At 65.8% G+C, this 57,671-nt stretch carries 51 protein-coding genes and 1 pseudogene (1 of these 52 running past the window's edge); 36 read left to right on the top strand and 16 right to left on the bottom strand.

Going from position 1 to position 57,671, the window contains the following annotated elements:
* From ACXAJT_RS17635 to ACXAJT_RS17615, 5 genes are all read right to left on the bottom strand, one after another.
* Positions 1-892 carry the 5' portion of an Hsp70 family protein gene (locus tag ACXAJT_RS17635; RefSeq protein WP_475237330.1) on the bottom strand. The gene continues 410 nt to the left of window position 1, outside the view, so 892 of the gene's 1,302 nt are visible here — the first part of the coding sequence; it begins with the start codon at positions 890-892; its stop codon lies beyond the left edge, outside the window.
* 179 nt (positions 893-1,071) lie between these two features.
* Positions 1,072-1,350, bottom strand: coding sequence for a cell division topological specificity factor MinE (gene minE / locus ACXAJT_RS17630; RefSeq protein ID WP_475237329.1), 279 nt, complete (start codon positions 1,348-1,350; stop codon positions 1,072-1,074).
* The gene (gene minD, locus ACXAJT_RS17625) at positions 1,347-2,165 is read right to left on the bottom strand and encodes a septum site-determining protein MinD (RefSeq protein WP_475237328.1); all 819 of its coding nucleotides are present in this window, start codon (positions 2,163-2,165) and stop codon (positions 1,347-1,349) included. The genes minE and minD overlap by 4 nt, the downstream gene beginning before the upstream one ends.
* Positions 2,166-2,191: 26 nt before the next feature.
* Complete coding sequence (gene minC, locus ACXAJT_RS17620) at positions 2,192-3,013, bottom strand: septum site-determining protein MinC (protein WP_475237327.1); 822 nt, start codon at positions 3,011-3,013, stop codon at positions 2,192-2,194.
* 153 nt (positions 3,014-3,166) lie between these two features.
* Positions 3,167-4,987, bottom strand: a complete 1,821-nt coding sequence (locus ACXAJT_RS17615; RefSeq protein ID WP_475237326.1) for an ABC transporter ATP-binding protein — start codon at positions 4,985-4,987, stop codon at positions 3,167-3,169.
* A gap of 252 nt (positions 4,988-5,239) precedes the next feature.
* Between ACXAJT_RS17615 and ACXAJT_RS17610 the strand changes: the two genes are divergently transcribed.
* The 3 genes from ACXAJT_RS17610 to ACXAJT_RS17600 all read left to right on the top strand — a co-directional run bounded on the left by ACXAJT_RS17610 (position 5,240) and on the right by ACXAJT_RS17600 (position 9,237).
* The gene (locus ACXAJT_RS17610) at positions 5,240-6,946 is read left to right on the top strand and encodes a peptide ABC transporter substrate-binding protein (protein WP_475237324.1); all 1,707 of its coding nucleotides are present in this window, start codon (positions 5,240-5,242) and stop codon (positions 6,944-6,946) included.
* Positions 6,947-7,226: 280 nt separating this feature from the next.
* Positions 7,227-8,264: an ABC transporter permease gene (locus tag ACXAJT_RS17605; RefSeq protein ID WP_475237322.1), complete on the top strand. Its 1,038-nt coding sequence runs from the start codon at positions 7,227-7,229 to the stop codon at positions 8,262-8,264.
* The gene (locus ACXAJT_RS17600) at positions 8,257-9,237 is read left to right on the top strand and encodes an ABC transporter permease (protein ID WP_475237321.1); all 981 of its coding nucleotides are present in this window, start codon (positions 8,257-8,259) and stop codon (positions 9,235-9,237) included. Before ACXAJT_RS17605 ends, ACXAJT_RS17600 begins: the two co-directional genes overlap by 8 nt.
* Positions 9,238-9,540: 303 nt before the next feature.
* Here ACXAJT_RS17600 and ACXAJT_RS17595 read toward each other — a convergent pair whose 3' ends face one another.
* The 3 genes from ACXAJT_RS17595 to ACXAJT_RS17585 form a co-directional block, all read right to left on the bottom strand.
* The gene (locus ACXAJT_RS17595; RefSeq protein ID WP_475237320.1) at positions 9,541-12,078 is read right to left on the bottom strand and encodes a penicillin-binding protein 1A; all 2,538 of its coding nucleotides are present in this window, start codon (positions 12,076-12,078) and stop codon (positions 9,541-9,543) included.
* Positions 12,079-12,248: 170 nt separating this feature from the next.
* Positions 12,249-13,487: an N-acetylmuramoyl-L-alanine amidase gene (locus ACXAJT_RS17590; protein WP_475237319.1), complete on the bottom strand. Its 1,239-nt coding sequence runs from the start codon at positions 13,485-13,487 to the stop codon at positions 12,249-12,251.
* Positions 13,488-13,600: 113 nt separating this feature from the next.
* A complete protein-coding gene (locus ACXAJT_RS17585; protein WP_475237318.1) occupies positions 13,601-14,746 on the bottom strand; it encodes a pyridoxal phosphate-dependent aminotransferase in 1,146 nt (381 codons plus the stop codon).
* 67 nt (positions 14,747-14,813) lie between these two features.
* Here ACXAJT_RS17585 and ACXAJT_RS17580 point away from each other — a divergent pair, with 67 nt between their 5' ends.
* On the top strand, positions 14,814-16,148 hold the full coding sequence (locus ACXAJT_RS17580; RefSeq protein WP_475237316.1) for a M48 family metalloprotease: 1,335 nt from the start codon (positions 14,814-14,816) through the stop codon (positions 16,146-16,148).
* 39 nt (positions 16,149-16,187) lie between these two features.
* Positions 16,188-16,976, top strand: a complete 789-nt coding sequence (locus tag ACXAJT_RS17575) for a DsbA family protein (RefSeq protein WP_475237315.1) — start codon at positions 16,188-16,190, stop codon at positions 16,974-16,976.
* Positions 16,977-16,979: 3 nt separating this feature from the next.
* Here the strand turns inward: ACXAJT_RS17575 and ACXAJT_RS17570 are convergent, their stop codons facing one another.
* The 4 genes from ACXAJT_RS17570 to hemA all read right to left on the bottom strand — a co-directional run bounded on the left by ACXAJT_RS17570 (position 16,980) and on the right by hemA (position 22,795).
* Entirely contained in the window at positions 16,980-18,356 is a 1,377-nt protein-coding gene (locus ACXAJT_RS17570) for a sensor histidine kinase (protein ID WP_475237313.1), read from the bottom strand.
* A gap of 4 nt (positions 18,357-18,360) precedes the next feature.
* Entirely contained in the window at positions 18,361-19,494 is a 1,134-nt protein-coding gene (gene ispG, locus ACXAJT_RS17565) for a flavodoxin-dependent (E)-4-hydroxy-3-methylbut-2-enyl-diphosphate synthase (protein WP_475237311.1), read from the bottom strand.
* Between the two features lie 133 nt (positions 19,495-19,627).
* The gene (locus ACXAJT_RS17560; RefSeq protein ID WP_475237309.1) at positions 19,628-21,310 is read right to left on the bottom strand and encodes a helix-turn-helix domain-containing protein; all 1,683 of its coding nucleotides are present in this window, start codon (positions 21,308-21,310) and stop codon (positions 19,628-19,630) included.
* A gap of 261 nt (positions 21,311-21,571) precedes the next feature.
* On the bottom strand, positions 21,572-22,795 hold the full coding sequence (gene hemA / locus ACXAJT_RS17555; protein WP_475237308.1) for a 5-aminolevulinate synthase: 1,224 nt from the start codon (positions 22,793-22,795) through the stop codon (positions 21,572-21,574).
* Positions 22,796-23,209: 414 nt separating this feature from the next.
* Between hemA and ACXAJT_RS17550 the strand changes: the two genes are divergently transcribed.
* Both ACXAJT_RS17550 and ACXAJT_RS17545 read left to right on the top strand, forming a co-directional pair.
* On the top strand, positions 23,210-24,589 hold the full coding sequence (locus ACXAJT_RS17550) for a M20/M25/M40 family metallo-hydrolase (protein WP_475237471.1): 1,380 nt from the start codon (positions 23,210-23,212) through the stop codon (positions 24,587-24,589).
* A 332-nt stretch (positions 24,590-24,921) separates the two neighbouring features.
* Entirely contained in the window at positions 24,922-25,464 is a 543-nt protein-coding gene (locus ACXAJT_RS17545; protein WP_475237307.1) for a hypothetical protein, read from the top strand.
* Positions 25,465-25,541: 77 nt separating this feature from the next.
* Here the strand turns inward: ACXAJT_RS17545 and ACXAJT_RS17540 are convergent, their stop codons facing one another.
* Complete coding sequence (locus ACXAJT_RS17540; RefSeq protein ID WP_475237306.1) at positions 25,542-26,414, bottom strand: glycosyltransferase family 2 protein; 873 nt, start codon at positions 26,412-26,414, stop codon at positions 25,542-25,544.
* A 128-nt stretch (positions 26,415-26,542) separates the two neighbouring features.
* Between ACXAJT_RS17540 and ACXAJT_RS17535 the strand changes: the two genes are divergently transcribed.
* The 19 genes from ACXAJT_RS17535 to ACXAJT_RS17445 all read left to right on the top strand — a co-directional run bounded on the left by ACXAJT_RS17535 (position 26,543) and on the right by ACXAJT_RS17445 (position 45,219).
* Positions 26,543-27,301 (top strand): hypothetical protein, encoded by a 759-nt coding sequence (locus ACXAJT_RS17535; RefSeq protein ID WP_475237305.1) that lies wholly within the window; start codon positions 26,543-26,545, stop codon positions 27,299-27,301.
* A 119-nt stretch (positions 27,302-27,420) separates the two neighbouring features.
* Positions 27,421-28,611: a cytochrome b/b6 domain-containing protein gene (locus tag ACXAJT_RS17530; protein ID WP_475237303.1), complete on the top strand. Its 1,191-nt coding sequence runs from the start codon at positions 27,421-27,423 to the stop codon at positions 28,609-28,611.
* Between the two features lie 265 nt (positions 28,612-28,876).
* Positions 28,877-29,914: a dihydroorotase gene (gene pyrC, locus ACXAJT_RS17525; protein WP_475237302.1), complete on the top strand. Its 1,038-nt coding sequence runs from the start codon at positions 28,877-28,879 to the stop codon at positions 29,912-29,914.
* A 138-nt stretch (positions 29,915-30,052) separates the two neighbouring features.
* Complete coding sequence (locus ACXAJT_RS17520) at positions 30,053-30,730, top strand: orotate phosphoribosyltransferase (protein ID WP_475237301.1); 678 nt, start codon at positions 30,053-30,055, stop codon at positions 30,728-30,730.
* A 275-nt stretch (positions 30,731-31,005) separates the two neighbouring features.
* The gene (locus ACXAJT_RS17515) at positions 31,006-32,493 is read left to right on the top strand and encodes a replicative DNA helicase (protein WP_475237300.1); all 1,488 of its coding nucleotides are present in this window, start codon (positions 31,006-31,008) and stop codon (positions 32,491-32,493) included.
* 183 nt (positions 32,494-32,676) lie between these two features.
* Positions 32,677-33,714 carry an alanine racemase gene (gene alr, locus ACXAJT_RS17510; RefSeq protein ID WP_475237298.1) on the top strand — a complete coding sequence of 346 codons (1,038 nt, stop codon included), beginning with the start codon at positions 32,677-32,679 and terminating at the stop codon, positions 33,712-33,714.
* Positions 33,711-34,517, top strand: coding sequence for an MlaE family ABC transporter permease (locus ACXAJT_RS17505; RefSeq protein ID WP_475237297.1), 807 nt, complete (start codon positions 33,711-33,713; stop codon positions 34,515-34,517). Before alr ends, ACXAJT_RS17505 begins: the two co-directional genes overlap by 4 nt.
* Positions 34,514-35,260 (top strand): ABC transporter ATP-binding protein, encoded by a 747-nt coding sequence (locus ACXAJT_RS17500; RefSeq protein ID WP_475237296.1) that lies wholly within the window; start codon positions 34,514-34,516, stop codon positions 35,258-35,260. The genes ACXAJT_RS17505 and ACXAJT_RS17500 overlap by 4 nt, the downstream gene beginning before the upstream one ends.
* Before the next feature lie 38 nt (positions 35,261-35,298).
* Positions 35,299-35,688 (top strand): hypothetical protein, encoded by a 390-nt coding sequence (locus ACXAJT_RS17495; protein ID WP_475237295.1) that lies wholly within the window; start codon positions 35,299-35,301, stop codon positions 35,686-35,688.
* Between the two features lie 112 nt (positions 35,689-35,800).
* Positions 35,801-36,259, top strand: a complete 459-nt coding sequence (locus tag ACXAJT_RS17490; protein WP_475237293.1) for a paraquat-inducible protein A — start codon at positions 35,801-35,803, stop codon at positions 36,257-36,259.
* 257 nt (positions 36,260-36,516) lie between these two features.
* Entirely contained in the window at positions 36,517-37,314 is a 798-nt protein-coding gene (locus ACXAJT_RS17485) for a DNA repair protein (protein WP_475237292.1), read from the top strand.
* Between the two features lie 134 nt (positions 37,315-37,448).
* Entirely contained in the window at positions 37,449-38,816 is a 1,368-nt protein-coding gene (gene radA / locus ACXAJT_RS17480) for a DNA repair protein RadA (protein WP_066107038.1), read from the top strand.
* A gap of 59 nt (positions 38,817-38,875) precedes the next feature.
* Positions 38,876-39,448, top strand: a complete 573-nt coding sequence (locus ACXAJT_RS17475) for a CvpA family protein (RefSeq protein ID WP_475237290.1) — start codon at positions 38,876-38,878, stop codon at positions 39,446-39,448.
* A 305-nt stretch (positions 39,449-39,753) separates the two neighbouring features.
* Complete coding sequence (gene purF, locus ACXAJT_RS17470; protein ID WP_475237470.1) at positions 39,754-41,229, top strand: amidophosphoribosyltransferase; 1,476 nt, start codon at positions 39,754-39,756, stop codon at positions 41,227-41,229.
* Positions 41,230-41,392: 163 nt separating this feature from the next.
* On the top strand, positions 41,393-41,641 hold the full coding sequence (locus ACXAJT_RS17465) for an amidophosphoribosyltransferase (RefSeq protein ID WP_475237289.1): 249 nt from the start codon (positions 41,393-41,395) through the stop codon (positions 41,639-41,641).
* Between the two features lie 80 nt (positions 41,642-41,721).
* Entirely contained in the window at positions 41,722-42,369 is a 648-nt protein-coding gene (locus tag ACXAJT_RS17460; protein WP_475237288.1) for an SDR family NAD(P)-dependent oxidoreductase, read from the top strand.
* 166 nt (positions 42,370-42,535) lie between these two features.
* Positions 42,536-43,321, top strand: coding sequence for a 5'/3'-nucleotidase SurE (surE, locus tag ACXAJT_RS17455; protein ID WP_475237286.1), 786 nt, complete (start codon positions 42,536-42,538; stop codon positions 43,319-43,321).
* Positions 43,318-43,962 (top strand): protein-L-isoaspartate(D-aspartate) O-methyltransferase, encoded by a 645-nt coding sequence (locus ACXAJT_RS17450; protein ID WP_475237285.1) that lies wholly within the window; start codon positions 43,318-43,320, stop codon positions 43,960-43,962. The genes surE and ACXAJT_RS17450 overlap by 4 nt, the downstream gene beginning before the upstream one ends.
* A 63-nt stretch (positions 43,963-44,025) precedes the next feature.
* Positions 44,026-45,219: a peptidoglycan DD-metalloendopeptidase family protein gene (locus ACXAJT_RS17445; protein WP_475237284.1), complete on the top strand. Its 1,194-nt coding sequence runs from the start codon at positions 44,026-44,028 to the stop codon at positions 45,217-45,219.
* 76 nt (positions 45,220-45,295) lie between these two features.
* Here ACXAJT_RS17445 and ACXAJT_RS17440 read toward each other — a convergent pair whose 3' ends face one another.
* On the bottom strand, positions 45,296-46,039 hold the full coding sequence (locus ACXAJT_RS17440; RefSeq protein ID WP_475237283.1) for a hydratase: 744 nt from the start codon (positions 46,037-46,039) through the stop codon (positions 45,296-45,298).
* Positions 46,040-46,617: 578 nt separating this feature from the next.
* Here ACXAJT_RS17440 and cyoA point away from each other — a divergent pair.
* Genes cyoA through ACXAJT_RS17415 form a run of 5 tightly spaced genes read left to right on the top strand, consistent with a single transcriptional unit; the run spans position 46,618 to position 51,460 of the window.
* Entirely contained in the window at positions 46,618-47,700 is a 1,083-nt protein-coding gene (gene cyoA / locus ACXAJT_RS17435) for a ubiquinol oxidase subunit II (protein ID WP_475237282.1), read from the top strand.
* Complete coding sequence (cyoB, locus tag ACXAJT_RS17430; RefSeq protein WP_475237281.1) at positions 47,690-49,687, top strand: cytochrome o ubiquinol oxidase subunit I; 1,998 nt, start codon at positions 47,690-47,692, stop codon at positions 49,685-49,687. Before cyoA ends, cyoB begins: the two co-directional genes overlap by 11 nt.
* Positions 49,684-50,313, top strand: coding sequence for a cytochrome o ubiquinol oxidase subunit III (gene cyoC, locus ACXAJT_RS17425; RefSeq protein ID WP_475237280.1), 630 nt, complete (start codon positions 49,684-49,686; stop codon positions 50,311-50,313). The genes cyoB and cyoC overlap by 4 nt, the downstream gene beginning before the upstream one ends.
* On the top strand, positions 50,313-50,714 hold the full coding sequence (cyoD, locus tag ACXAJT_RS17420) for a cytochrome o ubiquinol oxidase subunit IV (RefSeq protein ID WP_475237279.1): 402 nt from the start codon (positions 50,313-50,315) through the stop codon (positions 50,712-50,714). Before cyoC ends, cyoD begins: the two co-directional genes overlap by 1 nt.
* Entirely contained in the window at positions 50,714-51,460 is a 747-nt protein-coding gene (locus tag ACXAJT_RS17415) for an SURF1 family protein (protein ID WP_475237278.1), read from the top strand. Before cyoD ends, ACXAJT_RS17415 begins: the two co-directional genes overlap by 1 nt.
* A gap of 85 nt (positions 51,461-51,545) precedes the next feature.
* Here the strand turns inward: ACXAJT_RS17415 and ACXAJT_RS17410 are convergent, their stop codons facing one another.
* On the bottom strand, positions 51,546-52,235 hold the full coding sequence (locus tag ACXAJT_RS17410; protein ID WP_475237277.1) for a fumarylacetoacetate hydrolase family protein: 690 nt from the start codon (positions 52,233-52,235) through the stop codon (positions 51,546-51,548).
* Between the two features lie 188 nt (positions 52,236-52,423).
* Here ACXAJT_RS17410 and ACXAJT_RS17405 point away from each other — a divergent pair, with 188 nt between their 5' ends.
* The 5 genes from ACXAJT_RS17405 (at position 52,424) to ACXAJT_RS17385 (ending at position 57,105) form a co-directional block, all read left to right on the top strand.
* Positions 52,424-53,725 carry a replication-associated recombination protein A gene (locus ACXAJT_RS17405; RefSeq protein ID WP_475237276.1) on the top strand — a complete coding sequence of 434 codons (1,302 nt, stop codon included), beginning with the start codon at positions 52,424-52,426 and terminating at the stop codon, positions 53,723-53,725.
* Between the two features lie 108 nt (positions 53,726-53,833).
* On the top strand, positions 53,834-54,388 hold the full coding sequence (locus ACXAJT_RS17400) for an IS110 family RNA-guided transposase (RefSeq protein ID WP_475237469.1): 555 nt from the start codon (positions 53,834-53,836) through the stop codon (positions 54,386-54,388).
* 457 nt (positions 54,389-54,845) lie between these two features.
* Positions 54,846-55,043, top strand: a complete 198-nt coding sequence (locus ACXAJT_RS17395; RefSeq protein WP_475237275.1) for a hypothetical protein — start codon at positions 54,846-54,848, stop codon at positions 55,041-55,043.
* Complete coding sequence (locus tag ACXAJT_RS17390; protein WP_475237273.1) at positions 55,033-55,722, top strand: recombinase family protein; 690 nt, start codon at positions 55,033-55,035, stop codon at positions 55,720-55,722. The genes ACXAJT_RS17395 and ACXAJT_RS17390 overlap by 11 nt, the downstream gene beginning before the upstream one ends.
* Before the next feature lie 21 nt (positions 55,723-55,743).
* Positions 55,744-57,105 (top strand): recombinase family protein, encoded by a 1,362-nt coding sequence (locus ACXAJT_RS17385; RefSeq protein ID WP_475237468.1) that lies wholly within the window; start codon positions 55,744-55,746, stop codon positions 57,103-57,105.
* A 17-nt stretch (positions 57,106-57,122) separates the two neighbouring features.
* On the opposite strand, the pseudogene ACXAJT_RS17380 reads toward ACXAJT_RS17385, so the two are convergent.
* A pseudogene (locus ACXAJT_RS17380) lies at positions 57,123-57,588 on the bottom strand (transposase); the annotation flags it as partial.
* Positions 57,589-57,671: the final 83 nt, after the last annotated feature.

The raw sequence follows: 57,671 nt of genomic DNA, 5'->3' as shown, positions 1-57,671 counted from the left end.
GCTCGGGCGCCTCGGCATGGCGCAGCAGGTCCTCCACCGCCCGCTCGGTCTCGCGAGTGTAAAGGAAAGCGATCTTCGCCCACGTGGACAGATCCACGTAAAGCGCATTTGGCACCGGCAGCAGCCCGCCGCCGAAATCGCGCCGCAGCTGACCGCCCAGACCCAAGAGCGGCATGGCGTGACGCATGGAAACGGCATGATCGAAATCCGTACCGCCAAGCCGGATGCCGTGGCTGGCGGTGATCGCGATCCCCGTTCCCTCGCTGCGGAACACGGTGAAATCGGAAGTGCCGCCGCCGATGTCGACGATCAGGCCGGTGCCGCCTGCCCCCTCGGACACGGCGCTGGCCAGCGCCGCCGCCTCGGGTTCGAACATCATCTCCACATGCTTGAAGCCCGCCGCCTTGTAACAGCCGCGCAGGTCTTCCTCGGCGCGCGCGTCGCGCTCGGGATCGCCGGAATGGAAATGCACAGGCCGGCCCGAGAGCGCCCGGTCGAACCGCCGCCCCGCCTCTGCCTCGGCGCGCGCCTTCACCTCGCGCAGAAACGCGGTCACGATCTCGGCCAGCGTGCGCCGTTTGCGGCCAATCAGACGCTTTTCATGAAAGAGCGCGGTGCCCAGCACGCTTTTGAGCGCCCGCATATAGCGCCCCTCGTCGCCGGCGATCAGCGCCTCGGAAGCCGTCGCACCGATCAGCATGCCGCCGTCTTCGGGGAAGAACACCGCAGTGGGAAGCGTCTCGCTGCCCGCTTCGATCTGCAGCCGCCGCACCGCGCCCCCCTCGACGATCGCGGCCGCCGAGTTGGAGGTCCCGAAGTCGATCGCCAGAACGTCGCCCGACGCAAATTCTGCACTGCCCATGACGTCCATGACGCCCATGACTTCACCCATGACACCCTCCGCGCTGGAAAGGCGCCCCGCTACAAAAAACTGCCGCCAGGAACAAGAGCGAAACGCCGGTCTCTTCGTCTAGACGAAAATATCCCGGGGGAGTCCGCGTCAGCGGACGGGGGCAGCGCCCCCTCGGGCGCCGACCAAACGCGCGTGCATCTGAAAAGTGGCGTCGGGCCTCAGCCCTTTGCCGCCACCTTCTTCTTTTCGTCCGCGGGCAGCTCGATGTTGATCTCGAGGCTCGAGACGTCGCCGACGGAATCCATGCGGATGCCGACCGCGTCGTCGCTCACCTCGACATAGCGCTTGATCGCCTCGAGGATGTCACGCTGCAGCATCGGCAGGAACTCGGCTTTCGGCCCCGACCCGCGCTCGTGCGCCAGCAGGATCTGAAGCCGCTCCTTGGCCTGCGTCGACGACTTGGGCTTGCGGTTAAAGGTAAAGCCGAAAACCTTCATGCGCTCCTCCCGAAGAGCCGCGACATGAAGCCGGGAACCTTCTCCCCTTCGATCTTCATCTCGATCTCTTCACCGCAGAGGCGCGCGACGGCTTCCTCATAGGCGGTGGCCGCGCGGGACTTTTCGTTCAATGTCACCGGCACGCCGACGTTCGAGGCGCGCAGCACCGCGGGGCTTTCCGGGATCACGCCCAGCAGCGGGATCGCGAGAATTTCCAGCACGTCCTCCACCGACATCATCTCGCCCTCGCCCGAACGCTTGGGGTCGAAGCGGGTGAGCAATAGGTGGCTCTTGATCTGGTCTTCCTCGCCCTTCTCGGCGCGGGCGGTCTTGGAGCTGAGCAGCCCGAGCATGCGGTCACTGTCGCGTACCGAAGACACCTCGGGGTTGGTCACCACCACCGCCTCGTCGGCGTAGTACATGGCCAGTTGCGCGCCGCGCTCGATGCCCGCCGGGCTGTCGCAGATGATGTAGTCGAACTCCTCGCGCAGCTCGTTCAGCACCTTCTCGACGCCCTCTTGGGTCAGCGCGTCCTTGTCGCGGGTCTGCGAGGTCGGCAGCACATAAAGGTTGTCGAGCCGACGATCGCGGATCAGCGCTTGGTTCAGCTTGGCATCGCCCTGGATCACGTTGATAAAGTCGAACACCACGCGGCGCTCGCAGCCCATGATCATGTCGAGGTTGCGCAGGCCCACGTCGAAGTCGATCACCACGGTGCGGTGCCCGCGTGCCGCGAGACCGGCGCTGATGGCGGCCGAGGACGTGGTCTTGCCCACGCCACCCTTGCCCGAGGTCACAACAATTACTTTGCTCACTGGCGGCTCCTGTCTAAATGTCGAGGTCAGGCGAACGGCGAAACGACCAGCCGCTCGTCCTCGAGGTAAATCTGCACCATCTTGTGACGCACGTCGGCGCCAAGGCTGTCGGATGTCCGGTAAAGACCGGCGATCGCCAGCAGCTCGGCATCGAGAGACTGGCAGAAGATGCGGGCGTTCTCATCGCCGTCAATGCCCGCAAAGGCACGGCCGCGCATGCGGCCATAGACGTGAATGTTGCCGGCGGCGAAAAGCTCGGCGCCCGAGCTGACCGGGCCGACGATGGTCAGATCGCCCTTGTCGGCGATCACCGTCTGGCCCGAGCGCACCGGCATGGTGACGATCTTGTTTTCGGGCGCCATGCGCACCGGTTCGGGCGCCGGCTGCGGCTCGGGGGCCGGGGCTGGCGTCGGTTCGGGGCGCGCGCGCTCGGGGATGACCCGCTGCGGGCGTTTCTGTTCAGAACTGGGCAGCGCCCCGCGCAGCGGCGCATCGCGCCCGCCTGTCACGGTGATCAGCCCCAGCCCGGCCGCAGCCTCGCGGAGCGCCTCATCGCCGCCCTGAATGCCGAAAACCGCCAGATCGCGGCGGCGTAGATCGGCGACCAGCTCGCTCAGCGCCTCGGCGCTGACCTCAGCTTGCGATTGTTCAAGGTCGATGATCACCGGCGCGTCGGTGAAGAAGTTCGGCGTCTTCTCCAGCCGGTCCGCCAGCATCTCGTAGAACCGGGCGTCCGGCGCCGCGCTCAGGCGCAGGGCCAGTGCGGTCAGGAACCGCCCCCGGAACTGGAAGGGTTTCAGTGTCGTTCCGACACCTTCGGTGTTGCCGCTCGCGACGTCTGTCTGCACGCTTGGTCTCTGCCTTCTGCTCTCGGGCCCGGCACAGATTCGTGTCTGTGCTTCGTTCCGATCGTGCATAATCATCACACGCCGACAGATCCACCTCCAAGCCCTATTTTTCTCCTTTTAGGCAGAGAAGCGCCGTATGGGGCGCCACAACCCTTAGTAGCCACTGGCAGAGGTGAGCACGAAATGATCATGCCCGACCTGCTGGTACACGTTCTGCTCGGGCTCGTATCCGACCGGGTGGATCGGCGAGGGAATGGGCTTGAAATTGAGGTCTTTTTCCGACTTCCGGCGGCGCGGATCGGCGATCGGAACGGCGGACATCAGAGCCTTGGTATAGGCGTGCTGCGGGTTCTCGAAAACCGCCGCGCGCGGCCCGATTTCGACGATCCGGCCAAGGTACATCACCCCCACTTTGTGGCTGACCCGTTCGACCACCGCCATGTCGTGACTGATGAAAAGATAGGACAACCCAAGCTCGGCCTGCAGTTCCATCATCAGATTGACCACCTGCGCCTGCACCGACACATCGAGCGCCGAGACCGCCTCATCCGCGACGATCAGCTTGGGATTGAGCGCGAGCGCCCGCGCGATGGCGATGCGTTGCCGCTGGCCGCCCGACAGTTCGTGCGGGAAGCGGCGCATGAAGCTGCGCGGCAGTTCGACCCGGTCGAACAGCATGGCCACGCGGTCCATCATCTCCTTGCCCTTGTGAGAGCCGTAATTGCGCATTGGCTCAGCCACTTGGTCGGCAAGGTTCATCTGCGGATTGAGCGAGGCGAAGGGATCCTGAAAGATCATCTGCATCTCGCGCCGCGCATCGCGCAGCATGTTCGGCCCCAGCCCCATCACGTCGACGCCGTCGAGCACGATGCGGCCTTTTTCGGGCTCCACCAGCCGCAGGATAGAGCGCCCGCAGGTGGATTTGCCGCAGCCCGACTCCCCTACCAAGCTGAGCGTCTGCCCCTTGTTGACGGTGAAGCTGACATCTTCGACCGCATGCACGTTGGCCACGGTCTGGCGAAAGAACCCACCCTTGACCGGAAAGCGCGTGGTCAGCCCCTGAACCTCAAGCAGCGGCGTTTCGCTGCCGGGGATCGGCTTGATCTCGTCCTGCTCGCGGCCCAGCAGCTTCATCGGCTCGGGCAGCGCCTTGCCGCGCATCTCGCCCAGCTTCGGCACCGCCGCCAGCAGCGCCTGCGTATAAGGGTGCTGGGGGTTTTCGAAGATCTCCTCGACCGTGCCCTCTTCGACCTTGTTGCCGCGGAACATGACGACCACCCGGTCGGCCATCTGCGCCACCACCGCCATGTCATGGGTGATGAACATCACCGCCGTGCCGGTTTCACGCTTCAGCCGGTCCATCAGCGCGAGGATCTCGGCCTGAATGGTCACATCAAGCGCCGTGGTCGGCTCGTCGGCGATCAGCAGGCGCGGCTTGCAGGCCAGCGCCATGGCGATCACCACGCGCTGCCGCATGCCCCCCGACAGCTCGTGCGGGTATTGCTTCAGCCGCCGCTCGGGCTCGGGGATGCGCACCTGTTTCAGCAGTTCCAACGCCCGCGCCTCGGCCTCATCCTTGGTCATGCCGCGATGCACGCGCAGGCCTTCGGTCAGTTGGCGGCCCACGGTAAACACCGGGTTGAGCGCGGTCATCGGCTCTTGGAAGATCATGCCGATCTCGTTGCCGCGGATGTCGCGCATGACGTCCTGAGAGGCTTTCGCAAGGTCAGTCTCGCCGCCGTCCTTGCGATCAAAAATTAGGCGCCCGTTGGCGATTTCTCCGCCGCCGAACTCGATCAGCCGCATTAGCGAAAGCGAACTGACCGATTTGCCGGAGCCGGATTCCCCAACCACGCAGACGGTTTCGCCCGCGTTGATCTCAAAGCTTACATCCTCGACACCAGCCACCGGGCCGTCTTTTGTCTCGAATTCAACGCGCAGGCGGTCGATCCGCGCAATGGGGGTGTCCAGCATCAGGGCCTCTCCGTATCGGTTGGTGCAAACGCTAAAGGCACCTTCGTGAAACTGTCAAACCCATGCGGGGGCTGACCCCAAGGCAATGCTTGCATTTTGCGCGGGTTCTGTTTCGATGACCGGCAAGCGGGATGAGACCACCAGAAGCGCCGGAACCAAACGTCCGGCGTTTCACGGTTTTCCCGCTGCCACAAAGAAGAGACCAAAGGTCGAATGACCAAACGGTCTTAGGTCGATAACAGGGAGTGACCTATGAAACTCAAGACCCTTCTGCTCGGAGCTGCCGCCAGCTTTGCGCTGGCCCCCGCCGCAATGGCGGAGCGCGGCTCCGACGGGCATGTGAACATCATCTACTGGCAGGCGCCGTCGATCATGACGCCCTACCTGTCGAGCGGCACGAAGGACATCGAAGCCTCGTCGCTCGTGCTCGAACCGCTGGGCCGTTACACCGAGACCGGCGCGCTGGTGCCCTATCTGGCAGAGGAAATCCCCACGGTCGAAAACGGCGGTGTGTCCGAAGACCTCAAGTCGATCACCTGGAAGCTGAAGGAGGGCCTGCTGTGGTCCGACGGCACGCCGGTGACCTCGGCTGACGTCAAGTTCACCGCCGATTACTGCATGGACCCCGAAGGCGGCTGCGCACAGCTGGCCAAGTTCGACCACATCTCCTCGATCGAGACCCCGGACGATCTGACCGTCGTGGTGAACTTCGACGAGGCGATGCCGAACCCCTACGGCCCCTTCATGGGCGGCCAGTCCCCGATCCTGCAGAAAGCGCAGTTCGAGAACTGCACGGGCGCGGCGGCTTCGACCTGCACCGAGGCCAACTTCAACCCCATCGGCACCGGCCCCTTCGTGGTCGACGAGTTCAAGCCGAACGACGTGATCTCGCTCTCGGCCAACCCCAACTACCGTGACCCGGCCAAGCCCGCCTTCGCGACCGCCACGCTGAAAGGCGGCGGCGATGCGGAATCCGCGGCCCGCGCGGTGCTGCAGACCGGTGAATTCGACTACGCGTGGAACCTGCAGCTTGCCCCCGACGTCCTCGCCTCGATGGCTGAAGGCGGCGCAGGCACCCCGGTCTCGGCCTTCGGCACCCTGGTCGAACGGATCGAGATGAACATGACCGACCCCTCGCCGGAGCTGCCCGAGGGCGAGCGCGCCACCGTGGCGCACCCGCACCCGATCCTGTCCGACGAGCGCGTCCGCCGCGCACTGTCGATGGCCATCGACCGCGAGCTGCTGACCGAGATCGGCTACGGCCAGGCCGGCCGCGCCACCTGTAACCTCGTGCCCGCGCCCGAGCTTTACGCCTCGGACAACACCGAATGTCTGACGCAGGACCTCGAAGGCGCCAAGGCGCTGCTTGAAGAGGCTGGCTGGACCGACAGCGATGGCGATGGCGTGCGCGACAAGGACGGCGAGCCGCTGAGCCTGCTCTACCAGACCTCGACCAACGCCGTGCGTCAGGACTTCCAGGCTCTGATCAAGGATTGGTGGCGCCAGATCGGTGTCGAAACCGAACTGCGCAACGTCGACAGCTCGGTGTTCTTCGGCGGGGATCCGGGCTCGCCGGACACCTTCCAGAAGTTCTATGCCGACGTCGAGATGTACGCCAACAACTTCGACGGCACCGACCCGCAGTCCTACCTGCAGATGTACCGCTGCGGCAACGAGCCGAAGCCGTCGACCCAGTGGCAGGGCGAGAACATCAACCGCTTCTGCAACGAAGAGTATGACGCCCTGCTCGACGAGCTGGCGCAGACTGGCGAGCTGGAGAAGCGCGGCGAGATCGCCAAGAAGCTGAACGACATCATCACCAAGGAAACGATGACCATCGTGCCTCTGGTCGACCGTGGCCGCGTCTCGGCGCATTCCAACACGCTGGGCGGTGTCGTGCTGAACACCTGGGACAGCGAGCTGTGGAACGCCGCCGACTGGTACCGCATCGACGGCTGATCGCCTGACACGCACGTCCCCGCCCGGCGCGGGGGCGTGCCCCTTGCTCGGAAGGTCTGCCCGTGACCTCACCTCTCCGGAACCCGGACCTCGGCCTCCCGCCCCGGTCCACCGACGCGGCAACTGCCGCCGCACGGCGTCAGCCGGTTCCGCCGCACGGGCCCCACAACAAAGACACGGAATTCATGACGCACACAGCCCGCATCCATGACCGGTGCCGGACGCGGCGGCTGCATCCGCAGCCCAGACCCGCCCGCGCCCTCGCACGCGAGGTCCGCCCATGCTGACCTACGCAATCCGCCGCCTCGTCCTTTCGATCCCGACGCTGCTGTTCATCAGTTTCGTGATCTTCATGCTGCTGCAACTCGCGCCGGGCGATCCCATGGCGCAGGTGCCGCTGACGGTGCCGCCGGAGGTGAAGCAGAAGATGCGCGAGGCGCTCGGCGTCGGCGAACCGGCGCTGGTGCAATACTGGAAATGGCTGGTGCAGGTGTTCTGGACCGAGCCCAAGATCTTCATCGACTGGCTGACCCGCGACACATGGCTGCTCGGCTGGCTGCCCGACACGCATCTCTATCAGGGTGAGCTGCGGGTGATTTCCTGGCAGACCCGCTCGCCGGTGATGGACATCGTGCTGCAGCGCATTCCGCAGACGCTCTGGGTCGTCGGCCTGAGCTACGTGGTGGGCGTGCTGATCGCCCTGCCGATCGGCATCTACTCGGCCTACCGGCAGTATTCGGTCTTCGATCAGGCCGGGACGTTCATCACCATGGTGGGCTTTTCGATCCCGCCGTTCTTCACCGGGCCGCTGCTTATCGTGATCTTCTCGGTCTACCTCGGCTGGTTCCCGTCGATCTATGACACCACCCACGTGGTGAACGACTGGGAAAGCTTCAAATTCCAGCTGCTGCAGATGGTCATGCCGGTGATGGTGCTGGCGCTGCAGACCACCGCGCAGCTGTCGCGCTACATGCGCGCTTCGATGCTCGACAACCTCAATCAGGACTACGTGCGCACCGCCCGCGCCAAGGGCCTGTCGGAAGCCGTGGTGGTGATGATCCACGTGCTGCGCAACTCGATGATCCCGGTGATCACCGTGATCGCGCTCGGCGTGCCGGCGATCTTTGGCGGCGCGATCATCACCGAGAACGTGTTCAAGGTGAATGGCATCGGCCAACTGCTGATCACCGCGCTCTTTGCCAACGACCTGCCGATGGTGATGACGTTGACCTTCATCTTTGCCGTGCTGATCGTGGCCTTCAACCTGATCGCCGACATCCTCTATGGCCTTCTCGACCCGAGGATCCGCTATGACTGAGCCCGTTCCCGCCTCCCCCGCCCCGATCGAGGCCCTGCGCGACAAAGGCCCGGACAAGCCGCCGCGCTCCAAGTGGAAAGACGTCTGGAGCCAGTTCCGCAAGCACAAAGGCGCGATGATCGGGGGCTTCTTCCTGATCTTCATCACCCTCGGCGTGCTGGTCGGCCCGTGGCTCTGGACGCTGGATCCGCAGGCGCTCGACATCCGCGCCAAGGACATGCGCCCGATCTACACCGCGCTGTGGGACAGCACCGCCAAAACCGGCTGGGCACACCCGCTGGGCAGCGACCAGCTGGGCCGCGACAACCTCGCACAGCTGATCGCTGGCGGGCGCGCCTCGATGGCGGTGGGCTGGGCGGCGATGATCCTATCGCTGGTGATCGGCGCGGGCGTCGGCGTTCTGGCGGGCTATTTCAAAAAGCTCGACGGCCCGCTGATGCGCCTGACCGATCTGTTCCTGAGCCTGCCGATCCTGCCGCTGCTGCTGGTTGCAGTGACGCTGTTCCGTCAGCCGCTGCGCGCCAATTTCGGCCCCGAGGGCGGCATGTTCATCCTGATCGTGGCGGTGGTCGGCATCACCTCGTGGATGCCCACGGCCCGCATTGTGCGCGGCGACGTGCTGGCCCTGAAAGAGCGCGAGTTCGTGCTGGCAGCACGCTCGATCGGCACACGGCCGTTCCAGATCATCAAGCGCCACCTGCTGCCGAACGTCCTCTCCCCCATCATGGTTTCGGCAACCCTCGGCCTCGCCACGGCGATCATCACCGAAAGCGCCCTGTCGTTCCTCGGCGTGGGCTTCCCCTCGGATTTCCCCACATGGGGCAAGATGCTCGCCGACGCGGTGGCGCGGATGGAGGACTTCCCCGAGCGGGTGATCCTGCCCGGCATCGCCATCTCGCTCACCGTGCTGGGAGTGAACTACCTCGGCGACGGCCTGCGCGACGCGCTCGACCCGCGCATCCGCGGCCGGTGAGCCGCACACGATCAGGCTCCGTCAGGGGGCGGGAGGCAGCGGCCTTCCGCCCCTTTTCTTTGCCCCGCCTTCGCCTACCGCCGCACCGGCGGCGGCGCCGGATATGCATATTTGAAAAGAGAAGAAGACCATGCCGCCGTGCGCTTCTTCTCTTCTAAAATACGCCGGGGTGAATTGGCCGCAGGCCAAGAGGGGCAGCGCCCCTGCTCGCCGCTGCCAATTGCGGCACTTCGGCAAGCAAACAGGCGGAGGGAACACCCCCTCCGCCTGTTCAGATCGTCCGAAGTGCCGCAGCCGCAGCCCTCAGTAGAGGCCGCCCGAGCTGAGCGTGCCGAAGGACGCCTTCGGACCTACAGTCGCCTTGCGGCCCGTCGAAGTGGTCACCTCGCGCGGGCGGGTCGAGCCGTCGGGCTGGATCATGTCGAAGTTGCCCGACATCGCCCAGCCGCCGTCAAGCTGCACGCCGAAGAGCGGCTCTTCACCCGACCGGAAGCACTCGGCCACCACGTTGTCACCCGAGGCATTTGGCCCCAGCCGCGCGCCGGTGAAGCGGTCCATGTTGAGGAAGTTACACGCGGGCGGCACCTTGAACTGGCCGCCGCCGTATTTCTCGACCGCCTTGAGCATGAAGCGGTTGAACACCGGCCCGCACATGCCGCCGCCCGAGGCCCCCCGGCCCAGCGGGCGCGGCGTGTCATAGCCGATGTAGCAGCCCGCCACGATGTTCGAGGTGAAGCCGAGGAACCACACGTCCTTGGCGTCGTTGGTGGTGCCGGTCTTGCCGGCGGTGGGCACCGGCAGGTTCACCGTGCGCGAGGCGGTGCCGCGCTGCACCACGCCCTGCATCATTGAGGTCAGCTGATAGGCGGTGACCGCGTCCATGATCCGGTCGCGGTTGTTGCGGATGTCCGGGCCGCGGCCCGGCGGCAGGTTCGGGTCGGCGCAATCGAGGCAGGTGCGCTCGTTGCCCTTTTCGTATTCGTGGTTGTAGACGGTACGCCCGTAGCGGTCCTGCACCCGGTCAACCAGCGTCGGCGACACGCGCTCGCCGCCGTTGGCGAACATCGCGTAGGCCGAGATCATCTTGTAGAGCGTCGTCTCATCCGCCCCGAGCGCGTTGGCCAGCACCCGCCCCATATGATCGTAGACGCCGAATTTCTCGGCGTAGCGCCCCACCGTGTCCATGCCAATCTCCTGCGCGAGACGGATGGTCATCAGGTTGCGCGAGCGTTCGATCCCGGTGCGCAGCGGGGTTGGCCCGTAATAGGTGTTGGAGGCGTTCTTGGGACGCCAGACGCCCTGCGGCGTGTCGATCTCGATCGGCGCGTCGATGATGATCGTCGAGGGCGAGTACCCAGAATCCAGCGCCGAGGCGTAAACGAAGGGCTTGAAGCTCGAACCGGGCTGGCGCAGCGCCTGCGTGGCGCGGTTGAACACCGAGTTCTGGTAGCTGAAGCCGCCCTGCATGGCGATCACCCGCCCGGTGTTGACGTCCATCGCCATGAAGGCGCCCTGCACCCGCGGCACCTGCCGCAGCGTCCATCGGATGAACGATCCATCCTGATCGGTGATCATCGCGCGCACATGCACCACGTCGCCGCGTTTGAAGTTGTCCACGAAGCTGCCGCGAATCCACGATATGTCGTCGCGCGGCACCACCGACGGACGCTCGGCGGTGTCTTCGACACCTTCGATGCCGAGACGCATCTGGCTGTCGCCCACCTCCAGCACCACCGCCGGGAGCCACGTGCTTTCGAGGTCGACATCGCGCGCCACCGGCACCGAGGCCAGCGCCTCGCGCCACGCCTCTTCCGAACCGAGGCTTTCTTCGGGAATGGTCTTGCCGGTGCCGCGCCAGCGGCCAAGGCTGCGGTCGTAGTCCTCGAGCGCGATGCGCAGCGACTTGGCCGCCTCCACCTGCATCTCGGGGTCGAGGGTTGCGCGAACCGACAGGCCGCCGGAGAAGAACTCGCCCTCGCCGAACTGGTCGGTCAGCTGGCGGCGGATCTCGTCGGTGAAATAGTCGCGCGGCGGCAGCCCGTCCTGATACGGCGGGAAATCGCCGTTCTGCACCGTTTGCAGCGGCTGCGCGACGCCATGCTCATAGGTCGCCTCGTCGATGTAGCCGTTTTCCAGCATCTCGCGCAGCACGTAGTTGCGGCGCTGGGTGACGCGCTCCTTGGCGCGCACCGGGTGGTAGCGACCGGGCGCCTGCGGCATTGCCGCCAGCATCGCCGCCTCATGCGGTTCAAGTTCGGTCAGGGTCTTGTTGAAATAGGTCTGCGCCGCGGCGGTCACCCCGTAGGAGTTCTGGCCGAGGAAAATCTCATTGAGATAAAGCTCGAGGATCTTGTCCTTGCTCAGCGTTTCCTCGAGCCGCGAGGCGAGGATGATCTCTTTGATTTTGCGCTCGATCTTGCGGTCGCCCGACAGCAGGAAGTTCTTCATCACCTGCTGGGTGATCGTCGAGGCGCCGCGCACCTCGCGGCCGCGCGTGCGCACGGCCTCCACCACCGCCGCCGCGATGCCGCGCACGTCGTAGCCGTGGTGCTCGTAGAAGTTCTTGTCCTCGGCCGAGATGAACGCTTGCTTGACCATGTCGGGGATCTGGTCGGCGGGGGTGAACAGCCGCCGCTCCTGCGCGAACTCGTCGATGATCTGCCCTTCCTGCGAGTAGATGCGGGAGATCGTCGGCGGTGTGTACTGCGCAAGGCTTTCGTGGCTTGGCAGGTCTCGGCCATAAATCCAGAACACCGCGCCGATGGACAGCGCGACCGCCATCACCCCCAAGGTGATGACGCTGAAGATGGCTCCGAAGAACGAGAGAATGAACCTGGTCACAAGCAATGCCCCTTTGGATTGCAGTCCCATTATACAACGCAACGCGTCAGGTCAAAACACAAGCCTGCCAGCGCCCCCCGCCGGGCAGGCTCCTGCCGGGTGGGTCGCGCCCAAGATACCGGGGTCGCGCAAACCGCGCCGCGCGGCAGGCGGCACGGCACCTGAGAGGGCTATTGCCGCCGCAGCCGCGCCAGCGCCTCGTCTTCAATCGCCCAAGCGTCGATGCCGTCGCGAATGCCCGCCGCCATGCCCGCGCGCCACGCCGGGTCCTGCAGGTGGTGCAAGTCCTCGGCGGTCGACAGAAATCCGACCTCGATCAGCACCGAGGGGATGTCGGCAGCCTTCAATACCGAGAACCCGGCCTGCCGCAGCGGGCGCTTGTGCACCTGTCCGACAGCGTTGCGGATGCCCTTGACCACTTGCCGCGCCAGCGCCTTGCCGCGCGGCGCATTGTCAAGCCGGGCCAGATCCATCAGCACGTTGGCCACGCGATCGTCAGAGCCCGACAAGTCGAGCCCGGCAAGAATGTCGTCCCGGTCGTGCCTTTCCGCGAGCGCCGCCGACGCCGCGTCCGAGGCGTCTTCGGCCAGCGTATAAACCGTGGCGCCATGGGCGATGCCCTGCTCGATGGCGTCGGCATGCAGCGACACGAACAGGTCGGCCCGTACGTCATGCGCCAGCGCCACCCGCGCCTCGAGCGAGACAAAGACATCTTCGTCGCGCGTCATCAGCACCTCGTAGCCCGCGCGGCGCAGCACATCGCGCAGATCACGCGCGAAGGTGAGCATGAGCTCAGCCTCGGCGTGGCCGTCGCGCTGCGCGCCGGGGTCAATGCCGCCGTGGCCGGGATCGAGCACGATGCGCAGCGGCGCCCCGGGCGCGCGCAGAGGGGCCGCCTTGGCCTTGGCTTGCGGCAGATCCCAGCGCGGATCGCGCGGCTGGCCCGATTGCGCCGCCATCTCTTCGGCGCTCGCCCTGCCGAGGGTCAGGCGCAGCGTGGCGCGGCCGGTCTCTTCGGAGATTTGCATTCCGGCCTTGTCGATGGTCATCGGCTGCGACAGCTCGGCCACCAGCCGCGACCAGCCCGAGCGGAACGGCCCCATGCGCAGCGCCGCCACCGCCTCGGCGCGATCCATCGCCGCGGCATCGGCGCCGGTCCAGTCGACCTCGCGGAAGTCCAGTACCAGCCGCGCCGGGTCGGTCAGCGTGAAGGCGCGCCACGGCACGCCTTGGCTGAGGTCCAGCGACAGTTCGGCACCGCCACGCCCCCTGTCTTCGGCGCCGCCGCCCAACAACCGCGCCTGCCCTCCCAGCCCGGCGTTCTGCGCCTGCGCACCGCTGGTGCCGAACGTTGTGCCGAGCGCGGCGCACAGCACGCCCGCCGCGATGATCCGGAAAATACTGCTCATCCGCCCGTCTGTCTTTTTGTGGTTGGGCCGAAGCCTAGCAGCCCGACGCCGGATTCGCACGTGGTTCGCAGCGGCGAGATGATCACGTTGCAGCGCGACCTAGCGCCGCCGCCTCAGCCGCGGCTGTCCATGAACGCCTTGAGCCGCGCAAGACCTTCCTCGATTTCTGCCGTGCCGCGGGCGTAGGAAAAGCGCAGCGTCCCTGCGCCGCGCGCCGGGTCGAAGTCCAGCCCCGGCGTCACCGCCACGCCGGCCTTGTCGAGGATCTCGGCGGCGAAGGCCCGGCTGTCGTCGGTCAGGTGGCTGACGTCGGCATAGACGTAAAAGGCGCCATCCGGCGGGGCGATACGGTCGAACCCGGCCTGCGGCAGCCCCTCCATCATCAGCGTGCGGTTCTTGGCATAGACCGCAAGGTTCGCCTGCAGCTCTTCGGTGGCATCCATCGCCGCGAGCGCCGCCACCTGCGAGGCGTTGGGCGCGCAGATGAACAGGTTCTGCGCCAACCGCTCGAACTGGCGCACCTGCGCCTCGGGCACCACCAGCCAACCGACCCGCCAGCCGGTCATCGAGAAATACTTCGAGAAGGAGTTGATCACGCAGACCTCGTCCGAGACCTGCAGCGCGGTCACCGGCTTCTTGTCGTAATCGATGCCATGATAGATCTCGTCCGAGAGGAAGGCCGCGCCGCGCGCTTGCACCGTCTCCACCAATGCGGCCAGTTCCGGCTTGCCAAGCATGGTGCCCGTGGGGTTGCTGGGCGAGGCGACCATGGCGCCCTCGTAGCCCACGCCCGCAAGATCCTGTGGGGTCAGTTGATAGCGGTTCTCGGCGGCGGTCTGCACCTCGATGGGGCGCAGATCGAGCGCCTTGAGGATCTGCCGGTAGGACGGGTAGCCCGGAGCGCCCAGTGCCACCCGATCGCCCGCATCGAAAAGCGCCGAGAAAGCGAGGATGAAGCCACCCGACGAGCCCGGCGTGACCACCACGCGCTCGGGGTTGAGATCAACGTCATACCACTCGCCGTACAGCCGCGCGATGCGGGCCCGCAGTTCGGGGATGCCAAGCGCCACGGTGTAGCCAAGCGCATCATGCTCCATCGCCTTGGCCAGTGCCTTGCGGGCGGCCTCGGGCGCGGGGGAACTGGGCTGGCCCACTTCCATGTGGATGATGTGACGGCCCGCCGCTTCGGCGGCGCGCGCCTGCTCCATCACATCCATCACGATGAAGGGATCAACTGCCCCGCGGCTTGAGTTTCGCATGTCTTCCTCCCATGGTGACCCGGCACGACGCCTCCGGGCGAAGTACGAAGCTTCCGAGGGAGGGTCAATGCCGCGCGCCGCGCTGCGCTTCGTTGCAACGCTCTGCGCCCTGGCCCTTTTGCTGGCGGCGCCCCCGGCGCGTGCGGCCACGCTTCTGCGCGATGCCGACATCGAACATGCACTGTCCCAACTGAGCGCGCCGGTGCTGCGCGCCGCCGGGCTGAGCCCGGGACAGGTGCGGGTGATGGTGGTGCAGGATAATCGCCTGAACGCCTTCGTCGCCGATCCCAGCCATATCTTCGTGCATTCCGGGCTGATCATGAAACTGCCAAGCGCCAAGGCGCTGCAGGCGGTGCTGGCGCATGAGGCCGCGCATATCACCGGCGGGCACATCGCCCGCCGCGCCGGCAACATGCGCGCCGCGCGCAACGCCGCCGGGCTGGGCATGGTACTGGCGGCTGCCGCCGGGGCGGCTTCGGGCAACGCGAGCGCCGCCGCAGGGCTGATGATCGGCACGCAAAGCTCGGCGCTGCGCAGTTTCCTCGGCCACACCCGCGCCGAAGAAAGTTCAGCCGACATCGCCTCGGTGCGCACGCTGGTCAGCGCCGGGATCGATCCGCGCGGCGCGCTGCAGGCGCAGGAGCTGTTTCTTGGGCAGGAGGCGCTGAACGTCGGGCGGCAGGATCCCTATATGCAAAGCCACCCGCTGACCCGCGACCGCTTCCGCAGCCTCGAGGCGCTGGTCGCCGGTGCCAAGCTGCCGGAACGCGACGACCCGGCGGCGCAATACTGGTTCCTGCGCGCCCGCGGCAAACTGTCAGCCTTCCTGCGTGCGCCGCGGTGGACGCTCGACCGGCTCGACCGCAGCGGCAGCCGCGACATCGCCTTGATGCGCGAGGCGGTGGCGCGGCACCGGCAATCCGATCTGGGCGGCGCGCTGCGGGCCATCGACGGTGCCATCTCGCTGCGGCCGGACGATCCTTACTTTCGCGACCTGAAGGGGCAGATCTTGCTGGAATCGCGCCGCCCCGCCGATGCTGCGCGCGTCAGCGAACAGGCTCGGCGGCTGGCCCCGCGCAATGCCCAGATCCTCGGCGGGCTGGGCCGGGCGCAACTGGCCTCGCAACAATACGGCCCCGCCCTGCAAACCCTCGAAGCCGCGCGCGGGCGCGACTGGGCCGATCCGCGCATCCTGCGCGATATCTCGGTGGCCTATGCCCGCGCCGGCAACACCGGCATGGCCTCGGAGGCCACGGCGCAGCGCTATGCGCTGCAAAACCGGATGGAAGACGCCGCGATCCACGCCAAACGCGCTGTAGATCTGCTGCCACGTGGCTCGGCCCCGTGGCGCCGGGCGCAGGATGTGATAGACGCATCCGAGCGCGCCGCAAGGAAACGCTGAGACCGCCCGATGCGGGCGCCCCTGACCGACGGAGACAAGATGCAACCCCTTTCGACCCGACGCACCACGCTTCGCCGCGCCGCCGCCTCGCTGGCCGTGGCCACCGGCCTGATGGCCCAGCCCGTGCTGGCCCAGAGCCTCGATCTCGAGAACCTCACCCCCGAGCAGCGCGAGGCGTTCCGCGCAGAGGTGCGTGAATATCTGCTCGACAACCCCGAGGTGATCATGGAGGCGGTCAGCGCGCTCGAGGCCAAGCAGCAGCAGCAGCAGGCCGCCGCCGACGAGGACCTCGTCGCCGACAACGCCGACGCGCTCTTCGACGACGGCTACAGCTGGGTCGGCGGCAACCCCGACGGCGACGTGACCATCGTGGAGTTTTCCGACTACCGCTGCGGCTACTGCCGCAAGGCCTTCCCCGAGGTCGAGGAACTTGTGGAAAGCGACGGCAACATCCGCATCATCATCAAGGAGTTCCCGATCCTCGGGCAGGACAGCGTGACCTCCTCGCGCTTTGCACTGGCGACGATGCTGGTCGAGGGGCCGGACGCATACAAACAGATGCATGACGCGCTGATCTCGCTCAATCAGGAACCGACCGAGCCGGTGCTGTCGCGGCTGGCAAGCACGCTGGGTCTGGACGCCGATGCGATCCTTGCGAAGATGAGCGACCCCGAGGTCGACCGCCGGATCAAGGAGACGCACGAACTGGCGCAACGGCTGCAGATCAGCGGCACGCCGACCTTCGTGTTTGGCGACCAGATGCTGCGTGGCTACGTGCCCATCGACGGCATGCGCCAAGTGGTCGACCAGGTCCGCAGCGAGAGCTGAGTTCTACGCTGCCGGTCCGGCGACTCCGGTCGCCGGACCCAGACCATGCCCCTCATCCCGCTGCCCGGCGGCATCGGCATCAGCCTCGCGCACCGGCAGGCACAGCCGCGCATGGGTGCCCCGCCCGCGCGGCGCCGCGCTTAGATCAAAGCTGCCGCCCGACTGCTCGGCAAAGCCCCGAAGCATCGCCAGACCAAGCCCAGAGCCCTGTCCAACCGGCTTTGTGGTGAAGTATGGCTCGCACACCAGCGGCATCAGCTCCGCGGCGATCCCCGGCCCGCTGTCGCGCAGCTCAAAGCACACCTGCGTGTCACTCTCCTGCCCGCGCCGCGAGACACGCAATTCCAGCGTGCCGCCGTCCGGCATCGCATCGCAGGCGTTCTTCACCAGTTCCATCAGGCAACTCTGAAGGCGCGGGGCGTCCACATGAACCACGGGAAGATCAGGCGCCACGGACAGCGTCAGCCGATGCGCGGGACGCAAGAGTGTCTCGGCGCACCGTTTCAACTCGCGCGCCTGCGCGGCAGGCTGCACCGGCAATGGGCTGAGCGGCGCGCGACTGGCCGTGGCAAGCAATTGCCCGGTCAGTTCGGCACCGCGCCGGGCGGCGCTTTCGGCCTCCGCCATCAGCTCATCCCGCTCGCCTGCGCTGCCCGACAGACGTGCCAGTTCGATATTGCCCAGAGCTGCGGTCAGTAAGTTATTGAAATCATGCGCGACACCGCCGGTCAGCTGTTCCAGCGCGCGGCCCCGGGCCTGCGCCAACGCCGCGCTTGCGGCAATCTCCAGTCTCTCGCGCGTACGCAGCGCGCTCCACGCGACGCGGCAGAAATAGAGATAGCAGATCACGAGCGCCGCGCTGATCATGATCGTGTCGGCACTGCCGGGATCGCCCCACCAGAGCCAGCCCGCCCGCGCCAGAATGCCGACCGCCATCAGCGACAGGTCCAGAACCAGCAGCAGGCGCATCTGCACCCGGTAGGACAGCGTGTTGAGCAACGCCACGAAGACGAACATCAGCGACAGGATCGACAGCGCCGGTTCGCCCTGCGTCCAGAGGATCAGGCCGCCGGCGATATACATCAGGCCGGACAGGATCATCGTCGCCACCGGCAGCAACAGCCGGCGGCGATAGCCGCTGTCGGGAAGCGAGGTCACGACGAGGAAATGCAGCCCGAAGACAAAGATCATGCCGACGAGCCATGGCAGCATCAGCGGCACATCCATGAACCCCCAGATCGCCAATGAGGCGAGGCTGACAAGAGCGATGCTCATCAGCCCCTGCGCACGGCGCAGCCCCTCAAGGCCGCGAAGCGCGGTGAAGTCCAGCAGTTGGCCAGCGGGCGGGATCACCCCCTCCAGAGCGCTCGCCCGCTGCACCCGCCTACTCCGCAGCCTGTGCTTCGGCGGCCTCTGCGGCTTCGAGCTGGGCGGCCTTCTTCTCGACCTCCTCGACGATGTGGTCGATCATCTGGTCGTTCGACATCTTGTGGCTGGCCTTGCCCGCCAGATAGACCATGCCCGATCCGGCGCCGCCGCCGGTGAAGCCGACGTCGGTCATCAGCGCCTCGCCCGGTCCGTTGACCACGCAGCCGATGATCGACAGCGACATCGGGGTCTTGATGTGCTCTAGCCGCTCTTCCAGCGTCTCCACCGTCTTGATCACGTCGAACCCCTGCCGCGCGCAGGACGGGCAAGAGATGATGTTGACGCCGCGGTGGCGCAGGCCAAGCGATTTCAGGATCTCGTAGCCGACCTTGATCTCTTCGACCGGATCGGCCGAGAGCGAGACGCGCAGCGTGTCGCCGATGCCCATCCACAGCAGCTGGCCAAGGCCAATGGCGCTTTTGATGGTGCCGGAGGTCAGGCCGCCCGCCTCGGTGATGCCAAGGTGGATCGGCTTGTCGGTCGCCTCGGCCAGCCCCATGTAGGCGGCCGACGACAGGAAGACGTCAGAGGCTTTGACGCTGATCTTGAACTCGTGAAAGTCGTTGTCCTCAAGAATGCGGATGTGGTCGAGCGCGCTTTCCACCATCGCCTCGGGGCACGGCTCGCCGTATTTTTCCAGCAGATGCTTTTCGAGGCTGCCGCCGTTCACCCCGATGCGCATCGAGCAGCCGTTGTCGCGCGCCGCCGCGATGACCTCGCGCACGCGCTCGGGGCTGCCGATGTTGCCGGGGTTGATGCGCAGGCAGGCGGCACCGGCAAGCGCGCTTTCGATGCCGCGCTTGTAGTGGAAATGGATGTCGGCAACGATCGGCACCGGGCTTTCGCGCACGATCTCCTTCAGCGCCTTGGAACTGGCCTCGTCGGGCACCGAGACGCGGACGATGTCGGCCCCGGCTTCGGCGGCGCGCTGCACCTGATCGATGGTTGCCTTGACGTCGGTGGTGACGGTGTTGGTCATGGTCTGCACGCTGATCGGTGCATCCCCGCCCACCGGCACATTGCCCACCATGATCTGCCGGGATTTGCGGCGCTCAATGCTGCGCCAGGGGCGGATCGGGTTGTGGCTCATGCGGAAGGACCCTCCTGAGGGCAGTCGTTTGTACTCATATCCAACATAGACCCCGCCGCGCCATGAAACCAGAGGGGCCCTGCCTTGTCCGCAAGGGAATGGATCGCGATGGCGTGAAGCCCGGCGCGCCGGCTCAGTCGGCGCGCACCATGTCGCTGGACAGTTCGGCCACCACGCGCTCGAGATCGGCATCGCGGCTGATGTCGGCCACTTGATAGGCGCTGGTCAGGTGATCGACCGACAGCTGCAGGTTCTTGGTGACCGTGCCGCTGGCCCCGACCGGGCCATAGGTCTGGCCGTTGACCGCGAAATACACCGCGCCGGATTCACCGACGCGCACGTTTGCCGGATCCTGCGTTGCGGGGGCCGTCCACGTGTCACCGGCGCGCATGGTCTTTTCGAAGATCACCGAGCCATCGGCCGAGCGCACCCGCACCCAAGCCGGGCGCACGGCGATCATCGTCACGCCGGGGGCGCTGTCCTGCAGCACCTTGGGCGCACCGGGCTGCGTCGTGGCGTCGGGCGCGACCTGCGCCAACTGTGTCTGCGGCGCTTCGACCGGCACGATGCTCTCGTTCAGGTCCGCAAGCACGCGCTGCAGATCACCGTCCTGCTGCGGATCGGCAGGCTGATAGGCGGCGGCGACCACTTCGGGCACCAGTTCCACGTCGCGGGTCACCTGCCCCTTGGGACCGAGCGGACCAAGCGTGCGGCCGTTGGTTGCCAGATAAAGCGCACCCGACTCGCCCACGGTGAGGTTCGCGCCGGTCTGGCCTTCAGGCACGGTCCAAGTGTCACCCGGCTCCATCACCCGCTCGTAAAGAACGCCGCCCTCACCGTCGCGCACCCGTACCCATGCGGGGCGCACGGCCACTAGCGTCACGCTTTCGCTGTCGAGCACGGTGCGCGGCAGCGCCGTCTCGTCGGGCTGCGCCGCATCGCCGGACAGACCAGCCACCTGCAGCACCGCGTCCGCGGGATTGGTGTCGACCTGCGGCAACTGGTTGCGCGCGGCCTGAGCAAAGGCCCCCACAGTCGAGGGATCGAGCGACGAGATCGGTGCGTCACGCGCCACAAGAACCGGAACGTCGAGCGCCTTGGGCCGGTAAAGCCGGTCCAGCGCCTCGTTCGACGGCGGCGAGAAAGGCCCTGCCCCCTCGGCGCTGGCAACCTCTTCGCCTTCGCTTTCGTCGGAGATTTCGTCAGCGCCCTGGACCGGATCGAGATCGCTCAGCACCAGCGGCGTCTGGTCCACAGGCGCGACCTGCACGCGCTGGACCTCGCGCAGTACGGCAAAACCGCCGTAGCCAATGCCGCCCAGCAGAGCGACCAGCACTAGCAACGACCCGATCGCGCCGGGCTCGATGCGCGAGAAGAAGGATTCGCCTGCGGGCACGAAGGGCATGCGCGGCTGTTCAAAGATGTCGCGCGCCATTGGCGCGGGCATATCGCCCTGCCCCTTGCGGATCGTCGAGGCCTTTTCCGACATGCCATGCGCGACGGCAAAACCGCTCTCTTCGCAGAAGAGGCGGTAGCACTCGTCGGGGTCCATGTTCAGATAGCGGGCATAGGAACGCACATATCCGGCGATGAAGCCGGGCGTGTCGAACGCCGAAGGATCGCAGTTTTCGATCGCGGCAATATAGCTGGCCTTGATGCGCAGTTCGCGTTGCACGTCGAGCAGGGATTTGCCCATGGTGGCGCGTTCGCCGCGCATGACGTCGCCAAGCCGCAGCGTGAAATCATCGAAACTCCGCGGAGCCGCCTCCGCGTTGAGTTCCTCATCAGACATACGAGGGGAATTACGCCCTATCATGCGTTCCGCCTTGTGCTCCACCGTCCCAGACTGCGCCCGCCAAATCACCGGCTCGCGATTCGGGTCGCGGCCTTTATTGATGGTAGGTTAGCACAGAACAACTGAAATGACAGAAATTCAGGGTATCATCGGCGTTGATCTGCGCAGGCTGCATGGGTTTTCCACAGCGACCTAGCGGCAACACCAGAACAAAACAGGTCCCCGCGATTTAGGAAACCGCCGGGACCGCTTTGGTTGAGTTAGCGCCCAGACCGATCCGGCTCAGGCGCTGAGTTCCTGCCGGTTGAGCGCGCAATGCGACCACAGTTCGTCCATGGCGCGCACCAGCTTGTCCAACTCGTCGGGGCCGTGCACCGGCGACGGGGTAAAGCGCAGCCGCTCGGTGCCGCGCGGCACGGTCGGGAAGTTGATCGGCTGCACATAGATGCCGAACCCGTCGAGCAGCATGTCCGACAGCTTCTTGGTGTGCACCGGATTGCCGACGATCACCGGCACAATGTGCGAGCCGTGGTCGATGATCGGCATGCCCAGCCCCTTCAGCCGCATCTTGAGAATTCTCGCCTGCGTCTGGTGCCGCTCGCGCAGTTCCTGATCCTGCTTGAGATGCGCAATCGAGGCCGCCGCCCCGGCTGCGACCGCGGGCGGGATCGAGGTGGTGAAGATGAAGCCCGGCGCGTAGGAGCGCACCGCGTCACACATTTTCGTCGATGCCGCGATATAGCCGCCAAACACGCCATAGGCCTTGCCCAGCGTGCCATTGATGATGTCGAGCCGGTGCAGCAGGTTGTCGCGCTCGGCAACGCCGCCGCCGCGCGGGCCGTACATGCCGACCGCGTGCACCTCGTCGAGATAGGTCAGCGCACCAAACTCATCCGCCAGATCACACAGCGCCTCGATAGGCCCAAAATCGCCGTCCATCGAGTAGACCGATTCAAAGGCGATCAGCTTCGGCGCGGCGGGATCGTCGGCTTCCATCAGTTCGCGCAGGTGCTGTACGTCGTTGTGCCGGAAGATGCGCTTGGCACCGCCGTTGCGCTTGATGCCCTCGATCATCGAGGCGTGGTTCAGCTCGTCCGAGTAGATGATCAGCCCCGGAAACAGCTTCGGCAGGGTCGAGAGCGTGGCGTCATTGGCGATATAGGCCGAGGAGAAGACAAGCGCGGCCTCCTTCTGGTGCAAATCCGCCAGTTCGGCCTCGAGCCGCTTGTGATAGACCGTGGTGCCCGAGATGTTGCGCGTACCGCCAGAGCCAGCGCCGGTGGCGTCGATGGCTTCGTGCATCGCGGCCAGAACCGCGGGGTGCTGCCCCATCCCAAGATAGTCATTCCCGCACCACACGGTGATCGGCATCTCGCTGCCGTCCTCTTTACGCCATGTCGCGTGGGGGAAACGGCCGTTTTTGCGTTCGATGTCGATGAAGGTGCGATAGCGCCCCTCGGCGTGAAGACGGTCAAGGGCTTCGTCGAGCTTCGCGGTGTAATCCACCGGTATCTCCTTCCTTCATCAATTGTTGGCCGCGTTTATCACGGCGCCCATGTGGTCTAAGGGCCACATTCACGGTTTGGATTGGATACCGGCCACGGCAGTCCATGTCCACGCTTTAGAACGAGACTAAGCGTCGCGCCCTTGATTTGAATCAAGACTTTCGGAGTAACCTTTCAAGGTCGGGTTTCCCATATTGTTCGCCTGACGCGCATCGGCGCAGCCTGTGACCCGAACGCAGCCACGGCGAAACGCCCGCAGCGGCACATGAAATCCCGCCACGGCCCCTTGCTTTCAACGCCCATTCCGCGCTCGGAGGCGTGAAACGCCCGGCGCCTGCGCGCTCTGGACAGTGCCGGGCCGGGTGGTAGGCTCCGCGCAACTCTCAAGAAGGAGCGCCCCATGGCTCAAGAAAACGTGTCCCTCGACACTGTGCTCACCAAGATCGACGCAGACCTTCCGGCCTCGCTCGATCGTCTCCTCGACCTGCTGCGAATCCCCTCGATCTCGACCGACCCCGACTACAAGGACGCCTGCGACAAGGCCGCCGACTGGCTCGTCGCCGATCTGGCCAGCATCGGCGTCGAGGCCAGCAAGCGCCCCACCCCGGGTCACCCGATGGTGGTGGGCCATGTCGACGGGCCGGGCCCGCACGTGCTGTTTTACGGACATTATGATGTGCAGCCGGTCGACCCGCTGAACCTGTGGAACCGCGACCCGTTCGATCCGGCGATCGAAGAGACCCCCAAGGGCAAGGTGATCCGCGGCCGCGGCTCGTCGGATGACAAAGGTCAGCTGATGACCTTCATCGAGGCCTGCCGCGCGTGGCAAGCCGTGCATGGCTCGCTGCCGTGCAAGATCACCTTCTTCTTCGAAGGCGAGGAAGAGAGCGGCTCGCCGTCGCTGATCCCCTTCATGAAGGAGAACGCCGAGGAGCTGAAAGCCGAGATCGCGCTGATCTGCGACACCGGCCTGTTCCAGTCGAAGACCCCGGCGATCATCACCCGCCTGCGCGGCCTGCTGGGTGAAGAGCTGACCATCAAGGCGGCAGACAAGGACCTGCACTCGGGCATGTACGGCGGTGTCGCGATGAACCCGATCCGCGTGCTGACCAATATCCTCGGCGGGCTGTTCGACGAGAACGGTACGATCCAAGTCCCCGAGATCTATGAAGGTGTGCCGGAGCTGCCAGCGGAAATCCTCGAACAGTGGAAATCGCTGAACTTCGATGACGCAGCTTTCCTTGGCGGTGTCGGCCTATCCCAGCCCGCAGGCGAAAAGGATCACCTGCCGATCGAGATGATCTGGTCGCGCCCCACCGCCGAGATCAACGGTATCTGGGGCGGCTACACCGGCGCGGGCTTCAAAACCGTGCTGCCTGCCGAAGCCTCCGCCAAGATCAGCTTCCGGCTCGTCGGCACGCAGGACCCGCAGGCGATCCGCAAGAACTTCCGCGCTTGGGTCGAGGCGCAGGTGCCCGCCGATTGCTCTGTCGAATGGAAGGACCACAGCTGCTCGCCCGCGTCCGAGATGAACACCACCCACCCCGGCTTCGAGGCGGCGCGCAAGGCACTGTCGGACGAATGGCCGGACCCGGCGGCCTATGCGGGCTGCGGCGGCTCGATCCCCATTGCCGGGTATTTCCAGAACATCCTCGACATGGATGCGATGCTGGTGGGCTGGGGTAAGGACGACGACCAACTGCATTCGCCCAACGAGAAATACGACCTCGAAAGCTTCCACAAGGGTATCCGCAGCTGGGCGCGAATCCTCGACGCGATGGCCAACGCCGCCTGAGTTTTCGCCACATAACTGAATAAAACTCTAATGAGGGGCGCAAGTTAGCGCCCCTTTTTCACAATTTCATAAATCCTTTGAATTTCCGGTTAAAACCGCACAAAACCAAACTAATTATCTGATTTCGTTACTTTTTAACGCACTCCAATCCGAAGGGATAGGTGCAGCGCCCGAACGGATCGCCAGTTTCGCCAAGAAGATATCCGTTCCGAGCCATATTCGCCGCCACATTTCGCCACAATCCATTCCTACCGTCGATTCTAACGGGAGCGTCACGACCGCCCCGGTCGGCAGAAAGCCGGCATGAATCTGGCAGAAGGAGCTAGGAAGCAATGAGAGCCTACGCTATCCGCAAGATGACCCAGGCCGACTTTGATGCGCGCGTCAAACGCATCGATCCGCAGTTCGCGCGCTTCGGGCAGCAAGCCGCAGTGAGCCACGCCGCAACGCCGGCAAAACGTCCGATCCTTTCGGGACTTGTCGGATTTGTCTGGGCCGGGGTGGTGATCGCCGTCGCCCGCAATCAGCCGCAGATCGAAGCCAGCCTCGCGCAAGGCAGTCTGCCGCAGGAATATCACGTCTATGTCTTCGGCATGCTCGCCGCGCTGCTGGCCGTCTCCGGCGTTTTGGCGATGCTGCACCTGCTGCGCGCCGTTGGCCGCCGCGCTGCCCGTCGCGGCAATTCGCTCAGCCTCGTCTGCGGCATCGCAGCCGCCATCGCGCTGACGCAGGTACCCGCAGAGGTTTACGAAACCGGCCTCGGCCTGCTTGACGAAAACTCCCGCAGCATGGTGCTCGCCGCCAGCAACTCGGTGCGCGGCCCCGCCGGCCTCGAAATCAGCGGCGCAACCTTCGTCAGCGCCCTCGGCAACTGATCTCCAGCGTCGCAGCCCAGCCGAAACCGGAAAGACCACCACTCACACACCCTCACCCCAAACCCTCGGAGCGCGGCTCAGAACAGGCCAAAGAACCTGTCGGGCAGACAATATTGCCGCGCATCGTCACGCCGCTCGAAATGCCAATAGCCGGTCTCGCCGCGCGGCGCCCAGCTGCGGTGCATGTGGCGGCGCACCTCCGAGAAGTCGAACCCCGCCTCCATCGGCAGTTCGGAAAATCCCCGGAACAGAGCGCGATCTTCGCCGCGCGCCTCGGCGAACCAATGCCGGCCGATCGCTGCCTGTTTGACCCCCACGCCAACCGCCTCGGTCACTGCGTTGCGCCGGTCCATCGCCGCCACATATTGCCCGAAATCACAGTATTTCAGATGAAGCAGGTACAGCGGCTCGGGGGTGAACAGCTTCGACGCCTGCGTGTAATGCCCACCCCGCGCAATCTTGGTGCCCAGCGACAGCACACAGGGCTTCGAGTAATGCGGCGCCAGACGCACATGCCGACGCGGGCCAAGGATGCCGTCATCCGCCGCAAGCGGCTCGCGATCGATGCGATGGATCACCTCCAGCCCCAGCGGCGTCAGCACCCGGCGCAGCGGCTGCTGCGCGAGAAACTCCAGCAGCCCGCCCTCGGCCGGATCCAGCACCACAAGTTCATCCACATCGCCGACGATCACATGCCGGTAGTAACTGCGCAGGCCGTTCACCAGCCCATTCAGCAGCCGCCATCGCTTCATGTCGAACTTCGGATGCGGATCGCCGGGGATGCCGACGAGATTGCAGCCCTGCGCCAGATCCGCAAGCTCGGCGCTGCGCCCATGGTTGACGATATAGCAGTTCTCGCGCCCCAACAGGCGCCCGTAATGGCGCAGCCACGCCTTCAGAAAGAACGTATCGTCGCGCACCATGGTGACGGCGGCGGCCACGGTCTGCATCGTCATCTCCTTGCTGCCACGCAGGCAGGGCGCGCCTGCGCACGTCTCAGCATAGCGCCTTGTGGCGAAAAGAGAATCGCCAATCTGCCGCGCCGCCGCTATCGTGCCCGGCAAAGCACGAGGCCGAGATGATCACCCAGGACTTCCGCGCCGCCGGCTGGCAATTTCACCTGCCCGCGCCGCAGCCCCCCCGCATCACCCGCTATCAGGTGTTCGGCGAACGCAGCTCTGGGACCAATTTCCTCAAGCGGCTGATCGGGCGCAACACGCCGCTGTCTCCGACCGAAGAGCTTGGCTGGAAGCACGGCTTCCCGCAGATGACCGCCATCCCCGCAGACACGCTGATCCTCTGCGTCACCAGAGACGCCGCCAGCTGGGCGCGCTCGATGCACGCCCGCCCCTGGCACTGTCCGCCCGACATGCAGCGCCTGCCGTTTTCCGATTTTATCCGCGCCGAATGGGCCAGCGTGGCCGACCGTCCGCGCTATTTCCCGCAGGTCGCCGCGCTTGGCGGCGCGGGACAGCCGCTGCAGCACGACCGCCACCCGCTCACCGGCGCGCTCTTCCCCGACCTCTTCGCGCTGCGCCGCGCCAAGTTGCAAGGGCTGCTGAGCTTCTTCAACCGCGGCTGCGCGCTGCTCTTCTGCCGTCTCGAGGCCCTTCAGGCAGCGCCGGAAGACTTCCTCGCGGCGCTGAGCGACGGGCTTGCCCTGCCCCAGGCAGACGCGCCGTTTCGCCCGGTGCGCAAGCGTCTCGGCAGCCGCTTTCTGCCTGCGGTGCCCGAGCCGCGCCCGTCCACGCCGCAACAAATCTCAGAGACCGACCTCGCATTTCTGCGCAGCCGCCTCGATCTGCACCTCGAAGCGGCACTCGGCTACCGTTACTGATCAGCGACTTACGCGGAGGCTCTGCCACGCGCACGGGATCTGTGCATCCGCGCAAATTGCGCTGCGGCGCGGCATCGCCAATCTTTACCGGCAACAGAAGCCCGAGCCCGGAGACCCCGATGCCCCTCGCCAACACCAAGACCGCCTATGGCGCCGTCACGCGCAGTCTGCACTGGCTGACCGCGCTCGGCATCCTGATCATGATCCCGCTGGGCTGGATCGCCCATTTCGCCCCTTGGGAGACCGAAGCCCAGCTCGCCGTGAAGGCGCAGCTCTTCTCGGCGCACAAAACCATCGGCGTGGCGCTCTTCTTCATCGCGCTGTTCCGCATCCTCTGGTCGCTGACCCAGACCAAGCCCACACCGCTGCACCCTGAGCGCCGGGCCGAAGTGCTGGCCGCCGAGAGCGTGCACTGGCTGCTCTATTCCACCTTGGTCATCGTGCCGCTGTCGGGCTGGGTGGAACATGCCGCCACCGAAGGCTTCGCACCGATTTTGTGGCCGTTCGGACAGGACCTGCCTTTCGTGCCCAACTCCGACGCTGTCGCTGAAACCGCCGCCTCGGTGCACTTCCTCGCGCAATGGCTGCTGGTCGGCGCGCTGGCGCTGCACGTGGCAGGGGCGCTGAAACACGCGGTGATCGACCGTGACGGCACTCTGGCGCGCATGCTGCGCGGCGCCGAGGGCGGCAGTCACGCCGCGCCGCACATGGTGCTGCGCCCCGCCGCCTTTGCCCTCGCGGCCTGGATCGCGGTGATCGGCGGCGGCGCAGCCGCGGGCATGTTCTCAACCGAAGACACCCCCGCAACGCCGCAACTGGCCGAGGCGCAATCCGACTGGCAGGTCACCGAAGGCACGCTCGGCATCAGCCTCGTGCAAATGGGCAACCAGATCGACGGCAGCTTCGCCGACTGGACCGCCGAGATCGCCTTTGAGCCGCGCGAGACCCCGGGCAAGGCCGGCGAGGTTACCGTCCAGATCGCCATCCCGACGCTGACCCTCGGGTCGGTCAGCAAACAGGCGATGGGCGCGGATTTCTTCAACGCCGAAGACTTCCCCACCGCCACTTTCGCCGCCGACATCCTGCGCGGAGAAAACGGCTACGAAGCGCAGGGCACGCTCAGCCTCAAGGGTGCCGAGGCACCGGTCACCCTGCCCTTCGACCTGACGCTCGACGATGGCGTCGCACAGATGCAGGGCCGTACCACGCTCGACCGCCGCAATTATCAGATCGGCGACAGCATGGCCGATCCCGATCAACTGAGCTTCGATGTCTCGGTCGATGTAGCGCTCACCGCGACGCGCAACTGAGCGGCGGGCGCGGCGCGCACCACCTCGCGCCGCGCCTGGCCGCGATGCTCCGATGTGCGTATTTGGAAAGAGAAGAAGTCCGAACCACACCCAAGGACCCTTCTTCTCTTTAAAAATACGCGTGGGGGTGAGGCGCATCGCGCCGAGGGGGCAGCGCCCCCTTTCTGCCTCCGAGACCCTTTCACCGTTGAGGGGGGGCTCCCGGATGCAGCCGCAGCGCGCAAGATATCTGGCCCAGCCAGCGCGGGCGTGGTACTGCGCGCGCATGACCCAGATCACGATCCGCCGACCCGACGACTGGCACCTGCACCTCCGCGATGGCGAGATGCTGGCCGGCATCGCTCCTGAATCCGCCCGCCACTTCGGCCGGGCGATCATCATGCCCAACCTCGTCCCGCCGGTGGTGACCGGGGATGACGCCGCCGCCTACCGCGCGCGCATCCTCAAGGCCCTGCCCGAAGGCAGCGGCTTCACCCCGCTGATGACGCTCTACCTCACCGAGACCACCGACCCGGCGGATGTGGCGGCGGCGCATGAGAGCGGGCTGATCACCGCGCTGAAACTCTACCCGGCCGGGGCCACCACCAATTCCGCCTCTGGCGTGCGCGACTTCGACAAGGTGCGCCCGGTGCTCGAACTGATGGCCGAGCGCGGCATCCCGCTTTGCGTGCACGGCGAAGTGGTGGACAGCGACATCGACATCTTCGACCGCGAGGCGGTGTTCATCGACCGCGTGCTCGACCCGATCCGCCGCAGCACGCCCGGTCTGCGCGTGGTCATGGAGCATATCACCACCAAGCAGGGCGTCGACTACGCCCGCGCTGGCGGCGATGACCTCGCGGCGACGATCACCACGCACCACCTGGTGATCAACCGCAACCACATCCTCGTCGGGGGCATCAAGCCGCATTACTACTGCCTGCCCGTCGCCAAGCGCGAAGAGCACCGGCTGGCCCTGCGCGAAGCCGCGACCTCGGGGGATGCCAGTTTCTTCCTCGGCACCGACAGCGCCCCGCACGCTGATCCGGCCAAGGAAAGCGCCTGCGGCTGCGCCGGCTGCTTCACCGCCACCAATACGCTCTCGGTGCTTGCCGAGGTCTTCGAACAGGACGGGGCGCTGGACAAGCTCGAGGCCTTCGCCTCGCGGAACGGCCCGGCCTTCTACCGCCTGCCGGTGAGTGAAGAGACGGTGACCCTGACCAAAGGCGATCCGGTCACCTATCCCGAAAAGATCGAAACCGGCGCTGGCCCTGTGACCGTGTTCGACCCGGGCATGCCGCTGCACTGGCGGGTCGAAGACTGACAGACGCGGGGGGCGCTGCCCCCGCACCCACCGGCGTATTTTTTCGAACAATGAAACAGGGCGGCGGCGCGCGATGCGCCCTTCCCGAACGCGCGCTTTCACGCTAAGGCGAGCGCGGTTTTTCAAAGGAGCTGCCCCATGATCCCCTCGTCCTATCCCTCGCAAGAAGAAATGGCCCGGCTGACGGCCCGGATGCTCTGGGAGATCGGCGCGGTGCACTTCATGGAAGGCGAGCCCTTCAAGCTGGCCTCCGGCCTGCCCTCGCCGGTCTACATCGACTGCCGCACGCCGATCTCGCACCCCCGCATCCGCACGACGCTGATGGACTTCCTGACCGTCACCGTCATGCGCAACGCCGGCTTCGAGGCCTTCGACAACATCGCCGGTGGCGAGACCGCGGGCATCCCCTTTGCCGCGCTGGTGGCCGAGCGCATGGCGCTGCCGATGACCTACGTGCGCAAGAAGCCCAAGGGCTACGGTCGCAACGCCCGCATCGAGGGCAAGATGACCGAGGGCCAGCGCGTGCTGCTGGTGGAGGATCTGACCACCGATGGCGGCTCGAAGCTCAGCTTTGTCGATGCGATCCGCGAGACCGGCGCCTCCTGCGCCCATACCGCGGTGATCTTCTATTACGGCATCTTCCCCGAGACTACGAAGACGCTCGGCGATCACGGCGTCGAGCTGCACTATCTGTGCACATGGCACGATGTGCTGGCCGAGGCCAAAGAGCGTGGCGGCTTCGAGCCCGAGACGCTGGCCGCGGTCGAGGCCTTCCTCGAGGACCCGCGTAAATGGCAGGCGGAAAACGGCGCATAAGCCGATTTTCCCGGCGCGGAGGGGCCTCCCCTCCGCGCGCAGCCTTCTACCAAATGTTGCGAAATTTCGCGATCCTGCTACGATATCGACCAGAGCAGGCGCGGGAGGTCGGGCACGTTTCCGGTTTTCCCAAAACAGTCCACAGAGATTTCCAGATTGGTCCGTGACCCGCGGCGCGGTATGACGCTGGCACCTGCGGGACTCGGGGGAGCCAGCGGGGCATCAAAGGGACAATAAGACGTCGGGCCATGGCGACATGGGCCAAGGGGACAGGCATGAACGATCAAAGCGTATTCAACGCCACGGGCGTCGAGGTCGAACAGGCCGACACGATGCCGCATTCGATCGAGGCCGAGCAACAGCTGCTTGGCGCGATCCTCACCAACAACGACGTTTATGACCGGGTCGCGGCCATCCTTGGCCCGCAGCATTTCTACGATCCGGTGCACCGCCGCATCTTTGAGATTGCCGCGGCGCGCATCGCCAAGAACAACCTCGCCTCGCCGGTGACGCTGAAGGCGTTCATGGAAGACGACGAGGGGCTGAAGGAACTGGGCGGGCCGGCCTATCTCGCGCGCCTCGCCGGCGCCGCGGTCTCGAGCTTCGCGGTGCGCGACTATGCGCAGATGATCTACGATCTCGCGGTGCGCCGCGATCTGATCGGGCTGGGCCGCGACATCTCGGCCCGCGCCTCCAAGGTCGATGTGAAATCCGAGCCGCGCGAGCAGATCGTCGCCGCCGAACAGGCGCTCTACAAGCTCGCCGAGCAAGGCCAGACCGAGGGCGGCTTCCAGTCGTTCCTGCGCGCGGTCACCGACGCGGTGAACGTGGCCAACGCCGCCTACCAGCGCGAAGGCGGGTTGGCCGGTGTCTCCACCGGGCTCATCGATATGGACAAGAAGCTGGGCGGGCTGCACCCGTCGGACCTTCTGATCCTCGCCGGACGTCCGTCGATGGGGAAAACCTCGCTGGCCACCAACATCGCCTTCAACATCGCCAAGGCCTACAAGAAGGGCACCCGCCCCGACGGCACCGAAGGCGCGATTGAGGGCGGCGTCGTGGGGTTCTACTCGCTCGAGATGAGCGCCGAGCAGCTCGCCGCGCGTATCCTGTCGGAAGCCGCCGAGGTGCCTTCCGAGCAGATTCGCCGCGGTGACATGACCGAGACCGAGTTCCGCCGCTTCGTCGATGCCGCGAAAAGCCTCGAGGCCTGCCCGCTGTTCATCGACGACACGCCCGCCATTCCGATCGCCCAGCTTGCGGCCCGAGCGCGGCGTCTGAAGCGGACTCACGGGCTTGACGTGCTGATGGTCGACTACCTGCAGCTGGTGCGCGGCACCGCCGACAACCGGGTGCAGGAGATCGCCGAGATCTCCATGGGCCTGAAGGCCATCGCCAAAGAGCTCAACATCCCGGTGATCGCGCTGTCGCAGCTGTCGCGGGGTGTCGAAAGCCGCGACGACAAACGCCCGCAGCTTTCCGACCTGCGGGAATCGGGCTCGATCGAACAGGACGCCGATGTGGTGATGTTCGTGTTCCGCGAGGAATATTACGTCGAGCGCGAAAAGCCATCGGACGACCGGCTCGACGAAATGGCCGCCTGGCAGGAACGCATGGAGCGTCTGCACGGCAAGGCCGAGGTGATCATCGGCAAGCAGCGCCACGGCCCGATCGGCACGGTGGAACTGAGCTTCGAGGGCCGGTTCACCCGCTTCGGCAACCTCGTGCGCCCTTGGCAGAACGGCGACGGCGACACGTTCTAAAGCCCGCCACAGCGTCCAGCGCCAGCCTCTTCGTCTAGACGCAAATATCCCACGGGGGTGCGGGGGTGTGAAACCCCCGCTTTCCCCGCGCCAGAGACGTCGCGCCCACAGCCCGGCGCCGACACCGCCCCCAGCGGCGCTTTCCCTCTTGACGCTCCGCGCCTGCCCGGCAATCAACGCGCCATGGCACAGGCACAGCTCACCATCGATCTCGATGCGATCCGCGCCAACTGGCGCGCTCTCGACGCCCTCTCCGATTGCGAGACTGCGGCGGTCGTCAAGGCAAACTCTTACGGTCTCGGCGCCGACCGCGTCGCGCCGATGCTGGCGCGCGAAGGCGCGCGGCGGTTCTTCGTCGCCACCTGCGAGGAAGGCGCCGAACTGCGCAAGACGCTGGGGGACGGCGTCGAGATCAACGTCTTTGGCGGCCACATGGCGGGCGACGCGGCGCTGATCCAGGGCGCAGATCTGATCCCGATGATCAACTCGATCGACCAGATGCTGCGCCACGTGGAAAGCTTGCCCGGCCACCCCTTCGGCGTGCAGCTCGACAGCGGCATGAATCGGCTCGGCTTCGAGGCCGACGAATGGCTGGCGCTGCGCGACGTTGCGATGAAGCAAAAGCCGCGGCTGATCATGTCGCATCTGGCCTGCGCCGACGAGCCGAACCACGGCATGAACGCTCACCAGCTGCGCAATTTCCGCGAAATGACCGACGGGCTGGACGCGCCGCGCTCGCTCGCCGCGACGGGCGGAATCCTGCTGGGCCGCGACTATCATTTCGATGTCACCCGCCCCGGCATTGGCCTCTACGGCGGCCTGCCGTTCAAAGACGCGCAACGCGTCGCCGCGCTGCACATCCCGGTGATCCAGACGCGCGAGGTGAAAACCGGCGAGTCGGTGGGCTATGGCAATGCCTTCGTCGCCCGCGCGCCGATGAAGGTGGCGACGATCTCCGCGGGCTACGCCGACGGCCTGATCCGCGCCCTCGCCCCAAAGACCTATCTCTGGGCCGGCGAGACCCGCTGCAAGCTGCTGGGCCGCATCTCCATGGACCTGATCACCGTCGATGTCAGTGCGGTCGACAAGGTGCCCGAGACGCTCGAGCTGCTGGGCCCGCACCAGACCGTCGATCATCTGGCCAACCATATCGACACCATCGGCTACGAGATCCTCACCTCGCTCGGCAACCGCTACGCGCGGGTTTACCGCGGCGAATGAGCCTTGGCGCCATCCTCGCCGCGGCGGTCGTCGCGCCGCTTGGGGCGCTCGGCCGTGGCGTGCTGCGGGCACTGGCCTCGGCGGGACGGCTGACGCTGTTTAGCCTGTCGGCCCTCAGCCACATCCTGCGCCCGCCCTTTTATGGCCGCGAGGTCCTGCAGGCGCTGCTGCACGTGGGCTGGCTGTCGCTGCCGGTGGTGGGCATGACGGCGGTGTTCACCGGTGGCGCGCTGGCGCTGCAGATCTACTCGGGCGGAGCGCGCTTCAACGCCGAGGCTGTGGTGCCGCAGATCGTCGCCATCGGCATGGTGCGCGAACTGGGGCCAGTGCTGGTGGGGCTGATGATCGCCGCGCGCGTGACCTCGTCGATCGCCGCCGAGATCGCCACGATGAAGGTGACCGAGCAGATCGACGCGCTGGTCACCCTGTCCACCGATCCGATGAAATACCTCGTCGCGCCGCGGCTGCTGGCGGCGCTAATGACGGTGCCGCTGCTGGTCGCGGTGGGAGACGTGATCGGCATCGCGGGCGGCTATGCCGTGGCGACCAGTTCGCTGGGCTTCACCCCGGTGGCCTACCTGCAGAACACGCTCGATTTCCTCGAACCGCTCGACGTGCTCTCGTCGCTGGCGAAGGGCGCCGCCTTTGGCGGCATCGCGGCGCTGCTCGGCTGCTATTACGGCATGCACTCGGGCCGCGGCGCGCAGGGCGTGGGCCGCGCCACCAAAGCTTCGGTCGAGGCCGCCGCGATCCTTATCCTCGCCGCGAACTTCCTGCTGACGGGGGTGTTCTTCTCGGCATGATCACTCTGACCAACCTGCACAAGAGCTTTGACGGAACGCCGGTGCTGCGCGGTGTCGACCTGCACGTGCCGACGGGCAACTCGATGGTGATCATCGGCGGCTCCGGCACCGGCAAATCTGTGTTGCTCAAATGCATCCTCGGGCTGACCCGGCCCGACGGCGGCCGCATCGACGTGGACGGACAAGACATCACCCATGGCCCCCGCGACGCGCTGATGCCGCGCTTCGGCATGCTGTTTCAGGGCGCGGCGCTCTTCGACTCGCTGCCGGTTTGGCAGAACGTCGCCTTTCGGCTGCTGCGCGGCAAGCTGCGCCGCCCCCGCCGCGAGGCGCGCGAGATCGCCATCGCAAAGCTCGCCCGCGTCGGCCTTGGCGCCGAGGTCGCCGACCGGCTGCCCGCCGAGCTTTCGGGTGGCATGCAGAAACGCGTCGGCCTTGCCCGCGCCATCGCCGCCGATCCCGAGATCATCTTCTTCGACGAGCCGACAACCGGGCTCGATCCGATCATGGCCGGGGTGATCAACGAGCTGATCCGCGAGATCGTCACCGAGATGGGCGTCACCGCGTTGACCATCACCCACGATATGACCTCGGTGCGCGCCATCGCCGACCATGTGGCCATGCTACACGGCGGCAAGGTCCGCTGGACCGGCCCGATCGCCGAGATGGAGGCGGCCACAGACCCTTACCTGCAGCAATTCATTCACGGCCATAGCCACGGTCCGATCGAGACCCTACGATAGCGCCGATATGATGCAGCCCGTCTAACACAGGCCGTGCGATGCCCCTCTTCGAGCCCACTCCACTTCTTCTCTCCTTCATCGTCCTGAAAAGTTTCGGCTACCCGATGGCGCTTGGCCTTCTGGCACTGCTGCGCGCGCTGGTGGCCCGGGGGCCGGCGCAACTCGCCGCGCTGCCCTCGCTGCTGCTGGCGGCGCTTGTGCTCTTCGGCAACATCGCTCCGGCGCTGCAATTGACGCACACAGCGCTCTACCCGCCGCTGTCGCGCGCCCTGAACCTCGGTCAGGGTCTGCCGGCGCTGCTGCTGGCCTCCGCCCCGCTGGCGCTGAGCGCCGCCCTGCCGGGCCCCCGCTGGCGCTGGATAGATGCGGCGCATATGGTGCTGTTCATCGCCCTCGCCGCCCTCTGGCTTGCCACCCGATACGTCTGACCGCCCGCCGCTTCTTCTCTTTGCAAATACGCCGGGGGTGAATGCGGCGCAGCCGCAGAGGGGGCAGCGCCCCCTCCCTGAGACTCCTCCCTGAGACCCATCTCTGCCGCCCATGCTGAAATACACCAATCTCGCCCTCCTGCTGCTGTACCCGATCGCCTGGACCGCGCCGCTGATGCGCGCCGGGGTGCTGCCGCTGTTCGCGCTGTCGGAAATCAGCGTGCTGTCCGGCATCGCGGCGCTTTGGCACAGCGACATCTTCCTTGCGCTCATCGTCGTGCTCTTCGCGCTGGTGGCTCCGATGGTGAAGGTTGGTGGCCTCGCATTGATCCAGTTCGGCCATCTGCCGCGCCGCCGCCTGCCGCTGATCAACGCTCTGGGCAAGCTCGCCATGGCCGACATATTTCTGGTGGCGGTCTATGTGACGGTGGTCAAAGGCATGGGGGTCGGCCGCATCGAGACCGGATGGGGCCTCTATCTTTTCACATTCTGCGTGCTTGCCGCGCTGGTCGTCGGCCTTTCCGAGAGCCGCGGACCGGCCGCGAGGCCGCTCCCCAGCGACGCGGATTGAGAAAGATCTGAAAGTTTTTCTGAGCAGCCTGATAAAAAAGATCAGGTTAATTTCACCCTAGGAACTGCATTAAACACGCCTTTTACCCCTCTGAGGGGTAAAGTTTTTCGGGAACAATTGCAATTCTGCCACTTTGATTGTTGCACCTTGCAAGTGGCGATCTCATTAAAGTTAACTTTTTCCTCTCCTTTCGGTACACTCGACCTATTCTAATCACAAACGGTTCATTCTTTGGCTTTTCTTTGGGAGTCCCCCGCATGGTGTCCCAACTTCGCGACGCAGGTCTCGCCCTGCACTACATCCTGCAAAGGCTGGCGTTCATCACTGTGGGCGTTATCGGTCTCGCTTTACTTATCTGGACAGGCGCCGCTGCGGCCGGGCTCGCTCCCTGGCTTGAAGTCGATCTGAGTATTGGTGGTCAACCGCTTGAAAACGCGGGTGTCTGGGTGCAATGCGGCCTTTCCGGCATTGCCCTTGTGCTGATGTCCTTTTTGCCCAACGCGGCGCATGTCATGGCGCTGGAGCGCTCGCATCGATCCTTCCAGATCGGTATGCGCGACATTGCCCGTGCCTATACCCTGTCGCATCGTGCCGACCGCGAGGGTGTGTTCAAGCTGCAATCGGAGTTCGATTCGGTGCGTGAGCGTATCGCCTACCTGCGCGACCACCCCGATCTGGCCGAACTAGAGCCTTCGGTGCTCGAGGTTGCGGCGCAGATGAGCCACGTCTCGCGCGATCTGGCCCGCACCTATTCCGACCGCAACGTACAGCGCGCACAGGATTTTCTTGTGGCGCGTCAGCAGGAGGTCGAGGACTTCAACCAGCGGATCGAGAAGGCGAAGACCGCCGCTGTCGAGATCCGGCGCTGGCACGAGCGGCTGGAGCTGGACGAGTCGATTGCGCAGGCGCAGCTTGCCCGGCTGGTCGACGAGCTAGAGGATATCCTGCCGGAAATCCTGCCCGAAACCACGGTCAGCCTCGACGCCCCGGTGCCCGAAGAGACCGAAGCGCCAGCGCCTGACCGCGTCGTCTCGCTGCCGCGCGCGGCAGAATGATCTGCGCCGGAGGGGGCGCTGCCCCCTCTGCGGCTGCGCCGCATTCACCCCCGGCGTATTTTCAAAGAGAAGAAGAGCTTGGCCATCTCGCAGCGGCGCTTGCACCGGACGCGGCAAGCGGGCAGAAACCGGCCATGGCCAAAGCATCACCGAATTTCGTCTGTCAGTCCTGCGGCAACATCACCTCGAAATGGTCGGGGCGATGCGATGCCTGCGGCGAATGGAACACCATCACCGAAGAAGTGCCGCTGTCGCAGGGCCCCTCGGGAAAGGCGCTTGGCGCGACGCGGGGGCGCAAGGTGGCGCTGTCGGATCTGGCCACCACCGAGGCCGCCCCGCCGCGCACCGCGTCGAAGATAGATGAGCTCGACCGCGTGCTGGGTGGCGGACTGGTGCCGGGCTCGGCGATCCTTGTGGGAGGCGATCCGGGCATTGGCAAATCCACTCTGCTGCTGCAGGCGGCGGCGGCGTTCTCGCGCGCCGGGCAGAAGGTGATCTATGCCTCCGGCGAGGAAGCGCGGGCGCAGGTGCGCATGCGCGCCCAGCGTCTGGGACTGGCCGAGGCGCCGGTGCAACTGGCCGCCGAGACCAATCTGCGCGACATTCTCACCACGCTCGAAGCCGAAAAGCCGGGGCTGGTAATCGTCGACTCGATCCAGACCATGTGGGTGGACAACGTGGCCAGCGCGCCGGGCTCGGTGGCGCAGGTGCGCGCCGCGGCACATGAGCTGACCACCTTTGCCAAGCGCCACGGCACCTCGGTGATCATGGTCGGCCACGTCACCAAGGACGGGCAGATCGCCGGGCCACGCGTGGTCGAGCATATGGTCGACACCGTGCTCTACTTCGAGGGCGAGCGCGGCCACCAGTTCCGCATCCTGCGCTCGGTAAAGAACCGCTTTGGCCCGGCCGACGAGATCGGCGTCTTCGAGATGACCGGCGGCGGGCTCGCCGAGGTGCTGAACCCTTCGGCGCTGTTTCTCAGCGAGCGCGGCACGCCGGCGCCCGGCTCGGTTGTGTTTTCCGGCATCGAGGGCACCCGGCCGGTGCTTGTCGAGTTTCAAGCGCTGGTCGCCCCCACCCCGCAGTCGCAGCCGCGACGCTCGGTGGTCGGCTGGGACGGAGGGCGGCTGGCGATGATCCTTGCGGTGCTGGAGGCGCGCTGCGGCATCCCCTTTGCCGGGCTCGACGTCTACCTTAATGTCGCCGGCGGCATGAAGATCAACGAGCCAGCGGCGGATCTGGCCGTCGCGGCGGCGCTGCTGTCCGCGCGCGAAGATATTGCCGTGCCGCCGGAAACCGTTGTTTTCGGGGAAATCAGCCTCTCCGGCGCGCTGCGCCCGGTGGGCCAGACCGAAAACAGGTTGAAAGAGGCGCAAAAACTTGGTTTTTCCAACGCGATCCTGCCAAAGGGCGGAAAGGCCACGGGCAAAAGCGGCATGTCGCTGAGCCAGATGCCCGATCTGGTCACATTGGTAGGAGAGGTGTTCGGCGCCGGTTGAGGCGCCGCATCGGTCAGTACGCACAAGACAGTAAGCACAAGACGAGGGGCGCGAGGCGCATGGACGGATTCACTATCATCGACGGGGTGGTCGCGCTCGTCATCGTGCTGTCGGCGCTGCTCGCCTACTCGCGCGGGCTGGTGCGCGAGGCACTGGCGATCCTCGGCTGGATCGTCGCGGCGATCCTTGCCTTCATCTTCGCGCCGCAGGTGCAGCCGCTGGTCAAGGAAATCCCGGTTCTGGGCGACTTCCTCGCAGACAGCTGCGAGCTGTCGATCATCGCCGCCTTCGCCGCGGTCTTTGCGCTGGCGCTGGTGATCGTGTCTCTGTTCACCCCGGTGTTTTCCAGCCTCGTGCAGCGCTCGGCCCTTGGCGGGCTGGATCAGGGCTTGGGCTTTCTGTTCGGCGTGGCGCGGGGCGTGCTGCTGGTGGCCATCGCCTTCTTTGTCTACGACACGGTGATCACGTCTCAGGACATTCCGATGGTCGACGACTCGCGCTCTGCCGCAGTGTTCTCGCAGTTCACCGACCGTATCGAGGATCAGAACCCCGAGGCGGCGCTTGGCTGGATCACCCTGCAGTACGAACAGCTGGTCGGCGTCTGCGAAGCCCCGGCTGGCAGCGACGCCTGATCGCCTGTCCCCGCTGGGGCGATGCGGCGCACAGAGATAACACAGAAATAACCACGCAAAAGCCGCGCTTTCGGGCGCGGTTTTTTCTTGCTTTAGAAACGCATCTCTCGGGGCACTGATGCGTGGCCAAAGCAGCACGGGTGACGCTACGGCCACGAAGTCGCGCACAAGTGTTAGCGCCCCCCTTGCCTTGCCGCGGCGCGGCGTGCATATGCGAAGCTTCCGTGACACAGGCCCTCCATATCAGTATGAGGGGGCTGTCCCCAGCCTAATTGGATTCGGAGCTGCCCTTGTCCGATCGCCAGATGCCCCCCGCTCATCCCTTTGATTTCGACGCCGTCGATGCCGACAAGCTGCATGAAGAGTGCGGCGTGTTCGGGGTCAACGGGGTCACCGACGCGGCGAATTTCGTCGCCCTCGGCCTGCACGCGTTGCAGCACCGGGGACAAGAAGCCGGCGGGATCGTCTCTTACGCCCCCGACCACGGGTTCAACTCGGCCCGTCGCTTCGGCTACGTGCGTGACAACTTCACCCGCGCCTCGCTGATGGAAACGCTGCCAGGCGAACTGGCCATCGGCCACGTGCGCTACTCGACCGCCGGCTCGAAAGGCGCGGCGATCCGCGATGTGCAGCCGTTCTTCGGCGAGTTCTCGATGGGCGGTGCCGCCATCGCCCACAACGGCAACATCACCAATGCCGAGGCGCTGCGCCGCGAACTGATCGAGCGCGGCTCGATCTTCCAAAGCTCGTCGGACAGCGAATGCATCATTCACCTGATGGCGCGCTCGCTTCAGCGCGACATCCCGGCCCGCATGGAAGACGCGCTGCGCCGCGTCGAAGGCGCCTTCTCGGTGGTCGCCATGACCCGCACCAAGCTCATCGGCGTGCGCGACCCGCTGGGTGTGCGCCCGCTGGTGCTCGGCAAGGTCGGCGATGACGGGTATGTGCTCAGCTCGGAAACCTGCGCGCTCGACATCATCGGTGCCGACTACGTGCGCGAGATCGAGCCCGGCGAGATGGTCGTCATCTCGGGCGGCAAGGTCGAGAGCCGCCGCCCCTTCCGGTCGCAGTCGTCGAAATTCTGCATCTTCGAGCATGTTTACTTCTCGCGCCCCGACTCGATCATCGGCGGTCGCTCGGTCTATGAGACCCGCCGCCAGATCGGCGTCGAACTCGCTCGCGAAGCGCCGGTCGAAGCCGACCTCGTCTGCCCGGTGCCCGACAGCGGCACCCCGGCGGCCATCGGCTTTGCACATGAGAGTGGCATCCCTTACGGCATGGGGATCATCCGCAACCAGTACATGGGCCGGACCTTCATCGAGCCGACCGAGCAGATCCGCAACATGGGTGTGCGCCTGAAGCTCAACGTCAACCGCGCACTCATTCGCGGCAAGCGGGTGATCCTGGTCGACGACTCGGTGGTGCGCGGCACCACTTCGCGCAAGATCAAGGAGATGATCCTCGATGCCGGCGCTGCTGAAGTGCACTTCCGCATCGCCAGCCCGCCCACCGCGTGGCCGTGCTTCTACGGCGTCGACACTCCGCAGCGCGAGAAACTGCTCGCCGCGACCATGTCCGAAGAAGAGATGTGCGAGCATCTGGGCGTCGACAGCCTAAAGTTCATCTCGCTCGACGGTCTCTACCGTGCCGTGGGTGCCGGAGAGACCGGACGCAACAACGCCTGCCCGCAATATTGCGACGCCTGCTTCTCGGGCGAATACCCGGTCGAGCCGGCGGATATGATCGAGAAGGGCTTCAAGCTCAAGACCGCGGCGGAGTGACGCGGCGGCTGCGCGCCCCGTCGCCGGGGCGCCAGCCGAACTCGGCCTATGACGCAACGTGACAGGCACCCCACGGGGACGTGACCACACGTCCCCCTTTTTTATGTCTGCCTGCCTTCCTTAATTTGCGGCACCCACCGCGGCACGAAAAGGAGAGACGGCCATGGCAAGTTCCACCCCCGGCAAAGTCGCATCCAGCGCGACGACCAAAGCACCTCTGCCGCGCGGCCTTGCGTTGCTTGGCGTGCGCGGCTCGCAACGCGATCCCCGGGCCTTGGTGCGCCTGTCCAGTGGCCGGGTGGTGATCGTCGGGGTTGGCTCGCGCATCGGTCGGCAGAAGGTTGTCGCCATCGACGAAGACCGTATCGCCCTCTCCAGCGGCGGCGCCGCGCAATGGCTCGAGGTGCCCTGACCAGCGCCGGGTGATTGCGGTGAGCCGCATGACAACGCACGGCAATTGACATTCCCGCGCCGCCCAGAGAAAGAACGGTCATGAGTGAACAGATCGCCCTTGTCACCGGAGCCTCGCGCGGGCTGGGTTTTGCCCTCGCCGAAGCTCTTGCGCCGTCCTATCACGTGGTTGCCGTCGGTCGGACGATCGGCGGTCTCGAAGATCTCGACGACCGGATCAAGGCCCGCGGCGGTGCCGCTACGCTGGCCCCGATGGACATCACCAAATCCGATGCCATGGCGCAGCTGTGCCGCTCGATCTACGATCGCTGGGGCGGTGCGGCGCTTTGGCTGCACACCGCTGTGCATGCGGCGCCGCTGACCCCGACCAGCCATCTCGACGCCAAGGACCTCGAAAAGTCCATCGCCACCAACCTGACGGCGACCGGCGTGCTGATCCCCTTTATCGCGCCGCTGCTGGGCGAGACCGGGCGCGCGGTCTTCTTCGCGGACGATCACACCGGCGAGAGATTCTACGGCGCCTACGGCACCACCAAGGGTGCGCAGATTGCGCTGGCCCGCAGCTGGCAGGCGGAAAGCGCCAAGATCGGCCCGCAGGTGGACATCGTGCAGCCGCTGCCGATGAACACCACCACCCGCATGCGGTTCCACCCCGGTGAGGACAAAGAGGCGCTGGCCTCACCCTACGCCGAGGCGGCGCGGCTGCTGTCTGAACTGGGCCTCGCGTAACAGGCGTGCGCGCGCGGCACCATTGCTGCCGCGCCAACGGGCGCCGCGCGCTACTTCTGGGACACACCTGAGACCGGATCGCATCAGCGCCGCCTTGCAGCCGTGGTGTGCCTTGCCCCGCCGCAGGCCATTCCCTATGCAAGTCCCATAACAGGGACCCCACTTCATGCGCATTCTCATCACCAACGACGACGGCATCAACGCCCCGGGGCTGACCGTGCTGCACGCCATCGCCGAAGAGGTCGCCGGACCGGATGGCGAGGTCTGGACTGTCGCCCCGGCCTTCGAGCAATCGGGCGTCGCCCATTGCATCAGCTACACCCACCCGATGATGATCGCGCAGATGGGGCCGCGCCGATGGGCCGCCGAGGGCAGCCCCGCCGATTGCGTGCTGGCCGGGCTGCACGACGTGATGAAGGCGTGCCCGCCCGATCTGGTACTCTCGGGAGTCAATCGCGGCAACAACGCCGCCGAGAACGCGCTCTATTCCGGCACGCTCGGCGGCGCCATGGAAGGCGCGCTGCAGGGGCTGCCGTCGATCGCCCTGTCGCAATACCTCGGCCCGCGCACCCGCGAGTTGGAGAACCCCTTCGAGGGCGCCGCCGCACATGGCGCCGAGGTGGTCCGCCGCATTCTCTCCGCGGGCACCGAAGCTGATGGCGACTACCGGCTGTTCTGGAACGTCAACTTCCCGCCCTGCCCTGCCGCCGAAGTGCTGGGCACCCGCGTCGTGCCGCAGGGTCGCCGCGCCGGCACCAATTATGCGGTCGAGCCACATATGTCGCCCTCGGGCCGGCGCTTTTTGTGGATCCGCGGCGGCGACCAGCGCCAGCCCGCACCCGCTGGCACCGATGCCGCCGCCAACCTCGATAGCTACATCTCGGTCACGCCGATGCGAGCCGACCTCACTGCCCACGATGCGCTCGCGGGGCTGGAGGACGCCTTCGCATGAGTTTCGACGCCGAAGCCAAGATGCAGCTCTTGTTTGCCCTGCGCTCACGCGGGGTGACCGACAGCCTCGTGCTGGAGGCGATGGAGAAGATCGACCGCGGCCTCTTCGTGAAGGGCTATTTCACCGACCGCGCCTATGAGGACATGCCGCTGCCCATCCCTTGCGGGCAAACCATCTCGCAGCCCTCGGTCGTCGGGCTGATGACGCAGGCGCTGAACGTGTCAAACCGCGACAAGGTGCTCGAGGTCGGCACCGGCTCTGGCTATCAGGCCGCCATCCTCAGCCAGCTGGCGCGCCGGGTCTATACCGTCGACCGCCATCGCCGCCTCGTGCTGGAGGCGCGCAAGGTCTTCGACACGCTTGATCTGTCGAACATCACCGCCTTCACCGCCGACGGCAGCTTCGGGTTGCAAGAGCAGGCGCCGTTTGATCGCATTCTGGTGACCGCCGCCGCCGAGGACCCGCCCGGCCCGCTCTTGGCCCAGCTGCGGATTGGCGGTATCATGGTGTTGCCCGTGGGGCAGTCCGACACCGTGCAGCACCTGATCCGGGTGACGCGCACGGAACAGGGCTTTGATTACGACGAATTGCGCCCCGTGCGCTTCGTGCCGCTGGTGGAAGGTCTGGCCAAAGAGAGCTGACCGCCGCCGAGAGCCATTTACGAGACGTCCCGGCACAAGGGGCGCAGTTGAGGATCGAGACAGATGGACGACAGCCTCCGCAATTCCTCCGCCCGCATCGCCGGGCCGCTGGCCGCAGCCGCCCTGCTGGCGGCCTGCTCCGGTCCGCTCGACTACGACATGCGTGGCCGCATGGGCGGCACGGTCGACACTTCGCAGGCGGCGCTGTCCGCCAGCACCGCCGACCGCCCCGAGCCCGACGCCCGCGGCGTGATCTCCTACCCGAACTATCAGGTGGCCGTGGCGCAGCGCGGTGACAGTGTCGCCGCTGTTGCCAGCCGCGTCGGCCTGCCCGCGGGCGAGCTTGCGCGGTTCAACGGCATGCAGGCCGACGACGTGCTGCGCGACGGCGAAGTGCTTGCCCTGCCGCGCCGGGTTGCCGAACCCACCGGCGGCAACGTCGATATCGCCGCGCTTGCGGGCAACGCGATCGACAGCGCCCCCGCGACCAACCCGTCGCGCGCCACCGCCGTCACATCCTCGACGCTGGCGCCCGCACCGACCGGCAGCACCGCTGCGACCGGCGCCGAACCGATCCGCCACAAGGTGCAGCGCGGCGAGACCGCCTATACCATCGCCCGTCTTTATGGCGTGACGCCAAAATCGCTGGGCGAATGGAACGGCCTCGATTCCAACTTCACGCTGCGCGAGGGGCAGTATCTGATGATCCCCGTGGTCGAGCAGCAGGCGACCCGCGCCGAGCGCGTGACCGTGTCGCCGGGCAGCGGCTCGCCGACGCCAGAGCCGCCGTCCTCCAGCCAGCCGCTGCCGCAGGACGAACCGTCGCGCGCGGCACAGACCGCCAGCGCCGCAAGCACGCCGTCGCAACCCGTCGCCGACATCGGTCAAGCCAGCGTCACGAACTCCAACGCGCTGATGGCGATGCCGGTGAACGGCTCTATCGTGCGCGAGTATTCGAAGGGCCGGAACGAAGGCATCGACATCTCGGCCCCGGCGGGCACCGCCGTGAAGGCCGCTGCCAGCGGCACCGTCGCCGCGATCACCCGCAACACCGAGAACGTCCAGATCGTGGTGATCCGCCACCCCGACGAGCTTCTGTCGATCTATACCCACCTTGACGGGCTGCAGGTCGAAAAGGGCGATGCCGTAAGCCGCGGGCAGACCATCGGCTCGGTGCGCGCCGCCGACCCCGCCTTCCTGCACTTCGAGGTGCGCAAGGGCTTCGACAGCGTCGATCCGATGTCCTACCTGCGCTGAGCGCACCACATCAACGCGAAAGGCCCGGCATCTGCCGGGCCCTTTTTTGCGAACTGGCGTGATGCGCTGCGCCGGCTCAGACGAGAGAGACCGAGACCTCGCCCAGCCCATCGATACGGCCCGACACTGCGGTTCCGGCCGGGAAATAGGGCAGCCCGCACAGCGAGCCGGTGATCACCACCTGCCCCGGCTGCAACCCGCCACAGTGATCGCCCAGCACCTCGCAGAGCAGCCGGAGGTTGGCCAGCGCCGAGCCGCCGGGCACCGTCGCCTCTCCGTCCAGAAGCCGCGTCTCGCCCGCGTCGCACCACGCGGCCACGGTCCCGAAATCGCTGCCGTCCCACGCATCGACCCGCGGTCCAAGCACCAAGCCCGCGTTGACCTGCATGTCCGCCAGCTTGAGCGCCGGCTCGCCCGCCGCTGCGCCTTCGAGACGGGTGTCCACCAGTTCGATCGCCACACGCGGCGCAAAGTATTCCTGAACCGGCGCAGGCAGGCCGTTCGCGGGAAGCGGCTTCAGCAGTTCGAAGGCCACCTCCAGTTCGATGCCCATCTGGCCGCGGACCGTGACGGTGCCGCCATCGGCCACCACATCCGCCGCGGCGATTGGCGCCACAGTTGGTGCCAGCGCGCCCTTCCCGGCGCCAACCTTGAACCCCGCCACCGCGCCGCGCGCTTCGGACACCAGTTGCTGCACCACAAGACAGTCATCGCGCTCGTGCGGCACAGCCATGTCCGCCGCGGGGGCGAAACGGCGGCCGGTCTCGAAAGATTGCTGCAGTGCGGCGGCAAAAGCGGTCATCGGGCTGGCGTCGGACAAGAGGCTCTCCTAAGGACAAAAGTCGGTGTCAGGCGGCCCCGGCACCCGGAGCCCTGTGTGCGGTCGGCTTAGACCATTCCCCGGCGGCAGCCAAGCGGCGGCGAATCTTTGCCAGTGCTCGGCGCGAGTCTGCGAGAACCCGCACCTCCTGTGCGCGGGCGTCCCGCCGAACACCATGCAAGCTGCGGAACCTTTTGTTCAATTTTTTGTGTCAGCCACGGAGCTGCGAACCCGAGGCGCTGCGGGCACCGGCAAGGTTTTGCCCAAGCGTTTGCCGGGGGCCGTGTCCACAGCAGCGTGAAAATCCTGCGGCTTTCCGCATGTTTTCGCTAGAAAGTACGCACTTTCCCGGTCTATTTCCAGCGCGCGCAGCGAGCGAGTCGCTGCGCCGCACGTTCCGTCACAGACAGCTGATCGGCAAAGATGTGCGACGGAATGACCTATTCGGTTCGCGCTCGCAGCATTCTACGCGCGTGCCACCTTATACCGGACGCGCCCGTGCTGAGTGCGCCCGAACTCTTCTCCCGGGCTGGCCTCCTCCTCTCACCTGTCGGCCCGGAAAGACTTGCGAGGCTGACTTGAGACTATCGTTCAAAATTCCGATCCTGCTGGGAGCGGTCGCGAGCCTGTCGGCGTGCCAGTACGACGTGCTGGCCCCGTCGGGCTGGGTGGCCGCCGAGCAGCGTGATCTGCTGGTCATTTCGACCCTGCTCATGCTGATCGTGATCATCCCGGTCATCTTCATGGCCATCTGGTTCCCGCTGCGCTACCGCGCGGACCGTCCGGACCAGTCCGACTACGCCCCCACGTGGGCGCACTCGACGCGTCTGGAATATGTGCTGTGGGGGGTGCCGATCATCATCGTCGCCATCCTTGGCGTCTACACCTACATCTACACCCACCGTCTCGACCCGTACCGCCCGCTGCAGGCGTCGGAAATCGGTTCCGAGATCGGTGAGCCGCTCGAGGTCGAGGTCGTGTCCCTCGACTGGAAATGGCTGTTCATCTACCCCGAGCTGGGCGTTGCCTCGGTCAACGAACTGGCGGTCCCCGCCGGGCGTCCGCTGAACCTGCGCCTGACCTCCTCGACCGTGATGACCACCTTCTCGGTCCCCGCGCTCGGCGGCATGATCTACACCATGGCCGGCATGGAGACGAAGCTGCACCTCATCGCCGATGAGGAAGGCACCTTCCACGGCCAGGCCGCGCACTACAACGGCCCGGGCTTTGCCGAGATGCGCTTCGACACCGAAGCGATGAGCGATGCCGACTTCGACCAGTGGGTGGAAACCGCCCGCGCGTCGGGAGACGCGCTGACCCGCGCGTCTTACCTCGACCTCGAGGTGCCGACGATGGCGGAAGACGTGCGCTATTACGGCACGGTTGACGAAGGCCTTTTCGAGCGCATCCGCGGTCTCTGCGTCGAGCAGGGCAAGGTCTGCATGGATCAGATGATGATGCAGGACGAGATGGGCGGCGGCGGCCTCGAAGGCATCGCCAACAAGCACATGTACGAGTACGACGAGCAGCGCGCGATCGATGTCTACGGCAACCCGATCGGCACCCCGTCCGAACCCGCAGCCCCCGCACACGAGGGCCACGAGGACGGTGTGAACCTGTCCATGAACACCCATGAGGGAGAGGCGCACGATGGCCACTGAAGGACACGTCCAAGCCCCCGAGACCTGGTCGCCGATCTTCGGCCGGCTGACTCTCGACTGGATTCCGCTACACGAGCCGATCCTTGTCGGCACCTTTTCGGCCATCGTTCTGGGCGGCATCGCCGCGCTGATCCTGATGACCTACTTCAAACTCTGGGGTCCGCTCTGGCGTGACTGGATCACCAGCGTCGACCACAAGAAGATCGGCATCATGTACATGGTGCTTGGCTTCATCATGTTCATCCGCGGCTTTGCCGACGCGCTGATGATGCGCGCCCAGCAAGCGCTCGCGGCCGGCGGCGCCGAGGGCTACCTGCCCCCGCACCACTACGATCAGGTGTTCACCGCGCACGGCGTGATCATGATCTTCTTCGTGGCGATGGCCTTCATCACCGGCATCATGAACTACGTCATGCCGACGCAGATCGGTGCCCGCGACGTGGCCTTCCCGTTCCTCAACAACTTCTCGTTCTGGATGACCGTGGCAGGCGCGCTGCTGGTGAACATCTCGCTGTTCATCGGTGAGTTTGCCCGTGCTGGCTGGCTGGCCTTCCCACCGCTTTCCGGATCGGCCTTTGCCGCCGGACCGGGGGTGGACTACTACCTGTGGGCGCTGCAGATCGCCGGTGTGGGCACGACGCTTTCGGGCGTGAACCTGCTGGCCACCATCTTCAAGATGCGCGCCAAGGGCATGAAGCTCTTTGACATGCCGGTCTTCACCTGGACCTCGCTGTGCACCAACGTGCTTATCGTCGCGGCCTTCCCTGTGCTGACCGCCACGCTGACCATGCTGACGCTCGACCGTTACTTCGGCTTCCACTTCTTCACCAACGATCTTGGCGGCAACGCCATGATGTACGTGAACCTGATCTGGATCTGGGGTCACCCGGAGGTTTACATCCTGATCCTGCCGATCTTCGGCGTGTTCTCGGAAATCGTGCAGACCTACTCGGGCAAGCCGCTGTTCGGCTACAAGACGATGGTCTGGGCAACCGCCTGCATCATGGTTCTGTCCTTCGTCGTGTGGCTGCACCACTTCTTCACCATGGGCTCCGGCGCCAATGTGAACACCTTCTTCGGCATCACCACGATGATCATCGCGGTGCCCACCGGCGTGAAGGTCTTCAACTGGCTGTTCACCATGTACAAGGGCCGCGTGCAGTTCGAGGTCCCGATGCTCTGGACCACCGGCTTCATCGTGACCTTCGCCATCGGCGGCATGACCGGCGTTCTGCTGGCGGTTCCGCCGGTTGACTTCCAGCTGCACAACACGCTGTTCCTCGTCGCGCACTTCCACAACGTCATCATCGGCGGCGTGGTGTTCGGGGTCTATGCCGCCGTCACCTTCTGGTGGCCCAAGGCCTTCGGCTTCAAGCTCGACGACAAATGGGGCCGCCGGACCTTCTGGTTCTGGTGCGTGGGCTTCTACTTTGCCTTCATGCCGCTCTATGCGCTCGGCCTGATGGGCGTGACCCGCCGCCTGCAGAGCTACATGGACCAAGCTTGGCAGATCTACTTCATCGTCGCCGCCTTCGGCGCGGTGCTGATCGCCTGCGGCATCGCCTGTGGCTTCATCAACTTCGCCGTGTCGATCCTGCGGCGCAAGGAACTGGCCTGCGGTCCCGACCCGTGGAATGCGCGAACCCTCGACTGGGCGACCCAATCGCCGCCGGCCAAGTACAACTTCCCGCAAGATGTGGTGGTTTCCGGCCGCGACGCCTTCTGGAAAATGAAGCAGGACGGCTTCAAGTGGTCCACCAACTACGCCGACATCCACATGCCGAACAACACGGCCACCGGCGTCATCATCGCCGCCATGGCTCTGGTCTTCGGCTTTGCGATGGTCTGGTACATCTGGTGGCTCGCCGTGATCTCTTTCGTGGCAATCGTCGCGACCGCGATCGCGCACACCTTCAACTATAACCAGGATCACTGGATCCCGGCGGCATCCGTCGCTGAGACTGAAGCGAAGGGAGGTGCAGCATGACCATGCTTGACACTCCGCTGACCGGACGTGTGGAGGGGCCTGACGGCCCCGACCACCACCCCGATCATCACCACGAGAGCCCCACGCCCATCGGGTTCTGGATCTACCTGATGAGCGACTGCATCATCTTTGCGACGCTGTTCGCGACCTATGCAGTGCTGGGAAACAACTTCGCCGGCGGTCCGGGTCCGAAGGACCTGTTCGAGCCGGGCTTCGTCGCCGTCGAAACCGCGCTGCTGCTGTTCTCGTCGGTGACCTTCGGCCTCGCCATGCTCAAGGCCGACAAGCACGACATGGATGGCACCACCCTGTGGCTGGTGGTCACCGGGGTGCTGGGCTTCGGCTTCATCGCGATGGAGCTTTACGAGTTCAATCACCTGATCCACATCGGCGCGGGCCCGGACCGCTCGGGCTTCCTGTCGGCGTTCTTCCTGCTCGTCGGCACCCATGGTCTGCACGTCACCTTCGGCCTGATCTGGCTGGTGGTGATGATCGCGCAGATCCGCATGAAAGGCATGATCCCGGCCAACATGCAGCGCCTGTCGACGCTGAGCATGTTCTGGCACTTCCTCGATCTGGTCTGGATCGGGGTGTTCTCCTTCGTCTATCTGGTGAGGTTGATCTGATGAGCGCACATTCCGAAGCATCGCACGGCACCATGGGCACGCTGATGACCGGTTTCGCCCTCGCGGTGATCCTGACAGTCATCCCCTTCGCTCTGGTGATGATGGAAACCGACATGTCGCCCATCTGGCTGATCGGCATCATCATGGGTCTGGGCGCGATCCAGATCATCGTTCACTTGGTGTATTTCCTGCACCTCAAGAACGACACCGAAGGCGGCTGGACCATGGCGGCCACCGTTCTTGCAGTGGTCATCGTCGGCATCGTTCTGGCGGGCTCGCTCTGGGTCATGCACAATATGAACGAGAACATGATGCCGATGAGCGAAGGCAACATGGTGATGGACCCCGAAGCCACGCCGGGCGCAAGCATGTCCGGCGAGCACGGCGCGGGGCACAACTGATGGGCGCGGCGGCGCATAAGCCCGGCGCGCAGCGCCGCCGCTGGCCGCTCATCGCGGTGGTGACGCTGGTGGCGCTTGCGGCGCTTATCGGCTTCGCCTCGCTGGCGATCTGGCAGGTTCAGCGCCTGCACTGGAAGGTCGCTCTGATCGAGAGGGTCGAGGCGCGGGTCGATGCCGCGCCCGCCCCCGCCCCCGGCCCGGACGACTGGGCCGGGATCACCGCCGAGAGCGCCGAGTACCGGCATGTCTCTCTCAGCGGCACCTTCCTCAACGAAGAGGAAGTGCAGATTTACACCCCGGCCGACTTCGGCCCCGCCTATTGGATACTGACCCCGCTGCGCCGCGACGACGGCACGGTGGTCATGGTCAACCGCGGGCTGGTGCCGGAGCAACTGAAAGACCCCGCCACGCGCGACGCGCCCGAAGGCACACAGACCGTCTCTGGCCTGCTGCGCATCTCGGAAAGCCAGGGCTGGCTCTTTTCGCGCGACAATGATCCAGAGAACGGCCAGTGGTACCGCCGCGACATCGGCTCAATCACCCAGGCCAAAGGCTTCGAGAACGCCGCGCCCTATTTCGTCGATCAAGACCGGGGCGAGGACGCGCAGGCCTGGCCGCGCGGCGGGCAGACGGTGGTCAGCTTCCGCAACGCCCACCTGAGCTACGCGCTCACCTGGGCCGGTCTCGCGCTGATGGTGCTGGCCGCTTGGGGGCTCTTCATCTGGACAGAGTTCCGCCGCCGCTGACCCAGCCACTCGGCCTCTTTCAAAACAGAAAAGCGCCAGCCGATCCGGCTGGCGCTTTTGCTTTTGTCGGGCCCTGCGGCCGTCTTCAGCCGATGGAGATCTCCAGCGGCGCCAGTCCCTCGATCTCCACCGCGCAGGTGTCGCCGCGCTCCAGCGCGCTGACCCCGGCGGGCGTGCCGGTGTAGATCAGATCGCCCGGCTTCAGTTCAACCAGCCCCGACAGGAAGGAAATCACTTCCGGCACCGACCAGATCATCTGCGCCAGATCACCGTTCTGCCGCTCTTCGCCGTTGACCGCCAGCCGCAGCCTGCCCGCGTCGAGATGCCCGACCTGCGCCACCGGGTGCACCGGACCGCAGACCGCCGCGTAGTCAAAGCCCTTGGCCATGGTCCACGGCCGGCCCTTCTTCTTCGCCTCGGCCTGCACGTCGCGGCGCGTGAGGTCGATGCCCGCGGCATAGCCCCAGACACAGTCCAACGCCTTGTCCTCGGGAATATCCGTTCCGCCCTGCCCCAGTGCCACGACCAGTTCGCCCTCGTGGTGCAGATCGGCGGTCGCCGGCGGATAAGGGATCGCATCGCCGGCCTCGGCGATCGTGTCGATCGGCTTGTCAAAGAAGAACGGCGGCTCGCGGTCCGGATCATGGCCCATCTCGCGCGCGTGCTCGGCGTAGTTGCGCCCGACGCAGAAGATGCGGCGCAGCGGAAAGCGCGCTTCGCTGCCTGCAACGGCGACGCTGGGGGTTTCTTGCGGGGCAAAGACGTAATCGGTCATCGGGCACTCCTTGGATGGGCAAGGCGCGCCCCGCGAGACGGGCGCGCCAAGGTGCGCAAACGTCTAGCAGGTCAGCGGGCAAAGGACAGGGACTAGAAGCAAGATTGATAGGCCGATCAGCCCGCATTTGCCCGCCCCCGCCGTATCTGCTAGCGCATCGGGCAACGCCCGCAGATGAGACCCCGACCATGAGCGATCTTTTCGACACCGGCCCGAGGCTCGGCCGTACCCCGCTTGCCGCCGCGCTGCGCCCAGAGACACTGGACGACATCATCGGCCAGCCGAAGCTGGTCAAGCCGGGCTCCATCCTGCGCCGCCGGATCGCGGCCAACGCGCTCGGCAGTCTGATCCTCTATGGCCCGCCGGGCATCGGCAAGACCACCATCGCCCGCGCCGTCGGCAATATGCTGGGCAAGGAATTCCGCCCGCTGCACGCCACCCGCGACGGGGTGAAGGAACTGCGCAAGATCGCCGACGAGGCGCGCATCCGCCCGCTGCTGATCTTCGTCGACGAGGTGCATCGCTTCTCGGCCACGCAGGCCGATGACCTGCTGTCGATCTGCGAGGAAGGCACCGCCGATTTCTTCGGCGCCACCACCGGCAACCCCTACCACGCGCTGCCGCCCGCGCTGGTCTCGCGTTCGGTCATTCTCAAGCTAGAACCGCTGAGCATCGAGGAGATGGAGCAGGTGGTGCAGCGCGGCGTCGATCATCTGGCGGCGCAGGGCATCGACGTGCGCCTGCGCCCCGAGCAGCGGCGGCTGATCGCCGGGCGCTCGGGCGGCGACGCGCGGCGCGCGCTGACCACGCTGGAAAGCCTTGCCGTCGGACATGACGGCACGGTCGAGGTCAGCGATACGATGATCGAAGAGGCCTATGAGGCGGCGGCGATCAACCACGACCGCTCGGGCGATCAGCATTACGATGTGGTCTCGGCCTTCGTGAAATCCATGCGCGGCTCGGACGCCGATGCCACGCTCTACTGGCTGGCCCGGCTGATCCATGGCGGCGAAGACCCGCGCTACATCGCACGGCGCATCATGATCCATGCCTCCGAGGACGTCGGTCTTGCCGACAATACCGCGCTGCAGACCGCCGTCGCCGCCTCGCAGGCGGTGGAAAAGATCGGCTATCCCGAATGCCAGATCATCCTTGCCCACGCCGCGCTGCATGTCGCCCGCGCGCCGAAGTCGGGTTCGGTGGCGCGCGGCATCGGCGCGGCGCTCGGACACGTGACCAGCGAAGCGCCCGCCGCGGTCCCGCTCTACCTGCGCGATGCGCATTACAAGGGCGCCGAGAGCCTTGGCCACGTGGGCTACAAGTTCCCCCACGACGATCCACGCGGCTGGGTCGAACAGGAGTATGCGCCGGGGGTCCCGCAAGGCGCATTCTACCAAAGCGACGCGCGTGAGGCGGCGACTTTTGAAAAGCGCGCCGATGCTTTCTGGGAGGGCATCACCGGTGCCCCGCAACCCCGCCGCCGGTTCTGACGTCGGGGGGCTTTTCACCTCGTGGCGGGGCTTTGATGGAGGGTTGGCTAGCCCCTCCTGCCGGCACTTGTGCCAGGTTGATCCATGAAGGATCAGAAGGAAACGGCTATGAAGGAAGTCTCGATCATCGCCGTTGACCTGGCGAAGCAGGTCTTTCAATTGCACGGAGCGACAGCGGAAGGCGAAGTCGTGTTTCGCAAGAAGCTGTCGCGCAAACAGTTTCTTGCGTTCATGCAGAGGCATCCCGGATGCCTTGTTGCCACGGATGCCTGCGCGACAGCTCATTATTGGGCGCGGACGTTGGTGCCGATCGGGCACGAGGTGCGCCTGATCGCCCCGAAGTTCGTCAAGCCGTATTTGAAGAACCAGAAGAACGACATGGCGGATGCCGAGGCCATCGCGGAGGCGGCCAGTCGACCAACCATGCGTTTCGTCGAGGTGAAGACACCGGAGCAGCAGGGTCTCGGCATGATCTTTCGGCTGCGTAATCTTCTGGTCGGGCAACGGACGCAGACAATCAACGCCTTGCGCGGACATCTCGCCGAGTTTGGCTTTGTCGCTGCCAAGGGGCGCGAGAACGTCGACAAGCTACGGGCGGCTCTGGAACCGAGCGGCGAGGGTGAGGTGGACCCCATTTCGCGGACACGTTTGCGGCGCTGCTAAGCTTGCCTCTTGATTATGCTGCCGCCTTGAGGCCGGGGCCCTGATCGGCCTAGATCGGTGTTCTGCCTCCAAGTGCCGAATGCGGGCGGTCCGTATTGTACAACTCAATCACAGAACACCCACGGGACCGAGGAGCGCGAGGGGCTCTACCCTTGGCACCCCTGGACGAGGCGAGTTGTTCACGTACACGAGGTGATCGCGAAGGCGGGCTGGGCTGCGTTTCGCTGTAGCCTGAGCGGTATCTCGTCGGACCGACGGCTGGAGGTTCCCGTCTGGATGTTCGATCGGGCGGCCTTCCAGTGCTGGCAAGTCGCGGTGACGCCGGTTGCCTCAGTGGCGGCTTTGCGTGCTCTGGCGGCATTGCTGCACGATGCGGCCGGCGTTCGTGATGGCGCATCGCAAATGCCAGATTCGAGCGCAACATCGAGCTCCCAACAGGCGATTCCGGGAGATGCCGATGCCACGCCGACCAGCACCACAACAGCTCGAGTTGTTCACTCACCACAGCGACGCCGATCTGGTCCCGGCGCCGCACTGGCAGACGTTGCCGGAGGAGGCGCGGGTAACGCTGACCGAACTGATGACCCGCCTGATCCTCGACCACGCCGCCGGCGCTCAGGCGCCTCGCCGGACGGAGGCACGACATGAAGCATGAGAAGATCAGTTCGCACCACCTGGAGCGCAAGGCGATCCTCTACGTGCGACAGTCCTCCGCCCACCAGGTGCTGCACAACCGCGAGAGCGGCGCTCTGCAATATGCGATGCGCGACCGGCTGGCGACGCTCGGCTGGTCCTGCATCGAGACGATCGACGACGACCTTGGCCGGTCCGCGGCGGGCGGCGTTGCGCGGGCGGGCTGCGACCGGATGGTCGCCGAGGTCTGCCTGGGCAAGGTCGGTGCGGTCGCGGCGCGGGAAGCGTCGCGCTTTGCGCGCAACAGCCGCGACTGGCAGCAGCTGATCGAGATGTGCCGGGTCGTCGACACCGTCCTGGTCGACCAAGAGGCGGTATATGCGCCACGCCAAGGCAACGACCGTCTACTTCTCGGTTTGAAAGGAAGTCTCAACGAGTACGAGCTCGATCTGCTGCGGCAACGGTCGCTGTCCGGCCGTTACGAGAAGGCCCGGCGCGGCGAGTTGATCGTTGCGGCTCCCGTCGGCTTCGTGAAGGCCGGCGACAGGCTCGAGAAGGACCCCGACCGCCGCGTCCAGGAGGCCATCACCCTTGTCTTCGACAAGGTGGCCGAGCTCGGCAGCGCGCGGCAGGCCCTGCTCTGGTTCCTGGAGCACGGGCTGGACCTGCCCGCAAGACACGCCAATGGCGACGTGATCTGACGCAGGCCAACCTATGCCACCATCCACCGCATGATCGAGAACCCGGTCTACGGCGGCGCCTACGCCTATGGTAAGACCCGAGTTGTGCCGAGACACGGCGCGGCCGTTCCGCGAACCGGCAGCCGCCGCAAACCGCGCGCTGAATGGCTGGCGCTGAAGCCCGGCGCACACGAAGGTTATATCAGTTGGGAACGGGCAGAGGCGATCCGCGCGATGGTCAGCGACAACACCCCCACGAGCCGGCACCATGGGGCGCCCAAGCACGGCGATGCCCTGCTCGCCGGTCTCTTGCGCTGTCGGCGCTGTGGCCGCAAGCTGACGGTCCGCTACACTGGGGCCAAGCACGACATCCTGCGCTATTCCTGCTGGCGCGGTCTGCTCGACAACGGCGAGCCGCGCTGCATCGCCTTCGGTGGCCTGCGGGTCGACGATGCCATCAAGGATGCGCTGCTGCGGGTGGTCGAGCCGGGCGCCATCACTGCGGCCGCCGAGGCCGAGGCGCAGGTCGCCAGTCGCCGCGATCAGGTTCGCGACGCGTTGGCGCGAGACCTCGAAGCTGCCCGCTACGGTGCCGACCGCGCCTTCCGCCAGTATGATGCAGCCGATCCCGAGAACCGACTTGTGGCGGCAGAACTCGAAGCGCGGTGGAACCGCGCCCTCGCACGCGCCGCCGAGATTGAGGCCAAGATCGCCGCGCATGATTCTGCCACCCCCAGGCCTTCCTCCTTGGCGGCGCTGGATGCCGCCGCGCTCGGCACGGACCTTCGCACTGTCTGGGAGGCGCCAACGACCGATGCCCGGCTCAAGAAGCGCATCGTGCGCACCGTCATCCTCGAGGTGGTCGCCGACATCGACGACGACGCCTCCGAGATCGTCCTTCTGATCCACTGGATCGGCGGCGTGCATACCGAACTGCGCCTGCCGAAGCGGCGTCGAGGCCAGCGCAACAGTACAGCACCCGAGATCATCGCGGCGGTACGTCAGCTCGTTCTCTTGGCCTCCGACGATCTGATCGCCGGCATCCTAAATCGAAACGGTCTGCTGACCGGTCATGGCAACCGATGGACCCGGGAGCGGGTCTCCGCACTCAGGTCGCATCACAAGATCCCGGTGTTCCGCCCGGCTCCCGACGGCACCGAACCCTGGCTCAACCTGACCAACGCCGCGCGCCTGCTCGGCGTCACGACCAAGACACTAAGACTCGCCGCCGAAGCCGGCAGCATCGAGGGCGTTCATCCGTTACCGGACGGTCCGTGGATCTTCGCCCGCGCGGAACTCGGCAAACCGCCAGCCCAGCAATTCACCCAGCGCGCCCGGCAGAACCCCAAACACCCCACCGGATCGCACCCCGATCAGCAAAACCTATTTACTTCAGAGACATAGAGAGATGGGCGCAATGAATCAGGATTGTAGAAGGACATCCGCTTGCCGATGCCTGCCCGGGCCGCAGACCCGGTTTCGAAGGCGTGGAGCTAGACGCTCTTGTATTTCAGCGACCGCCATAGCCGTTCGATCATGACGTTGTCCATCCATCGTCCTCGACCGTCCATGCATTGCCCGGCAGGCGATTGCGAAGCAATCTGCCGAGAGGGGAGACCTTCACCGTCGCGTCCAGCAAGGGCTGAGTGAAGCGCGAGTTGATGAACTGGCTGCCCTGATCGGTGTTGAAGATCTCGGGCCGCCCATGAAGCCGAAATGCATCTTCCAGCGCCTCGATGCAGAACTCGGTGTCCGTCCGGCATGGGCCTCGGACCCATGGCGGCCTCATGCCGAACTGTTTGAGAGCCGCCAGGACAGCACTCGGCGCGTCGCCCAGTCCATGATTGCGACGAGGTAGAGAAAGCCGCGCCGCATGGGGATGTAGGTTCTTTAATTGATCCCCTGCGCTCGTTCAGTTTGTCGTTCCGGTCGGCCGCCTGCAAGGTTCTTTCCGAAGTCATCCGCGAAGG

It is taken from the genome of Salipiger sp. ABF4_146 (assembly GCF_056161345.1).
The sequence above is the reverse complement of the archived record's forward strand: the minus strand, read 5'-3'. Positions and strand labels throughout refer to the sequence as shown.

Coding starts and splice junctions, on each gene's coding strand:
- minE (WP_475237329.1), bottom strand. CDS start 1,350: ATGAAGGTTTTCGGCTTTACCTTTAACCGCAAGCCCAAGTCGTCGACG.
- ACXAJT_RS17615 (WP_475237326.1), bottom strand. CDS start 4,987: ATGCTGGACACCCCCATTGCGCGGATCGACCGCCTGCGCGTTGAATTC.
- ACXAJT_RS17610 (WP_475237324.1), top strand. CDS start 5,240: ATGAAACTCAAGACCCTTCTGCTCGGAGCTGCCGCCAGCTTTGCGCTG.
- ACXAJT_RS17605 (WP_475237322.1), top strand. CDS start 7,227: ATGCTGACCTACGCAATCCGCCGCCTCGTCCTTTCGATCCCGACGCTG.
- ACXAJT_RS17600 (WP_475237321.1), top strand. CDS start 8,257: ATGACTGAGCCCGTTCCCGCCTCCCCCGCCCCGATCGAGGCCCTGCGC.
- ACXAJT_RS17590 (WP_475237319.1), bottom strand. CDS start 13,487: ATGAGCAGTATTTTCCGGATCATCGCGGCGGGCGTGCTGTGCGCCGCG.
- ACXAJT_RS17585 (WP_475237318.1), bottom strand. CDS start 14,746: ATGCGAAACTCAAGCCGCGGGGCAGTTGATCCCTTCATCGTGATGGAT.
- ACXAJT_RS17580 (WP_475237316.1), top strand. CDS start 14,814: ATGCCGCGCGCCGCGCTGCGCTTCGTTGCAACGCTCTGCGCCCTGGCC.
- ACXAJT_RS17575 (WP_475237315.1), top strand. CDS start 16,188: ATGCAACCCCTTTCGACCCGACGCACCACGCTTCGCCGCGCCGCCGCC.
- ispG (WP_475237311.1), bottom strand. CDS start 19,494: ATGAGCCACAACCCGATCCGCCCCTGGCGCAGCATTGAGCGCCGCAAA.
- ACXAJT_RS17560 (WP_475237309.1), bottom strand. CDS start 21,310: ATGATAGGGCGTAATTCCCCTCGTATGTCTGATGAGGAACTCAACGCG.
- ACXAJT_RS17545 (WP_475237307.1), top strand. CDS start 24,922: ATGAGAGCCTACGCTATCCGCAAGATGACCCAGGCCGACTTTGATGCG.
- ACXAJT_RS17540 (WP_475237306.1), bottom strand. CDS start 26,414: ATGCAGACCGTGGCCGCCGCCGTCACCATGGTGCGCGACGATACGTTC.
- ACXAJT_RS17535 (WP_475237305.1), top strand. CDS start 26,543: ATGATCACCCAGGACTTCCGCGCCGCCGGCTGGCAATTTCACCTGCCC.
- ACXAJT_RS17530 (WP_475237303.1), top strand. CDS start 27,421: ATGCCCCTCGCCAACACCAAGACCGCCTATGGCGCCGTCACGCGCAGT.
- pyrC (WP_475237302.1), top strand. CDS start 28,877: ATGACCCAGATCACGATCCGCCGACCCGACGACTGGCACCTGCACCTC.
- ACXAJT_RS17520 (WP_475237301.1), top strand. CDS start 30,053: ATGATCCCCTCGTCCTATCCCTCGCAAGAAGAAATGGCCCGGCTGACG.
- ACXAJT_RS17515 (WP_475237300.1), top strand. CDS start 31,006: ATGAACGATCAAAGCGTATTCAACGCCACGGGCGTCGAGGTCGAACAG.
- alr (WP_475237298.1), top strand. CDS start 32,677: ATGGCACAGGCACAGCTCACCATCGATCTCGATGCGATCCGCGCCAAC.
- ACXAJT_RS17505 (WP_475237297.1), top strand. CDS start 33,711: ATGAGCCTTGGCGCCATCCTCGCCGCGGCGGTCGTCGCGCCGCTTGGG.
- ACXAJT_RS17500 (WP_475237296.1), top strand. CDS start 34,514: ATGATCACTCTGACCAACCTGCACAAGAGCTTTGACGGAACGCCGGTG.
- ACXAJT_RS17495 (WP_475237295.1), top strand. CDS start 35,299: ATGCCCCTCTTCGAGCCCACTCCACTTCTTCTCTCCTTCATCGTCCTG.
- ACXAJT_RS17490 (WP_475237293.1), top strand. CDS start 35,801: ATGCTGAAATACACCAATCTCGCCCTCCTGCTGCTGTACCCGATCGCC.
- ACXAJT_RS17485 (WP_475237292.1), top strand. CDS start 36,517: ATGGTGTCCCAACTTCGCGACGCAGGTCTCGCCCTGCACTACATCCTG.
- radA (WP_066107038.1), top strand. CDS start 37,449: ATGGCCAAAGCATCACCGAATTTCGTCTGTCAGTCCTGCGGCAACATC.
- ACXAJT_RS17475 (WP_475237290.1), top strand. CDS start 38,876: ATGGACGGATTCACTATCATCGACGGGGTGGTCGCGCTCGTCATCGTG.
- purF (WP_475237470.1), top strand. CDS start 39,754: ATGCCCCCCGCTCATCCCTTTGATTTCGACGCCGTCGATGCCGACAAG.
- ACXAJT_RS17465 (WP_475237289.1), top strand. CDS start 41,393: ATGGCAAGTTCCACCCCCGGCAAAGTCGCATCCAGCGCGACGACCAAA.
- ACXAJT_RS17460 (WP_475237288.1), top strand. CDS start 41,722: ATGAGTGAACAGATCGCCCTTGTCACCGGAGCCTCGCGCGGGCTGGGT.
- surE (WP_475237286.1), top strand. CDS start 42,536: ATGCGCATTCTCATCACCAACGACGACGGCATCAACGCCCCGGGGCTG.
- ACXAJT_RS17450 (WP_475237285.1), top strand. CDS start 43,318: ATGAGTTTCGACGCCGAAGCCAAGATGCAGCTCTTGTTTGCCCTGCGC.
- ACXAJT_RS17445 (WP_475237284.1), top strand. CDS start 44,026: ATGGACGACAGCCTCCGCAATTCCTCCGCCCGCATCGCCGGGCCGCTG.
- cyoB (WP_475237281.1), top strand. CDS start 47,690: ATGGCCACTGAAGGACACGTCCAAGCCCCCGAGACCTGGTCGCCGATC.
- cyoC (WP_475237280.1), top strand. CDS start 49,684: ATGACCATGCTTGACACTCCGCTGACCGGACGTGTGGAGGGGCCTGAC.
- cyoD (WP_475237279.1), top strand. CDS start 50,313: ATGAGCGCACATTCCGAAGCATCGCACGGCACCATGGGCACGCTGATG.
- ACXAJT_RS17415 (WP_475237278.1), top strand. CDS start 50,714: ATGGGCGCGGCGGCGCATAAGCCCGGCGCGCAGCGCCGCCGCTGGCCG.
- ACXAJT_RS17410 (WP_475237277.1), bottom strand. CDS start 52,235: ATGACCGATTACGTCTTTGCCCCGCAAGAAACCCCCAGCGTCGCCGTT.
- ACXAJT_RS17405 (WP_475237276.1), top strand. CDS start 52,424: ATGAGCGATCTTTTCGACACCGGCCCGAGGCTCGGCCGTACCCCGCTT.
- ACXAJT_RS17400 (WP_475237469.1), top strand. CDS start 53,834: ATGAAGGAAGTCTCGATCATCGCCGTTGACCTGGCGAAGCAGGTCTTT.
- ACXAJT_RS17395 (WP_475237275.1), top strand. CDS start 54,846: ATGCCACGCCGACCAGCACCACAACAGCTCGAGTTGTTCACTCACCAC.
- ACXAJT_RS17390 (WP_475237273.1), top strand. CDS start 55,033: ATGAAGCATGAGAAGATCAGTTCGCACCACCTGGAGCGCAAGGCGATC.